Source organism: Mesorhizobium sp. M0140, from assembly GCF_040322475.1.
In the GTDB taxonomy this organism is placed as follows: domain Bacteria; phylum Pseudomonadota; class Alphaproteobacteria; order Rhizobiales; family Rhizobiaceae; genus Mesorhizobium.
Genome location: NZ_JAMYTM010000038.1, coordinates 1 through 52,414 on the forward strand (window position 1 = coordinate 1; position 52,414 = coordinate 52,414).

The 52,414-nt window shown below is 63.5% G+C and carries 34 protein-coding genes; 7 read left to right on the forward strand and 27 right to left on the reverse strand.

Annotated features, from left to right (window positions below; all coding sequences use genetic code 11):
* Positions 1-1,989: Ig-like domain-containing protein (locus NKJ37_RS27630; RefSeq protein ID WP_352775855.1), on the reverse strand; the 1,989-nt coding region annotated here is incomplete at its 3' end.
* Positions 1,990-2,313: 324 nt separating this feature from the next.
* Here NKJ37_RS27630 and NKJ37_RS27635 point away from each other — a divergent pair.
* Complete coding sequence (locus NKJ37_RS27635; protein WP_352775858.1) at positions 2,314-3,246, forward strand: transglutaminase-like cysteine peptidase; 933 nt, start codon at positions 2,314-2,316, stop codon at positions 3,244-3,246.
* A gap of 23 nt (positions 3,247-3,269) precedes the next feature.
* Here the strand turns inward: NKJ37_RS27635 and NKJ37_RS27640 are convergent, their stop codons facing one another.
* The 12 genes from NKJ37_RS27640 to NKJ37_RS27695 all read right to left on the reverse strand — a co-directional run bounded on the left by NKJ37_RS27640 (position 3,270) and on the right by NKJ37_RS27695 (position 18,332).
* Positions 3,270-3,908: a ribbon-helix-helix domain-containing protein gene (locus NKJ37_RS27640; RefSeq protein WP_128304952.1), complete on the reverse strand. Its 639-nt coding sequence runs from the start codon at positions 3,906-3,908 to the stop codon at positions 3,270-3,272.
* On the reverse strand, positions 3,898-5,187 hold the full coding sequence (locus tag NKJ37_RS27645) for an HlyD family type I secretion periplasmic adaptor subunit (RefSeq protein WP_023809952.1): 1,290 nt from the start codon (positions 5,185-5,187) through the stop codon (positions 3,898-3,900). The genes NKJ37_RS27640 and NKJ37_RS27645 overlap by 11 nt, the downstream gene beginning before the upstream one ends.
* A 42-nt stretch (positions 5,188-5,229) precedes the next feature.
* The gene (locus NKJ37_RS27650) at positions 5,230-7,362 is read right to left on the reverse strand and encodes a type I secretion system permease/ATPase (protein WP_128304950.1); all 2,133 of its coding nucleotides are present in this window, start codon (positions 7,360-7,362) and stop codon (positions 5,230-5,232) included.
* 39 nt (positions 7,363-7,401) lie between these two features.
* The gene (locus NKJ37_RS27655; RefSeq protein ID WP_352441933.1) at positions 7,402-8,850 is read right to left on the reverse strand and encodes a TolC family protein; all 1,449 of its coding nucleotides are present in this window, start codon (positions 8,848-8,850) and stop codon (positions 7,402-7,404) included.
* Positions 8,851-9,268: 418 nt separating this feature from the next.
* Positions 9,269-9,832 carry an invasion associated locus B family protein gene (locus tag NKJ37_RS27660; RefSeq protein WP_196815310.1) on the reverse strand — a complete coding sequence of 188 codons (564 nt, stop codon included), beginning with the start codon at positions 9,830-9,832 and terminating at the stop codon, positions 9,269-9,271.
* Complete coding sequence (locus tag NKJ37_RS27665; protein ID WP_023809956.1) at positions 9,802-10,263, reverse strand: DUF4189 domain-containing protein; 462 nt, start codon at positions 10,261-10,263, stop codon at positions 9,802-9,804. The genes NKJ37_RS27660 and NKJ37_RS27665 overlap by 31 nt, the downstream gene beginning before the upstream one ends.
* A gap of 38 nt (positions 10,264-10,301) precedes the next feature.
* On the reverse strand, positions 10,302-10,970 hold the full coding sequence (locus tag NKJ37_RS27670; RefSeq protein ID WP_023809957.1) for a hypothetical protein: 669 nt from the start codon (positions 10,968-10,970) through the stop codon (positions 10,302-10,304).
* 13 nt (positions 10,971-10,983) lie between these two features.
* On the reverse strand, positions 10,984-11,541 hold the full coding sequence (locus NKJ37_RS27675; RefSeq protein WP_023809958.1) for an invasion associated locus B family protein: 558 nt from the start codon (positions 11,539-11,541) through the stop codon (positions 10,984-10,986).
* A 7-nt stretch (positions 11,542-11,548) separates the two neighbouring features.
* Complete coding sequence (locus tag NKJ37_RS27680) at positions 11,549-16,300, reverse strand: YadA-like family protein (RefSeq protein WP_352613193.1); 4,752 nt, start codon at positions 16,298-16,300, stop codon at positions 11,549-11,551.
* A gap of 196 nt (positions 16,301-16,496) precedes the next feature.
* On the reverse strand, positions 16,497-17,012 hold the full coding sequence (locus NKJ37_RS27685) for a helix-turn-helix transcriptional regulator (protein ID WP_352441928.1): 516 nt from the start codon (positions 17,010-17,012) through the stop codon (positions 16,497-16,499).
* A 190-nt stretch (positions 17,013-17,202) separates the two neighbouring features.
* A complete protein-coding gene (locus NKJ37_RS27690; protein WP_023809960.1) occupies positions 17,203-17,475 on the reverse strand; it encodes an AraC family transcriptional regulator in 273 nt (90 codons plus the stop codon).
* Between the two features lie 653 nt (positions 17,476-18,128).
* On the reverse strand, positions 18,129-18,332 hold the full coding sequence (locus NKJ37_RS27695; protein ID WP_352775862.1) for a hypothetical protein: 204 nt from the start codon (positions 18,330-18,332) through the stop codon (positions 18,129-18,131).
* Positions 18,333-18,637: 305 nt separating this feature from the next.
* Here NKJ37_RS27695 and NKJ37_RS27700 point away from each other — a divergent pair, with 305 nt between their 5' ends.
* From NKJ37_RS27700 to NKJ37_RS27710, 3 genes are all read left to right on the forward strand, one after another.
* The gene (locus NKJ37_RS27700; RefSeq protein WP_352441926.1) at positions 18,638-20,101 is read left to right on the forward strand and encodes a phospholipase D-like domain-containing protein; all 1,464 of its coding nucleotides are present in this window, start codon (positions 18,638-18,640) and stop codon (positions 20,099-20,101) included.
* A 110-nt stretch (positions 20,102-20,211) separates the two neighbouring features.
* Positions 20,212-21,060: an endonuclease/exonuclease/phosphatase family protein gene (locus tag NKJ37_RS27705; RefSeq protein ID WP_352722599.1), complete on the forward strand. Its 849-nt coding sequence runs from the start codon at positions 20,212-20,214 to the stop codon at positions 21,058-21,060.
* 62 nt (positions 21,061-21,122) lie between these two features.
* On the forward strand, positions 21,123-21,458 hold the full coding sequence (locus tag NKJ37_RS27710) for a hypothetical protein (RefSeq protein ID WP_352775865.1): 336 nt from the start codon (positions 21,123-21,125) through the stop codon (positions 21,456-21,458).
* A 288-nt stretch (positions 21,459-21,746) separates the two neighbouring features.
* On the opposite strand, the gene NKJ37_RS27715 is transcribed toward NKJ37_RS27710, so the two are convergent.
* Both NKJ37_RS27715 and NKJ37_RS27720 read right to left on the reverse strand, forming a co-directional pair.
* Positions 21,747-28,427 carry an MBG domain-containing protein gene (locus tag NKJ37_RS27715; RefSeq protein ID WP_352775867.1) on the reverse strand — a complete coding sequence of 2,227 codons (6,681 nt, stop codon included), beginning with the start codon at positions 28,425-28,427 and terminating at the stop codon, positions 21,747-21,749.
* A gap of 10 nt (positions 28,428-28,437) precedes the next feature.
* A complete protein-coding gene (locus NKJ37_RS27720; protein WP_352554052.1) occupies positions 28,438-30,228 on the reverse strand; it encodes a ShlB/FhaC/HecB family hemolysin secretion/activation protein in 1,791 nt (596 codons plus the stop codon).
* A 368-nt stretch (positions 30,229-30,596) separates the two neighbouring features.
* On the opposite strand from NKJ37_RS27720, the gene NKJ37_RS27725 reads away from it, so the two are divergent.
* Together NKJ37_RS27725 and NKJ37_RS27730 are read left to right on the forward strand one after the other, a co-directional pair.
* On the forward strand, positions 30,597-31,460 hold the full coding sequence (locus NKJ37_RS27725; protein ID WP_164893012.1) for a hypothetical protein: 864 nt from the start codon (positions 30,597-30,599) through the stop codon (positions 31,458-31,460).
* A gap of 151 nt (positions 31,461-31,611) precedes the next feature.
* Complete coding sequence (locus NKJ37_RS27730; protein WP_352775870.1) at positions 31,612-32,478, forward strand: hypothetical protein; 867 nt, start codon at positions 31,612-31,614, stop codon at positions 32,476-32,478.
* A 44-nt stretch (positions 32,479-32,522) separates the two neighbouring features.
* Here NKJ37_RS27730 and amaB read toward each other — a convergent pair whose 3' ends face one another.
* The 9 genes from amaB to NKJ37_RS27775 all read right to left on the reverse strand — a co-directional run bounded on the left by amaB (position 32,523) and on the right by NKJ37_RS27775 (position 46,346).
* Positions 32,523-34,037 carry an L-piperidine-6-carboxylate dehydrogenase gene (amaB, locus tag NKJ37_RS27735; protein ID WP_502895292.1) on the reverse strand — a complete coding sequence of 505 codons (1,515 nt, stop codon included), beginning with the start codon at positions 34,035-34,037 and terminating at the stop codon, positions 32,523-32,525.
* Between the two features lie 230 nt (positions 34,038-34,267).
* Entirely contained in the window at positions 34,268-35,542 is a 1,275-nt protein-coding gene (locus NKJ37_RS27740; RefSeq protein WP_352775873.1) for an RNA polymerase sigma factor, read from the reverse strand.
* Positions 35,539-35,913: a YciI family protein gene (locus NKJ37_RS27745; RefSeq protein ID WP_127270092.1), complete on the reverse strand. Its 375-nt coding sequence runs from the start codon at positions 35,911-35,913 to the stop codon at positions 35,539-35,541. Before NKJ37_RS27745 ends, NKJ37_RS27740 begins: the two co-directional genes overlap by 4 nt.
* 108 nt (positions 35,914-36,021) lie before the next feature.
* Positions 36,022-37,128 (reverse strand): DNA topoisomerase IB, encoded by a 1,107-nt coding sequence (locus NKJ37_RS27750; RefSeq protein WP_127326695.1) that lies wholly within the window; start codon positions 37,126-37,128, stop codon positions 36,022-36,024.
* A 99-nt stretch (positions 37,129-37,227) separates the two neighbouring features.
* Positions 37,228-38,166: a glycosyltransferase family 2 protein gene (locus tag NKJ37_RS27755; protein ID WP_127326694.1), complete on the reverse strand. Its 939-nt coding sequence runs from the start codon at positions 38,164-38,166 to the stop codon at positions 37,228-37,230.
* Positions 38,167-38,308: 142 nt separating this feature from the next.
* The gene (locus NKJ37_RS27760) at positions 38,309-39,193 is read right to left on the reverse strand and encodes a transglutaminase family protein (RefSeq protein WP_127270501.1); all 885 of its coding nucleotides are present in this window, start codon (positions 39,191-39,193) and stop codon (positions 38,309-38,311) included.
* A gap of 66 nt (positions 39,194-39,259) precedes the next feature.
* Positions 39,260-41,671: a circularly permuted type 2 ATP-grasp protein gene (locus NKJ37_RS27765; protein ID WP_352775878.1), complete on the reverse strand. Its 2,412-nt coding sequence runs from the start codon at positions 41,669-41,671 to the stop codon at positions 39,260-39,262.
* 6 nt (positions 41,672-41,677) lie between these two features.
* Positions 41,678-45,037, reverse strand: a complete 3,360-nt coding sequence (locus NKJ37_RS27770) for a transglutaminase family protein (protein WP_352775880.1) — start codon at positions 45,035-45,037, stop codon at positions 41,678-41,680.
* A gap of 112 nt (positions 45,038-45,149) precedes the next feature.
* Entirely contained in the window at positions 45,150-46,346 is a 1,197-nt protein-coding gene (locus NKJ37_RS27775; protein WP_352775883.1) for an acyl-CoA dehydrogenase, read from the reverse strand.
* Positions 46,347-46,484: 138 nt separating this feature from the next.
* Here NKJ37_RS27775 and NKJ37_RS27780 point away from each other — a divergent pair, with 138 nt between their 5' ends.
* On the forward strand, positions 46,485-47,396 hold the full coding sequence (locus NKJ37_RS27780) for a LysR family transcriptional regulator (RefSeq protein ID WP_127326690.1): 912 nt from the start codon (positions 46,485-46,487) through the stop codon (positions 47,394-47,396).
* On the opposite strand, the gene NKJ37_RS27785 is transcribed toward NKJ37_RS27780, so the two are convergent.
* The 3 genes from NKJ37_RS27785 to NKJ37_RS27795 form a co-directional block, all read right to left on the reverse strand.
* Positions 47,397-49,724 carry a Tex family protein gene (locus tag NKJ37_RS27785; RefSeq protein ID WP_352775885.1) on the reverse strand — a complete coding sequence of 776 codons (2,328 nt, stop codon included), beginning with the start codon at positions 49,722-49,724 and terminating at the stop codon, positions 47,397-47,399.
* 127 nt (positions 49,725-49,851) lie between these two features.
* Positions 49,852-51,033 (reverse strand): serine hydrolase domain-containing protein, encoded by a 1,182-nt coding sequence (locus NKJ37_RS27790; RefSeq protein WP_352775888.1) that lies wholly within the window; start codon positions 51,031-51,033, stop codon positions 49,852-49,854.
* 36 nt (positions 51,034-51,069) lie between these two features.
* Positions 51,070-52,266, reverse strand: a complete 1,197-nt coding sequence (locus NKJ37_RS27795) for a serine hydrolase domain-containing protein (RefSeq protein ID WP_352775890.1) — start codon at positions 52,264-52,266, stop codon at positions 51,070-51,072.
* Positions 52,267-52,414: the final 148 nt, after the last annotated feature.

Sequence of the window (52,414 nt, forward strand, 5' to 3'; positions counted from 1 at the left end):
CCCGCCGCCCGCCGCCGCGCCGTCGGCGCCGAACACGTCGTCCGTGCCGTCCGTCAGCACGTTGCCGCTCACGATGCCGCCCTCGACAACGCTGTTGGTGTCGGCATGTGCCGTCGGAATGTCGTCGATAATTTTCACGGAGAGCGTGGCGTTGGCGCTCTGCAGATCCTGGTCGGTCAGCGTGACGGTGAAGTTCTCGAAGAGGTTGTTGGTGCCCTGGATGGGGTCATGCCCCTCGTTGTCGAGCAGTGTGTAGGTGTAGCTCACCTCACCGGTGGCGGCATTGTAGCCTGTCACCGTCAGCGTGTTGCCGAGCGTCGTCGTGAACGAGCCGCCCGTGAACACGCCATCGGTGATGAAGGCGTTGCCGTCGATCGCCAGCGAGTGGATGCCGTCGGGCGAGGAGACGGTGAAGGTGCCGGCGCCGGCCTCGGCCGTGCTTGCCGGATCGGACCCAGGCCCGCCCGGCGTGCCGATATTCAACGCCGCCTCGTTGACGACGACGTCGCCGCCGGTGGCCTCCGGCGTCAGGTCGGTGATCACAGGCGTCGAGTTGCCGATCGAAATCGTCAGCGTGGTATGCGAGGTGTCGCCGTCGCCGTCCTTGATCGTGTAGGTGAACACGTCGTTGACGCCGCCTGGCGTGCCGGCAGCGCGCACATAGCTGTAGGAGCCGTCCGCCAGCAGTGTCAGCGTGCCGTAGCTGCCCTGGATCGGCGTGTTCAGCGTGGCCGCATTGTCGACATCGGTATTGGTGTTGCCGGCCTGCACGCCAACCACAGTCGCGCCGTCGGCGCCCTTGGTGTCGGCAACGCCGTCCGTCGCGTTGGCGTCGCCGGCATCGGTTCCGCCAACCAGTACATTGCCCGTCGCGGGGCCAAACTGGCCGGCCGCGATGCTGTCGGTATCGGCGTGTGCCGTCGGCACGTCGTCGAAGATGGCGACGGCGAAGGTGGTGCTGGCAGTATCGCCGTCGACATCCGTGACAGTGATGGTGAAATTCTCAGGAACCGTGTCGGTGCTGGGATCATAGCCGGGTGTCTGATCCGTATGGGAAACCGATTCGGTCACCGTATAATTGTATTCGATGGCACCGGTGCTCGGATTGAAGGAGACGATCGTCAGGTAACCGTACTGCCCTGGGATGTGCTGATCGACGCCGGTGACGGTGACACCGTTGATGACGATCGAGCCAATTCCATCCGGCGCGTCGATGCTGATCGTTCCAGTGCTGGACGTTTCTTTGTCGGTCGGCGCTTCGCTACCCGGAGATTGCGCCCCACCGCCATCGAGGCCAGTTTCACTAGCCGCTTCGGTCGGGGCAAGCAGTGACGTGGCCGTCACTGTAACCTGCCTGTCGACGATCGAGGGGAACAGCTCGCGCCGCTCCAGAAGCCCGAACTGCAAGGCCGTCGGGGGCAACAGGGCCGACAGGTCGAACCCGTCGCCGATGCCGCCGGGGGGAACCGAGAAGTCTCCGCCCGCGCTCGAATTCGAACCGCCCGGGCCGGCCGAGATGGAACCGTCGGCACCGAAGGCAACATCGACATGGCTGGCTTCCAGCGCTGCCAGCAACGCCACGCGCGGCACCTCGACGTCGCCAATGATGAAGGTCGGCACGTTCAAGGCGCCATCCTTGACCACGATTACCGAGCCGTCGGCCTGTTCGAGCAGAAGGTTCTGGCCATCGACCTTGATGTTGTCGATGGAGGCGTTGGCGGGAAGCCTCACCACATGGCTGGCGTCGGCTACGTATTCGTGCGGCGCAGCTGCCGGCGGTGCCTTTGCTTCCGCGGGGGCTTCTGGCTTGACAGGCGCTCCGCCGCCGACATCGACCGGCACCGGTTCGGACGCTGCCGGCGCGGGCTGCGTCGAATTTGCCTGTGCGACCCGAATCTCCGCCGGCGATGCCTGATCGCCGTGTTCATTGGACGCGGAATGCTCGTTCAAGGAAGCCGAAAAGCTGTCCAACTCGATATTGTTCGTCATGGCTGAAACCCCTCCGATATTTACCGGATAGAGACAGCGGCCACTTCTACTTTGCAACTGCCCCCTAATCTATTTCATATATTATGATATGCATTGCCCGGCATTTTTTACACGTGGTAAACCGCAACAATATAACCTGATATATGTTGGTTTCTGGAGGTCTGGTTGACGGATGACTAGTCGGCATCTTTTTGATGAACCAAAGTATAAATTTGAATAAAATTTTAGACAAACTGGATAAAGACAGTTGCTGGATATTTATCCACCTTCCTTTCCAATAATTTGAGACAAGATTGGTAGCGTCCACAGTCAAAGGTGGGCGTTATGAAAAAGCAAAAACCAGTTCCGGGAAAAACCCGGCTCCAGATGCTCCTGCTGGCAATCGGGCTTGTCGGCCTGGCGGGGCCGTCATTCGCGAGCGATATCGCCGCATCCGGCTGGCCTCAGGAGAAGGTCCAGACGCCGCCCTGTCTCGGCGGTGTTTCGCTGGCGAGGCCCCAGGCCAGGCAGCCTGCGGGCGCTTACCGGATCGGTCAGGTCATCAGCAGCTATGGCCCGGCAGATGCTGACCGCGGGGATGGCTCGTCAACGGCGCGAGATGACGCCGGGATAGATCCGGTGCAGACCGCGTCGATCATTCCGGGGGTCTTCGGATCGGTTGCCTTGTCCATGCGCAATTTTCCCGTCGCGGCGCGCTGGGCGCCCGTGTACCGGGCAATCACCGCTTGTTCGTCGGGCAGCCCCTGCGAGCGCAAGAGCACAGCTTTTGCCGGCATGGTCGCCGCCGCTCAAGGCAAGGGATTCAGCGAGAAGCTGTCCTTCGTCAACAGCAGCGTAAATCGCCTGATCGCCTACAGGAAAGATAGCGTCGTCTACGGCAAGCTCGACTATTGGGCGAAGCCTTCGGAGATTCTCGAGCGGCGAGCCGGCGATTGCGAGGATTTTGCCATACTCAAGATGACGGCCCTGCTGAGGGCCGGCATCCCGACGCAGAGCATGGCGCTTGTCGTCCTCCAGGATCGCAAGCGAGGCTTCTTTCACGCAGTGCTGTCGGTGAGCACAGGCAGCGGCACCTTCATTCTCGACAGCCTCAGCAACACTGTGGTGCGTGACAGCGATCTCCCGGATTATGTTCCGCTTTATTCGTTCAGCACGGACCGGGCCTGGATCCACGGTTCAAGACCGGGCGGAGCCCAGATGGCTGACATCAAAGGCGGTATCGCAACCGTCGCACCTGGCGAAGGTTTTCAGCCGTAAGTTCTCGTTGGATTGGTGGTGATTCAGCCGCCGAAGACGAACGCCATCAGCAGCTCCGGCTCGAGCACCGGAGCCCGCACCGCATTCAATTGCCCCCGGTATCGACGATCACCCGCGCCGATGACAAAACCGGTGGCCACCGGCGATTCGCCATTGGCATCGAGCCGCGCGAAGATGTCGGCCACGTTGAGGTCCAGCGCCAGCTTGAGGTCGTGCCGTGCGTCATCGCTTGGGGCGATCGGCAATTGACGTTTGACCAATTGCTGGAACGGCGCGTTGAACGACAGGATCTTCTTCGACGATGCCAGCGCAAAGGCTGGTGACGGGCAAGCGACCAGTATGGCGTTGATGGTGTTGATCGATGCAAGCCTTCGCAAGGTCAGGTTTTCATCCGCCAATCCACGCATGCAGGCCACCCGGATCGCGGATGTCAAATTGCCTGTCTGTGCCTGGCTTTCGGCGATCTCGTCGATGAGCATGCCGATCGTGCATTTCCTGCGTTCGGCCATCTGCTTCAGCGACAACCAGAATGCCCGCTCCAAGCGGATGCCGCGTCTTATGCCGCCACGCGCCACGACCCGAAATTCAAGCCCGAAATCCTCGGCCGCGACTGGCGGAAGCAGTCGCTCGCCATCAGGATGAGGGCTGGCGCTACCGCTCACTCATCGCCTCCTCGCGCGCCTTGTTGATCGGCTTCAGGAGGTAGTGCAGGATCGTCTTGCGCCCGGTCTTGATGTCAACCGAGCAGATCATGCCGGGAATGATCGAATAGGCCTTGCCGTCTCTTTGAAGGGTCGATTTGTCCGTCGCCACGCGCACCTGATAGTAGGGTTCCCCCGTTTTCTGATCGACCAGGCTGTCGGCAGTGATGTTGGAGACCTTGCCCTCGATGCCGCCGAAGATCGAGAAATCATAGGCGGTGACCTTGATAAGGGCTTCCTGGTCGGGGCGGATGAACGCGACATCCCGTGGCGAGACCCGTGCCTCCACCAGCAACGTCTCGGAGGTCGGCACGATGCCGGCGACGACGGCGCCAGGCTGGACGAAGGCCCCCACCGTGTTCAGCTCCAGCGTGTTGACGATGCCATCCACGGGAGACCGGATATCGGTGCGCGCGACCTTGTCGGTGGCCCCCCTTATGGTTTCATCCACCACCGAAAGTTCCGCCAGCGCCTGGGTAAGGTCGTCCAACGCCTCCTGCTGCAGTTGCAGGCCGAGTTCCTCGACCTGCAGCTGGGCTTCCGTGATCGACGATTTGATCTTCTTTATTGTTTCGCCGGCCAGGTTCAGCTGGCCGTTGAGCTCGGTCTGTTCGCGCTCTACCCGGAGCTGCTCGGTCCTTGCCATCAGGCCTTTCTTGACCATCGCGTCGACCAGTTTTGCCTCCTGGTCGCTGACGACCAGGTTCTTGGTCAGACGGTCGGAATTGGCCACCGCCTCGGCCAGTTCCCTCTCGCGCTGATCGAGGCGTGACTTGAGCACGGACAGCTTGTTGTCGAAGTTCCCGCGCCGGGCAATGAGCAGCTTCTGTTCATTGTCGCAGATTTGCGGAGCGACCGACTGGATGTCCTGCGGGCACGGAAATGGGCCCGAGAGATTGCCGGCCTGTTCGTATTTCAGCCTTGCTATGCGCACTTCCAGCGCGCGCGCCTTGGCCTGCTGCTCGCCGAGACTGGACGTATTGAGCGTGTTGTCCAGACGAATGATGAGATCGTTCTTCTTGACGACCTGGCCAATCGTCACGGCGATTTCCTGAACGACACCGGCTTCACTCGCCTGGATGATCTGGGTCTTGGAAGCGGGTATGACCTTGCCGTCGCCGCGTGCGATCTCATCGACTTCGGCAAAGGACGCCCAAGCGACAAAGACGACGAAGAGCGCTCCGATGATGAATATGGACGCCGACGCAAACAGCGGCGGTCGATCTTCCCTGGCAAGCATTTCCCACGCCCCAACGCATTGGATGCAGCAATAATTGTTTTGTCAGGCGCTTGTTTTCTGCAACGCCTGTATGACTTGGTCCTTCGGTCCGTCGGCAACGATCTTGCCCCGTTCGATAACGATCAGGCGGTCGGCCAGCTCAAGCATGCTGAACCGATGTGTGGAGACGATCAGCGTCGTGTCGCGGTCGAAAGCGACTTTGAGCTGCTTGATCAACTGGCGTTCCGAGGCAAGATCCATCGAGCCCGACGGCTCATCCAGAAAGACGATTTTCGGTTTGGTCAAAAGCAGGCGTGCGATCGCCACCGTCTGCCTCTGGCCGCCGGAAAGATTGGTGCCGCGCTCGCCGACATTCATGTCGTAGCCGCGCGGGTGGCGTGAAACGAAATCGTCGACGCCGGCCGCCTTTGCAGCTTCGATGATCTGTTCGTCTGTAGCCTCGGGGCATGCCATCAGGAGGTTTTCCTTGATGGTGCCCGAGAACAGGTCGCCGGCCTGCGCAACGATGCCGACCGCGGCGCGAACCTCGGACGGGTGATACTGGCGAATGTCGATCCCATCCAGCAGCAGCTCACCGGAAGTCGGCAGGAAAAGCCGGCCGATCAGGCGGCCCATCGTCGTCTTTCCCGATCCTATGCGGCCGATGATGCCGATCCGCTCACCCGGCTTGACCGAGAAATTCAGGCCGGTCAAAACCTCGTTTTCCGAGCCTGGATAGACAAACCCGACATTCCTGAACACCATCGCCCCCTTGCGAATGGGGCGGTTGACGAAGCCCACCGTGTCGGGTCGGTCTTCCGGCTGAGCCATGATCGAGTTCACCATTCTCAGCGAGAGCATGGCCTGGCGGAACCGGGACAGCGTTATGGCGATCTGGCCGAGCGGCGCCACGGCCCTGCTCGCCAGCATCACCGTTCCTATGATTGCTCCTGTCGAAACATGCCCTTCCGAGAAGGCATAAGCGCCGGCCACGACCAGGGCGACGGTGACCAGCTGTTGTATGGACTGGGTGATGTTGCCCGCCGCCGCCGAAAGCTGCTTGATCTTCTCGGACGTGTTGGCGGCGTTCTTGGAGTGCTCCCCCCATTTTCGCAGCAGATACGCCTCGGCGCGCAGCGACTTGATGGTCTCCAGCGTCGAGATGGATTCGACCAGCAGGGCCTGGCGCTGCGACGCTTCGTTCATCGAGGCGGCGACGCGCTTGCCGATGCGGCGCTGAGTGATCAGGCCAACGATGACGGACATCACGAAGGCCAGCGCCGGTATGATCACCAGCCAGCCGCCAATTGCATAGATCACAAGGAGAAAGACGAAGACGAATGCCGTGTCGATGAACACGCTTATGGTGTTCGAGGTGAAGAACTCCCTGACGAATTCATACTGCGTGACCCTGTTTGCGTATTCACCGGTCGATCCGGGGCGCGCCGACAGCGACGAGTTCAGCACTTTCTCGAACAGCAGATAGGATATTCGGAGATCCGCCTTGCGCCCGGCATAGTCGATGAGGGAGGCCCTGGCCGTCTTCAAAAGCAGGTCGAACAGGATGACCGCACCGATGCCGAGAGCCAGCACCCACAGTGTCGATATTGCCTTGTTCGGCAGGATCCTGTCGTAGACGTTCATGGTGAAGATCGGCGAGGCTATGGCCAGCAGATTGATGAACACCGCCGCCAGGACGACTTTCGAATAGGTGCGCCAGAAAGCGCCCATCGTCCCCGTGAGCCAATGTCTCCGCTCGATCCTGGCCGCCGAGCCGACCGACATGGTCTCGGCGGCATTGGCGTAGGTGATCGAGAAGGAAGCGCCGCCGCTGATGTAGCTGGCGGCCAGTTCCGATCGGCCGATCGCGGTGCGGCCGTCTTCCTGGGGCGCGGTGATATACGCATCGTCTTCGCCTAGAGCGAGCAGGGCAACGGGCAATTGGCTGACGCGAAAGACGATTGCGGGCAGATCGATACGCCCCCTGAGAAAATCCCGGTGGTTGAACTCGGTGACTTCCAGGCCGATGCGTTCGGCAAGGTGCCTGATGTCGTCGACCGCAATTCGCGTGTCCGAGAGCGGCACGCCGGCAAACAGCACGGTCTCCGCGCTCGGCCTGCCGAGATATCCGGCAACGGCTGAGAAACAGGCCTTGAACGCCTCCTTGGGGGAGAGGATGTTGGGTTGCTGGTTCACGATCTGCCCGTCAGGACGCTCGCTGGGCCTTGCGTCGTCTTACTTCTTCCTCACCGGGGCGAGAATATCGAATGGCAGGTCGTTCTTCTGCTCCGATGGCGTCCGCGCATAAGTTTCAGTGTCCGCGGTTTCCGGTGCTGCGAACTCGGTGCGTGCATAGGCTGTCGCTTGCTTTGCCGGCTGAAGGTTCATCGTTTTCAGCAACTGTCCGGTCGCGGCCAGAAGCCGGTACTGGGCAAACAGCGATGCGTAGGACGCGGTATCCGCCAGCGTTGCCGTGTTGAACCGCGTATTCTGCGCATCCAGCACGTCGAGCAGCGAGCGCTGTCCAACCTTGAACTGCTCGCGATAGGAAGCGACCAGCTTCTCATTGGCGGCGGCTTGCTGCCTCAGGGTCTTTGCCAGATCGGCTTGCCGGAAACGGCGATCCCATGACGTGCGAACGGCTTCCTCGATTTCGCGCTGCACCTGATGCAGCGCCAGGCGCTGTTCGCTGGTGCGGCGGATCTGCTCCTGCTCGTTGGCCTTGTCAATACCACCGCGGTAGAGATTCCACCGCAGGACCACGCGCGCCTGAAGGTCGCTGGTGTCGCCATCGTCGCCGTCAATGTCAGTTCCCGCCCGGGCGCGACCTTCAGCGATGATGGAGGGGCCGAATTTTGCCCGTGCGGCATCCACGAGGGAAGCCGCCGCGTCGATGTCGCTGTTGGCCATGTGCACGCGCGGATTGCTTTCGCGCGCCAACCCTATTGCCTCGTCAAGCGATCGCGGGAGCGCAGCCGAGACATCGCCCGGCCTCGATGGGCTGGTCAGTGGCTTTCCGACGGTCTTGAAGAAGCGGATCTTGGCCGCTTCCAGTTCCTCGGTCGCCTCCTGCATGCGCGCCTTGGCGGCAAACAGCCGTTCCTCGGCCTGCTGCCGGTCGGCCTCGTTCAGCGCGCCGCCCGAAATGCCTTGCCGGATGTCGCCGAGAATTCCCTGGTGGAAGCCGAGATTTTTCTTCGCTTCGACAACGATCGAAGCCTGCAGCATGTATTCCAGATAGTCCTGGACAACGGACAGCCCGATGAATTCGGACCGTTCCAGCACCCGGAACGAAGCGCCATCGACGCGCGATGCCTGACGGTTCAATTCGGCCCGCCTTGCGCCGCTGTCATAAAGCGTCTGCGAAACGGTAAGATCCGTTTCAGCCGGATAGAGCGCGTCGTCTTCGATGGAAAGGGAGCGCCGGGATGAATTGTCGAGCCGGCGAACGCCGGCCGATGCCTCGACATCGACACTGGGAAGATAAAGGCCCTTGGCCTGCCGCAACTCGAACTCGATTGCTTCGCGATTTTCGATCGCCTGTCCAATCTCGGGATTGGATTCCACCGCGACAGCCATCGCCTCCTTGAGCGTAAGCGCATGAGCACTCCCGCAGGTCAGCATGGTGGCCGCCATCAAAAGACCAAGGCGCCTGCCTATGGTCGACATGTTTGTCGTATTCATCAATCCCACCCTAACGTTTCCCCAGCGTCCTTTTCAGAGCGCTAACCAAGCCAAGGCCTGCCCGTCGGTGGATTATTCACAAATTCACGAAATATGTGAGCGATTATTGATTTAGAGGTCGCTAAATAGCCTTTTTGGGCAACAAGGCTGCGAGATGTAGCAAAAATAGCACATAACGTCGGCTCGCTCCGGTTGTATCCGGACGCCGCACTCTGCGGGATAGCCCGAAAAACGGCAGGTCAGTGGGCCGATATGGCCAGAATCATGCCATGTGGGTATGGCGGCTGTTGATGACCCAACCTGAAGTTGAGCCATTTTCAGGTACGCCCTCTCGGCAGCCGCCCCAAAATACTCCGTCGCGGCGGCCGGCGTGCGCGTCATGTCGCTGATTGCGGCCAAAAGCTGGTCAGCGCGCACCCTAATTTGCGCTCAACGCCACCATGCGGTCGAGCGCCGCGGTCAGGCCGCGAAGCGAGACCGGGAAGCTCAGCGGGGTCTCGGCGTCCGTCGTCACATTGAGCTTCAGCACCGAGCCTCCCCTCAGCTTTCCAAGCGTCGGCCGATCGACGGTAAAGACGGAGACGCAACCCGTTGGCAGGCAGGTCCTGAAGCGCTGCGGGGACAGTGGCGGTTGATCGTCGATCTGCAGCGTCACGCCCGGATCGAGCAGGATGCCGAAGGGCAGAAGCAAGGTAGCCGTCGTCGAGCCGTCCGGGCGTGCCGCGATCTCAACGGCAAGAAGCCTCTGCCCGTTCTGCTGGACCTGGTCTTGCGCGAGCGAGCACACTCTCGCCTTCTCGCGAACCGAACAGGTCACACTCCAGTCCTGATAGACTTCACGCAGCGATGAGGGTCCATCCGGGACAGCCGCCACCTGTTGCTGGGCAGACACCGGCGACATCAACGAGAATAGAATTGCCCCACATGCGGAGACGGCCTTCGGGCCAGGCTTCATGTGCAGACCCACTCGCGGATCTTGCATTTCTCTCCCGCCGCCTCGCAGGCCTGCAAAGCGAGATCCTCCGCTTCGCGACGGGTCTCGGCCGAGTTCACGCCCCAGGGCGTGAAACGGTTCTCCACCTTGTCTGCCACGGCGAGTGCACCGCAGTGCTTGTAGGGAAAGCCGGTCTCGTCGTCATCATTCCAATGGCGGTGGTTGCGGAAGACGGTGACGACGTTGCAGGCCTTTCCGCCCGCGTTCTCGCAATATTTCTGTGCGATGTCCTTCGCTTCCTGCCGCTTGTCGGCGCCCCAGAAGAAGCCGTATTTGCTATCGGCCTGCGAATAGGCAATGGCCGCCCAGATGCCTTTTTCCTCCTGTTGCGGTTCCGATGGGGCCACAAGGTCGGCCGAGACGACTTGTCCGCTCCACAACAGGGTCAAGCCCAAAACTGCCAAAGCCTGCAATCTCATGGTCGGCATCCTTTCCTTAACCTCAATCGCTTCGCGTCCTACTTCGCCGCCGAAGCGAGGGAGATCACCACACAGCTTTTGCCCGTCGGCAGGAGAAGCGCTTCACCGGCATTGCCGCCGAGCTCGTAGACCTCGACCTGCCCGAGATGGTCGGTAATCTTGCTGCCCTGCGGCAGGATGGATGCGATGTCGGCGCACGGGCTGGCGAATGGCGCCACCCGCACCATCGCCCCTTCGCAACCCGTGGCGGTGGGCGATGCGAAGACGATGCCGGCGGCCGGTCCGCTATAGCGTTCCGACGCATAATCCATGCCGACAAAGGCCTGGATGGCGTGCTTGTCGGCGGCCTGGTCGTTCCACAGGGATTTGACGCTGTATTTCGTGCCGTTCGTCAGAATCTGTCCGAGCGCCGGATAGACGGTCGAGCAGGCCTGCACTCCGGCCTGCTTGACATGCTCGAGGAAGGGCGTGTCCGGAAGCACGGGGGCCGCCGCAGTTTCTGCGGGTGCGGCCGTCGCGCCGCCGACCAGATTGGCGATGGCGGCATAGTTCCCTGCGGCGAAGCCAAGGCCCGCCACGACCAATCCCAGAAGTGAATATCCGGCCACGCGTGGCCAGCGCCGCCTTGGGGACTCGGCCCGCCTCTGCCGATCCGCCTCGACGGTCGCAGTGCGTTTCGCGGACGTGAACTGGTCCTGCTGGCTCATGGTGATGCCCCGGTTATTTGAGTGGTGAAAGGGCCTCTGACAGCCCCTTGAGCGTTGCGGTCACGGTGATCGTCTGACCGTCGACCGTCGAATAGGAGATCGCCGGTGTCGCATTCTGCGAGATCTGTCGGCGCATGACGGGGCCTACCGGCAACATGCCGACGCAGACCATTTCGTTGCAGCCGTTCAGGTGCACGTCGATCGGCTGCTTCTGTCCATCGAACTTCAGTGACACCAGGCCATCGCTCCTGGCGTTCGGAGCGGTGCGCAGGATCATATACGGCTTGCCGTCCTGGGTGGCGGCGAGCGACCAGCTGAAAGCCATCTTGCCTGATGCGTCCTCGATGATCTGCGAGACGTTGCAGACCTTCTTGCGAGCCTTGAGGTTCTCGTCGCAGATCAGCGTCCAGTTATCGAATGGGCGGATGGTGCGCTGATAGTCTCCGAGCTTGACCTCGGGCGGCACCACTACGTCCGATGGCTTGATCCTGTAGGTCGACGCGACCTGCCCGGCGGACGGCACGAGGCCGCCGCAGAGCGCCAGGCAGGTCAGGGCAACAAGTCCTTTCATTCCTGCCTCAGTTCAAGGTGAAGCTGATGCCGGCGCCGACACCGACATGCCCACCCGCGGCCGTGCCCGACAGATTGCCCCGGATGCGGCCGTCTTCACTGGTGTAACCAGCGCCGAAGGCGAACGCGCCTGCGTCCCGCCACAAGCCGCCACCCGCCGCGACGCTCAGCTTTCCGGGCCGGTCGTCATAGCGCAGCGAGGCGGCCGCAAGGCCTATCGCGGCCGCCTGCCGCGCCTCGTCGCGGATGCCGCTGATGTCCGAATTGAGCTGGCTGAGCTTCTGGTCGGTATAGTCGTTGGCCTGCTGCAAGGTCGTGACCGCCACCTTGTCGGTGTAGTCGTTGGACGTATCGATAGCGTAGGCCACGCGGTTGTCCGTATAGCTCTTGCCCGCGGTCAGGCCCTGGTTCATCTGGTCGACGTTGACCGCATCGGTCCCTTTGACGCCGGGGCCGACATTGGAGATGACGACCGGCGCGTTGACGTCGCCACCTTGCAGCGTGATGGTGTTCGTCTTGTTGCCGCCCTGGGTGTCATAGGTCACCGCGTTCTGGGTAAGGTTTCCGACGCCGGCTTTCAGATCCTCGATCGCCGTGTTGGTGGCGTAGAGCTGCGAGCCGTTGATCGCATCGGTGCTGCCGGCATCGACGCGGCCGGCGGCGACATTGGTGATCGTCCGCTCGGCGCCGGCGTCGCCGACGCTGACGGTTCCGGTCGGCGTCGTCCCGGCATAAGTGTAGGTCTTGCCGTTGATGACGGTGCTGGAGGTCCCGACGGCGGTCTGTGTCACCGAACCGGAACCGAGCGCCACATCGTTGGCGTTGTTGGCCTTGGCGCCTTGGCCGAGCGCGACGGCGCCCTGCCCGGTGGCCGTCGAGCCATGTCCCGCAGCCAGGCTGTCGGTGCCGCTCGCCACACTCTCCGGCCCGATCGCCACGGCGTTGGTGCCGCCGGCGATGCTGTCGGCCAGCGTCGAGTTGGCGTGGAAATATTTGATGCCGCCGCCATTGCTGATGCTGGTCAGCGCATTGTCGACGGCCGTGAAGCCGTCATAGACGGTGGAATAATTGTTGCCCTGGATGGTGTAGGTCGGGCCGGTGATGGAGCCGTCGGGATTGACGGTCGTGCCGCCGCCGAACAGGTTGCTGACGTTTTGCGTCACGCCGCGCAATTGCGAGACGTTGACGCCGTCGGTATCGGCCGAGCCCGCCGCGACGTTGGTGAGCTTGCGTTCGGCCCCGGCGGCGCCGATCGACACCTCGCCGACCGAGGTCTGCGAACCGGCGAGCGCAAAGGCCGTGTAGCCGGCCTGCGCGCCGACGCTGGTGATGGACTGCGCGCCGAGCGCAACGCTGTTGATGAAGGTGCTCTGGGCGCCGGCGCCGAGCGCCACCGACTGGATGCCGGACGCCAGCGAATTGGTGCCGAGCGCCAGGCCGTCGGCCAGCATCACGTGGGCGCCTTGGCCGATCGCTGTGCCGCCGGGTGCATCCTGCTCGACAGTGGCGCCATTGCCGATGCCGATGCCGTTGTCGCCGTTGACGACCGTCGTCGGGCCGACCGCGACCGATTCCGCGCCGACCGCCAGCGAGTCGCCCGCCGCCGAATTGGCATGGAAGTATTTCGTCGACGTCACCGAGACGGAGGCGATGGCGCCCTGCAGCTGCCGAAGCGTTACCGCATCCTGAGATTGCGTGCCGTCGGCCACATTGGTGATCTGCCGATACGAGGTAGCGTCGCCGACCGAAACGGCGCCGAGCAGCGTCTTGTCGGTCGTGTTGTACTGGATGAAGTTGGCTGGGCCGGCGGGCAGTTGCCCGGTAAGCGGAGCGATCGCGCGATCGGAGACCGAACCCGAGCCAAGCGCCACGCCGCCGTCGATGCTGACATTGCTGTCGCGGCCGAGCGCCAGTGCGCTGACGCCGGTGGCGGTCGCCTGGTAGCCGACGGCGGTGGAGCCGACGCCTTGTGCGAAGGAATCGGTTTGCGCCAAGCCTGCCTCGTTGGTGCGGGCGTAGCGGATGCCCACACCATTGGCGTCGGTATAGGCGGTCGACGTGTCGCCGGCGATGTTGTTGATCGTGTTGCCGAGATCGGTCACGCCACTGCCGATATTGGCGATATCGGTCGTATTCTGCGTGACCTGCTGGTTGGTGGCGAAGAGCTGCGAACCATTGACCGCATCGGTCGAACCGCCGTTCAACTGCCCGGCCGCGACATTCTGGATCTGGCGTTCGGCGCCCGCCGAGCCGACCGAGAAGGCACCGGCCGGTGTGGCGCCGGCAAAGGTGTAGTTGACGCCGCCGATCGTTGTGCCACCGACGGCGGTCGTTGCGCCCGATGTCGAATTCAGGCCGATCGCCACGTCGCCGTCATTGTTGGCCACGGCGTTCGGGCCGACCGCGACGGAATCCGTTCCGAGAGCCTGTGAATCCGCCAGGGTCGAGTTGGCGTGGAAATACTTGATGCCGCCGCCGACATTGATGTTGCTGAGCGTGACGCCAATGGCGTCGACGGCCTGGTTGGTGGCGAAGAGCTGAGAGCCGTTGATCGCATCGGTCGAGAGCGCGCTGACGCGCCCCGCCGCCAGGTTGGTGAGCGTGCGTTCCGCACCGACCGCGCCGATGCTGACGGTCGAGAGCGGGTTGGTGCCCTGGAAGGCGTAGGTCGTGCCGTTGACCACGCCGCTCGCCGTGCCGACGGCCGTGGTGGTCACCGAGCCGGAGCCGAGCGCCACGTCGCCGGAGCTCGCCGCCGCTGTCGCGCCATTACCCAGCGCGACATTGCCGGCGAGGCCGGCCGCACCCGCGGTCGAGCCGTTGCCCAGTGCCACCGAGCCCTGCCCGATGGCCTTGTTGTTGTTGCCGATGGCGACGGCGCCGTTGGCCGTATTGGCCGCGGTGGCGCTCGCCGTGCCGTCACTGTTGGCGATGTTGTTGGCGCCACCGGTGAAGGCGCCGGTGCCGCTGGCATAGCTCGGATCGCCTATGGCGACCGCGCCGTCGCCATAGGCAACGTTGCCGTAGCCGATCGCGACCGCCTTGCCGCCATCGGCGGTCGCGCCCGTGCCGATGGCGACGGAGTCGGCGGAGATAGCGCCGGCGGCGGTACCGATGGCAATCGCATTGACGTCTTGTGCCACAGCGCCCGCTCCAACTGCTGTCGAGCTCGCCGCTGTCGCGATGGATGTCGTGCCTATGGCAATGGAGTCGTCGCCTCCCGCAGTGGACGAACGGCCACCGGCGAACGCACGGGCACCGGTGGCCTTGGATGTGGAACCGAGCGAAGTGGCGTACACTCCGCTGGCCGTGGCGCCCAATCCCAGCGCACTGGCATTTGCGGCGGTCGCCGCGGCGTTGTTACCCAAAGCCGTGGTGGAGACGTCCGTGGCCTGGGCTCCAGAGCCCGCCGCGACCGAGCCTACTCCGCTCGATACGGCCGAATTGCCCAGGGCCAGCGCGAATTGGCCCGAAGCCGTGGCGACGTTGCCGAACGCTGCCGAGTTTATCGCCGATGCATTTGCCTGGGGACCAACGGCTGCGGCATTGGTGCCGGCGGCCTGGGCCTGGAAGCCCACGGCTGCCGAACTGGCGCCGCCGGCCGACGTACCTATGCCGAGCGCGGTGCTGCCGACTCCGCCGGCGTTGGCACTGACGCCGGCTGCGAGAGAATTGTCTCCTATCGCATTTGCACCCGTCCCGAATGAGGAGGCGTTTATGCCGCTGGCAGCGGACGCGTTGCCGACCGCGGTGCTGGCAGAGCCGCTCGCAATCGAGGTCGCGCCCATCGCTATGGCGGACGTTCCCGTTGCCTTGCTCGCGCGCCCGATCGCGGTGGAGTCAACCTGGGACGCCGTCACATCCGTACCGATGGCGATGGCACTCTGGGCCAGCGCGCCCCCTCCCGCAACAGTTCGGTTGCCAAGATTGACGGCGTTGATCGCGGTCGCGGTCGCCTGGAATCCGATGGCGATGGCATTCTGGTTGGTTGCGGTGGCGCTGTTACCTTGGGCAAGCGAATCCAGCCCGGATGCAGTTGCCCCGAACCCGAGAGCGGTGGCGCGCAGCCCGGTCGCCCGGGTAACATAGCCGATCGCCGTCGAGTTCAATCCGTCGGCACGCGCGTTCAGGCCAAAGGCGGCCGCGCCTGTGGTTGCAACTGAGTTGACGCCAATGGAGCTTGCTCCGTCCCCGTTGGCCTTGGCGTTACCGCCTACAGCGAGCGCGTTGACGCCGGTTGCGCCCGCGAAGACACCTATGCCTATGGCGTTGAGGCCATTGGCACTCATCGTGTAGCCGATAGCGATCGAAGCGTTGCCCGTTGCCGTGGCACCGGTGCCCAGTGCCACGCCGTCGTCGCCATTCACTTTGGCACCATCGCCGACGGCGGTTGAGGCGGACCCGGTGGCGGTGCTGGCACAACCGATGGCAGTGCTTTGTATCCCTGCGGAGGGAGTCGTGCAGTTCGCGACGTTGGTCACAGTCCCGTTGCCAATGGCGAGCTGCGCGAAAGCCGTTTGCGGGATCATGATCCCCATCACGGCAAGCGCCGCCGCCGACATCCCGCCGACGCCCAGCGTTCCCAGCCCCAGGCGCTTGCGCCCCATGCCCAGCACGCAATGAGCCATGCGCAGCACCGCCATTAGGCGGCGGCGCGTCGAGCGTGAGCCATGATCGGCCCCCGCGATCCAGTGCCCGGCGAAATGCGCCGCGCGACGCTGAACAAGAAGCGAGCCGTTCGAAATCTGATTGTCGGTCATGGTTCCCTCTCCGCTGGCCGGCACGAAATGTCTGACAATTCCGCTCCACCGCAGGAAGACATGATTCCTGCCCGCGGTATTTCACGAAATTGCTGCCTTGTGAGAAAAGAGCGCAGCAAACCTACAGAGGTTAACGGCTTGTTACCTTAGCCAATGCTTTAAAACCAAGAAACAAAGCAATGAAATAAGCGTCGCCTCACCTAACCTTGGCGTTAAGCTTTCCCACCCGTGCCTGCAACGGGGTCCGCTGCCGGTATTTCTTCATCACGGTGGTAAAATGGCTCTGACTTGAAAACCCGCTCGAGTGGGCGATGTCGGTGATCGTCATGCGGCTGTCTGCAAGCAGTCTTTCAGCGAAATCCAGCCGCAGGTCGAGGACGTACTGGTGCGGCGGCATTCCGAACGTCCTCGAGAAAGCCCGCACAAAATGATAGGGGGAAAGCCCGCAAACCGCGGCCATATCAGCCAGCGCCAGCTTGCGCGTAAAGTTCTCGTCCAGGAATTGCTGCACGCGGCGCGCGGCGCGGACGGAAAGCCCGCCTTTCGCGTTGAGCGTCGGCTGTCGCGAGTTGGTTCCGGAAACCGGTCCGGGGAAACCATCATCGCCCGGCATTTTTCGGCCTCCCGATACGTCCCAGATGAGGTTCAACCCAAGGCTTCCTTCCATGTTCCCCTGAAAAACAATTCGTGATTGATCGAAGCTGACCGGCATCGCCACTCATCGGATCGTTCCGGCCGGACGGCGAACAATGCGCGGACTGCATGACATTCCAGAGGACTCCTGCGGAGCTTGGGGCAGATTTGCAGCGGGATGTATTTTGAGAAACTCAGCAAGCCTTGTAGAAAATTCCGGTCTTGCGTCGCGGGTGAGCAGGCGTTGCCATTTTGCCATGGCCGGGCCCTCAGTTCTTGAGGGAAGCATGCGCGGCCCCGGTCGGCGTTCTCGCAGGCAGATGGCTCCGATCCGAAGAACCGGCGAGACAGGCGACTTCGGCAATCGGCAACTCACCGCAATGCGGCGGCACGCCGAACGTTGCTATGATATGGTTGGATGAAACCCCTGCGAAGGATGCCAATTCGGCGATGACTTTTCGCACGACGTTTTCGTCGAGATATTCCCGCACGCGTGGCGCGCCGTATTCCGTGATCCTGTCGCTGCCGAGCGAGGCTCTCATTCCGCGTGCGGGCCTCAGCACAATTCCGGTGGAATGCTTCTTGGCCAGGAATTTCTGCGGGACGGGATCGCGGACGGAGTATATGACACTCCTCCGCGTGGTGGCCCTCCTGGGACCTGCGCTTTCAGGAATTATGTCCAGGACATATCGAGCTGTCCGTTCTCGATTGACGCCCCAGGAATCGCCGCTGTCCCGAGCATCGTCCGTATTTTTCATGCCTGGCCTCTGCCGCTTTGTCCGCTGCCTGAAATCCCCCTTAGCCCGACCCGGACCCAGCGTAACGCACATGCCGCGGATAGTGAATAACATCCGTACGCAAAGAAAAAATTTTGTTCGGGATAAGAGGAACCAGTCACAAGGGAGGGACTGGAACATTTTTTGACACCTTCGCCGGCGCATTGGCTGACGGAGCATCAACGAAAAACCCGCCTGCGCGGCGGGTCACTGGCGCAAATCAGCACCATGGGCGAATATGTACTATAGCTGAGGTCACCGAGTCAAGAAAAAATTCCTATCGTGAAAAGCTGCGTGCGCAAAAGTTGCCAACTGCCGCGAGGCCTCTGGTTGACCTGAATTCGGAGCCCTGCTTCAGGGGACAGTTTGGCCATTTCGGCGGCCATTCAACAATGTAGAGCTACCGGATTTGCCGCCGGTCATTGCAGATCGTCGCGACGATTCTCATACAAATCCCATGTAAGTTCCACAAAACCCAGAAGAACGTCTTCCTCGCTCCACCCGGCAGCGACGGCTGCCTGAACGATCTCACGGACGAGAGGCAGCAATTGGCGTTGGCATTCTGCCGACGTGTCGGCAGCTACGTCATCGCCAGGAGGTCCATCGAAGTTGAATTTCATCATTCGGCGCCCCCCTCGCCGTCAATCAAAGTGTTTATATCATTAAAATCATTCCTCCTGATATACAATAGAGGTGGTACCAAAGCATAAGAGGCTTCGGAGGGCCCGGGCAGAACAGGACGATGCCAGGCTCTATGCTTCCCCTGGGTCAGGTTTGTCCTTCTGGACAGGATCTATCGGGGTGCTTCAACCCATCGATCTCTGCGGCTGGTCGAACTCTTCAGCCAGGGCCGCATGCCACCATCCGGCGAATGCGCGGCACGAGCGGCTGCATTGCCTTCTGCAACCGCTCGCTGGATAGTCTCGGCATGTTGGAGACCCTGGCGACTCACTGGCCGCAAATTCTGGCGATCATCTCCGTGGTGATGGCGACGGTCGGCATCGTCCATGCCGTCATGACCAAGGAAGATGTCCGCGCCGCCACCGGCTGGGTCGGCGTGATGGTGCTGTCCCCCATCCTTGGCGTGCTGATCTATGCCATCGCCGGCATCAACCGCATCCGCCGCGCCACGATCACCGCCCAGCGCCCGTTTGCCGACGGCGCGGTGTCCGCCAAGCACGAGCGCAACGTCGCTGTCGAAGAGGCCCTGATCGTCGAGCGCTACGGGCAACGGTTCACGGGCTTGCGGACACTGGGCGACAGGGTGGCGCGGCGCACGCTCAATCCTGGAAATGCAATCGATGTGCTGGAGACCGGCGACGAGGCCTATGCCGCCATGTGCGCGGCGATCGATGGCGCCGAGCGCAGCGTCCTGCTCGAGACCTATATTTTCGACAATGACGCCGTCGGCCTGCTCTTCGTCGAGGCGCTGGCCGGCGCCGTCCGGCGCGGCGTCACCGTCCGCGTGCTGATCGATGCCGTCGGCGCCCGCTACTCGGTGCCGAGCATCCTGGGGCATTTGCGCGAGGCCAACATCCCCGCCGATGTCTTCAACGGCAACATCGTCATGGGCCTGCGCCTGCCCTACGCCAATCTGAGGACCCACCGGAAGATCCTGGTGGTCGACGGCATCGCCGCCTTCACCGGGGGCATGAACATCCGAAAAGGCTTCTCAGCCGAATTCGCCGGCTCCAACAGCGCCAGGGACACACATTTCCGGGTGACCGGTCCGATCGTCGCCGACCTCTTTTCGGTCGCCGCCGAGGACTGGCGCTTCGCCACCAACGAGGCGCTGAAGGGCGACGCCTGGCGCATCGCCCCGCTGTCGCCACCGCCAGGCGCACCGATGATGGTGCGGGCAGTCGCGTCCGGCCCGGATGCCAGCAACGAGACCAACCACAAGCTGCTGATCGGTGCATTCTCGGTCGCCCGCAAGTCTATACGCGTGATGTCGCCCTATTTCCTGCCGGATCGGGAACTGATCAGCGCGCTGATCACCGCCGGCAGGCGCGGGGTCGAAATCGACATCGTGGTGCCGGCGGTGAACAATCTTTTCCTCGTCGACCGCGCGATGATGGCGCAGTTCGATCAGGTGCTCAAACACTATTGCCGTGTCTGGCGAACCGAGGGACCGTTCGACCATTCGAAGCTGCTTTCGATCGACGGCGTGTGGGCCTATGTCGGATCTTCCAATCTTGATGCCCGATCGCTGCGGCTGAATTTCGAGATCGACCTGGAGGTGCTCGATGCCGGCTTTGCCAGCGAGATCGAGACGCGGATCGGGTCGGCGATTGCCTCCGCCGTGCCGGTGACGCTGGAAGCCTTGCGAGCCCGGCCGTTTCTTATCAGGCTGTTCGACCGGGTACTATGGCTCGGTTCACCCTATCTCTAAGGCGGAGGTGTGCTTGAGGAACTCGTCTGTCATGGAACATACGCCGAAATTGCCTATTTTCACTTTATCCCGCTTCTGAATTGAAACCAGCGAGGACGAGCAGCACAGAGATGCACAGAATTGGACGCAGCCTCCCGGCAAGCATGCTTCTGTCCCTTCGTGACCGCCGGATGCAGAAGGCTAACGCCGCAGCACTCAAGACGACAGCCACCACCGGCACGCTGGTTGCCTCCTACAATGTCCACAAATGCATCGGCGTCGACAGGAAATTCGACCCGGAGCGGATCATCCGCGTCATCCGCGAAATCGATCCGGATGTCATTGCGCTGCAGGAAGCCGACAATCGCTTCGGCGACCGTGTCGGGCTTCTCGACCTGCCCCGGCTCGAGCGGGAAACCGGCCTGATTCCGGTGCCGATTTCGGCCACCGGCAAGGGCCATGGCTGGCATGGCAACGTCCTGCTGTTCAAGAAGGGCGTCGTTCGCGACGTGCACCAGATCAAGCTTCCGGGACTGGAGCCGCGCGGCGCGGTGGTGGCGGAAATCGACCTCGATGGAAGCCGGACGCTGCGCATCATCGCCGCCCATCTTGGCCTGCTGCGCCGCTCGCGCTCCCAGCAGGCGCGCGTCGTGCTCGACCTGATGAACAGCCCGGACGAAAGACCGACCTTGCTGCTCGGCGACCTCAACGAATGGCGGCTCGGCAACCGCTCCGCTCTCAACACACTGCATGCGACGTTCGGCCCGCAGCCGCCGGCGGTCCCCACCTTCCCGTCGAACCTGCCGCTGCTGGCGCTCGACCGGATCATGGCCAACAGGCACGGCATGATTGCCGCCATCAACGCGCATGACACGCCGCTTTCGCGCGTTGCCTCCGACCACCTGCCGCTGACGGCCTTCGTGCGCCTGGAGCGGGTGGACGATAACGCCTTGATGTCTTCCGCGTCGCAAAGCGTGTAAAATTAGGCGGAACGCCCGGTTCTTCCGCGAGTTAACATGTCTTGAATACGCAGGAGGACGAGATGAAAAAGCTGATTCTGGCTTCCCTGTTGGCATTGGCCGCGACCGCGGCGATCACTGCGCCGACGCAAGCGGCAAGCGTGACCATCCAGTCCGACGACGGCGACCGATATTTGCCGGATGACGATTCCGATAGTGGGATCGTTATTCGCCGTCATCACCGCGATCGCTATTATGACGATCAGTATGATGGCGACCAGAATGTTCAGTATGACAATGGCGAATACCGGTACGGCGAATATCGCCGCCATCACCGGTATCATCGCTGCCATATCGAACTGGTCAAGCATTGGCGCCACCACCACAGGGTGATCGAAGAGGTCCGCGTCTGCGGCTGATCCCGATCGGAGCAACCGGCCGGCGAAAGCCGGCCGGTTCATCGTGCATGATCGGCTGACGAAATAGCGCCGATGTGAGAGGTGATAATTGACCGCGTCAAATCGTGGTCGCCCGCACGCTCACCGGACCGTGGCAAACGCGGCAAGGACGGCCGGGTCCCAGGCGGCCATGGCATTAGGTCATAGGTGATATCGCCGTTCGGATTGGCGGCGTTGGTGATGCCGCCCTGGCGATGGGATAGCTGCCCGACAGTCTCGCCGGCAACGCGGTCAAGGCGTCCCCATTTTCTACCGGACCGAGGCAACGCTGCAGACGGAAGCTGCGTCCGCCACGCCCTGGCAGAAGGCGGGACCGTCAAGGCGCGGGTCTTCGACCAGCGTTTGCGCATCGCCATCCACCGGCTGCCCGGTGAAGAAAACCCGAGCCGGCCCGCCGGCAGCATGGGCATCGGCGTTGTACGCGACCGTGCTGGCCGCATCCGGTGCCGGCACCGTGTTGGGCGGCGAGACCACCAGATCGGCACCGACATAGGCCAGCTCATAGTTGGCCGAGAGGGTCAGGCTCCCCTGTTCGATGGCATAGTTGCCAGCAGGGCTAGCGTGTGTCGCCTCAGTCGAGAGCGCGCCAAGGAAGGTATCCCCGTTGACCAACCCCAGACCGCCGATCGAATAGGTGAGTGGTGGATTGGGCATGCCCTGCGGCCGGCTCTGCGCATCCGCCACTATGGTGATCGCCCGCTTGCCGATGCTGAAGTCGGCATCGGCATAGCTGATCTCGTAGTTCGCATTGGCGCTGTCGGTGAGCGTGCCCTGGCCGATCGCGTAGGCTCCGGCGTTCTCTCCCAAGGCGCGATCGAGAGCGCCGACCAACGCCACACCACTGCCGAGATCGGTGCTGGTGTAGCCATAGGAGGAGGGGTCGGCATCGCCGTAAATCTTGCCCTGGCCCGAATTGGCCGTGACTGTCACGGCACGCCTGCCAATGCTGAAATCGGCGCCGACATAGCTGATGTCGTAGTTCGAGTTGGCCGCGTTGGCGAGTGTGCCCTGCCCGATCTGATAGGCGCCGACATCTTCGCCGGTCGTGCGGTCGAGAGCGCCAACCAGCGCCGCGCCATTGCCGAGATCGGTGAAGGTGTAGCCATAGGACGACGGATCGGCATTGCCGTAGGTCTTGCCCTGACCCGAGCTGGCAGTGACGGTCACGGATCGCTTGCCGATGCTGAAACCGGCACCGACATAGGTGATGTCGTAATTGCCGTTGGCAGCATCGCTGAGGCTGCCGCGGCCAATGGCATAGGTCCCGACATTCTCGCCCTCGGCGCGATCAAGCGTGCCGGCCAGCGCTGCGCCGCTGCCGAGATCGGATACTCCGTAGCCATAAGACAGCGGATCTCCGTCCCCGTAGATCTTGCTCTGGCCCGCATCGGCCGTGACCGTGATCGCGCGCTGCGTCACCGAAAGGTCAGCGCCGATATAGCTGATGGCGTAATTGCCGTTGGCAAGCGTGCCTTGGGTGATGCTGTAGCCGCCGACATCGGATGATGCCGTGGCGGTCGTTGCCAGCGCACCGCTCAGACTGTCGCCATTGGCGAAATCGCCCGAGGTCAGCTGATAGGTCAGCGTTGGATTGTCATCGCCATAGACACGGCTCTTGGCATCGGCCGTCACCGTAATCGCGCGCTGTGCCACTGACAGGTTTCCGCCGACATAGCTGATCGCGTAGTTGCTGTTGGCGAGTGTGCCCTGCGTGATGCCGTAGCTGCCGACACCGGATGCTGTCGTTGCCGAAGTCGCCAGCGCACCGTTCAGGCTGTCGCCATTGACGAAATTGCCTGATGTCAGCTGATAGGTCAGCGCCGGGTTGGCATCGCCATAAATGCGGCTCTTGGCATCGGCCGTCACCGTGATCGCGCGCGGGGTCAACGCGAGATTGCCGCCGACATAGCTGATCGCATAATTGCTGTTGGCGAGTGTGCCTTGCGTGATGCCGTAGCTGCCGACACCGGATGCTGTCGTGGCCGTTGTAGCGAGCGCACCGGCGAGACTGTCGCCATTGACGAAATTGCCCGAGGTCAGCTGATAGGTCAGCGCCGGATTGGCGTCGCCATAGATGCGGCTCTTGGCATCGGCCGTCACCGTGATCGCCCGTTTCGTCACCGACAGATTGGCGCCGGCATAGCTGATCGCATAGTTGCTGTTGGCGAGTGTGCCTTGCGTGATGCCGTAACTGCCGACACCGGATGCTGTCGTGGCCGACGTCGCCAGCGCGCCGCTCAGGCTGTCGCCATTGACGAAATTGCCCGTGGTCAGCTGATAGGTCAGCGTTGGAATGGCATCGCCATAGATGCGGCTCTTGGCATCGGCTGTCACCGTGATGGCGCGCTTCGCCACCGACAGATTGGCGCCGACATAGCTGATCGTATAGTTGCCGTTGGCGAGTGTGCCCTGCGTGATGCCGTAGCTGCCGACACCGGATGCCGTCGTCGCCGTTGTTGCCAGTGCGCCGCTCAGGCTGTCGCCATTGACGAAATTGCCTGATGTCAGCTGATAGGTCAGAGCCGGATTGCTGTCGCCATAGATGCGGCTCTTGGCGTTGGCTGTCACCGTGATGGCGCGCGGCGTCACCGACAAATTGGCGGCGACATAGTTGATCGCATAGTTGTTGTTGTTGAGTGTGCCCTGCGCAATGCCGTAGCTGCCGACACCGGATGCCGTCGTCGCCGATGTCGTCAGAGAACCGCCCAAGCTGTCGCCACTGACGAGGCTGCCTGTTGTGAGTTGATAGGTCAGCGTCGGATTGGAGTTGCCATAGGTACGGCTCTTGGCATCGGCCGTTACCGTGATCGCGCGCTTGGCGATGGTGAAATTGGCGCCGACATAGGTGATGTCGTAGTTCGAATTGCTGGTGTTGGTGATGCTGCCCTGGTTGATGGCATAAGTCCCGGCGCTGTTCCCTGCCGTGCGGCTAAGGCTACCGACCAAGGCCGTGCCAGCGCCGAGATCCGAAACGGTGTATGCATAGGATGATGGATTGGCGTCTCCATAGATCTTTCCCTGGCCCGGCGTCACCGTCACCGTCACCGCGCGCTTGCCGATGGTAAGCAGGCCCGCGCTGTTGTAGGCGAAGCCATAGCCGCTCAACGCCGCGAGATTGCCGGCGCCGACGGTGATTGCATAGGATCCTGCTCCGGCCTGTGTATTGCCCGGCGGATTGACGGACGTGACGCTTGGGCCGCCGCTGAAGGTCGTGGCGGCGGTGTCGCCGAGATAGGCGCCGATCACGCCTGCCTGGTAGCCCGCCACTGAATAGGTCAGTGCCGGCAGGGCGGTATCGCCATAGGTTTTGGTCGCATTGCTGGATTTGAAGGTCAGTGTCGGCTGATAGGCAAAGACATAGCGGTTGCCTGTCGCACTCACCGGACCACCCGCCGACGTGTTCCAGACGGCCGTGTTGCCACTGTCCAGATTGCCGAATGTATTGCCGGTGGGATTTGCCGCATAGATCAGCCAGCGTCCGCTGGTGGCGGCGACGGCGTCACTGCCCCGGTTGTTGACGAACAGGCCAGCGGCCGAGAGCACTGGATCCGTTCCGCTGATTGTCGCATTTGCCGCAATGGTCAAATCGCCCGTCGTCTGAAGCTTCACCGAACCGGTGGTGTTCACCCCGGTCGCCATAACCCCACGGGCGCTGGAAGCACTGGCGATCGTCAGGCTTGCACCATCGCGCAGATCGACGGAACCGGCGCTGCCGGCGACGTTGCCGACCTGGTTGCCGGCGTTGGTCAGGGTGAAGCTACCCGTGCCACCGAGAACCAGCGACGCCGCCGTCAGGCCACTAGTCTGCGTCACCACGCCGTTCGACGACAGCGCCAGCGTGCCGGTGCCGACCGACAGCGCCTGGTTGAGGGCGAAGGTGGCTGCTACGGTTTCAATCTGGCGATTGGCGAAGGACAGGCTGCCGACAGAGGCTGACCCAATCGCCGCGCTATAGGCGCTGCTCAGCGCCGACAGCGAGGCGATCGAGCCATCCGCCTCGTCGAGCCGCCAGTCGCCATAGACGTTGAGGTTCGAGACATTGCTGCCGGACAGGCCGGTCCGGAAGGTCACGCCATTCTTGGCGCCCGAGTCCGCTTCGGCAACGGTGTAAGCGAGCACCGAGTTCGAGACCGCGCCGGCCGGCAGAGCGAGATAATAGTAGCCGTTGACGCCGGTCGAGACTGTGCCGAGGTTCACGCCGCCGGAGACGACGGACACCAGCCCGGGATTCTTTGTGTAATAGGGTTGGCCGGTACCGGAAATCAGCGGCGTGTTGCCGGCATCCTTGTAAGCAATTCCGGAGATCGCCTGAACGCCATTGGGGTAGAAGCTCTTCAGATAGGGATAGAGGCCGCCAGTCCCGCCGCCAAAGGCGGCACTCAGTCCATTGGCGCCGCCATTCTGGAAGCTGGAGGTCGACAGGCCGACGACATTGACATTGGGGCCGGTGGTGCCACCGCCGATCGCAGGCTTGGCGCTGGATGTGGTGTTGTAGGGGCCGGATGTCGACGTGTCGTACGCGCCCGTGATCACGCCATCGTAAAGGTTGTTGCCGATGAACGCGCCGACATTCCATCCGCCGCTGACCGCGCCGGTCGAATAGCTGTCGGTTATCCTGCCGCCCTCGCCGACAAACGAATAGCCATAATTCGATCCGACGAGGCCGCCGACGGCCGCGCCGCCGCTGCCGATATCGACAGCGCCCATGGCATAGACGCGATCGATGGTGCCGAAATTGTTGAAGCCCACCGCGCCGCCCGCGGCATTTGTGTCGCGTGCGTTGATGACCACTGTCGAGAAGCTGTCGGAGAGTGCGCCATCGTTCTCGCCGATCAGACCGCCTGAGGTGGACCCGTATTGCGTGGTGAACAGCTGACCAGTCGAATAACTCTGGGCCACCGTGCCGGCATTGAACCCGGCGATCCCGCCAAGGGTCCTAAACCCCCGGACCGTCACATTGGTGACGCCGACATTCTGGACCAGGCCGCCCGCGCCGATATAGCCGAATAGGCCGACATACTGGGCAGCGGACTGCGTCACCGACAGGCTGTCGACGGTGTGGCCGAGCCCGTCGAACGAGCCGGTGAAGCCGTTGCCGCCGTTCTGGATGTTGCTGTTGCCCTCGGTGCCCAGCGATATGAAGCCGAGACCGCTATTCCAGCTGGACGTGGAGCTGGCATCGATATTCTTGGCCAGCGCGTAGCTGCCGGTGAGCCCGCTGTTGATCGCCTGCAGGCCGTTGACATCATAGATCAGCGTGTAGCTCTGGCCGTTGACCGACAGCGCCTGCGCACCGGGCGTGCCGGTGAAGGTCGCCGATGCGCCCAAGGCATAGGAGATCGTGCCGCCGGTGCCGCCATTGTTGGTGATGAGCGCCAGTCCGCCGACGCCGCCGATCGTGGCGTTCGCATTGAAGACGATCGAATGAGAGGCGCTGAGCGTCAGCGTGTTGGCGTTCCAGGCGATCGGCGCGGCAATGGTGATGTCGCCGGCCTGCGAACCGCCGCTGCCGGTCGAGATGGTGACGTTGGCGGTTGCGAGAAGGTTCTGCAGCGTGGTGACGTTGATGACGCTGTCATTGGTGTTGGCGGACATGCTGCCGCCGGTGTTCCCGGCAGCGTTCGATATAGTGACGTTGTAGGGATCGAGCAGCAGATCACCGGTGTTGCCGAAGCGGGCGCACAGATCGACCTCACCGGTGAAGTCGAGGCGCTGCTTGCCGGACACTTCCGCAAAGCCGCCATTGCCGCCGTCATCACCGCCGCGTGCGGAAATCTTGCCGGCGAACTTTGTTTGCTCGTCCGACCAGACGATGACCGTGCCGCCAGTGCCGTTGCCGGTCGCGTCGGCACTGATTGTCGTCTTCGCATCGATCTCGGTTGTGACCGCGCGTTGCAAGGTGCCCTTGCCCTGCTTGTCACCGCCGATCCTGACGCTGCCGCCGCCATCCTTGCCCGAGGCATCGACCTTGGCGGCTTTGAGCTTCAGTTTGCGGCCGGTGACCGTGACCTTGCCGCCCTTGCCGCCGGCCTTGGCCGAAGCGTCGAGCATGCCGGTGATTTCGACCGAGCCTTCATCGCCGCCGAGCACGATGGCACCGGATTGGCCAGACACCGTGCGTGCCTCGATGACACCGGACATGTTGACGGCTTGGCGTGCGGCATCGCGCACCGCAGCCGCCTTGAGTTCGACCAGCCCGCCATCGGCACTGATACGTCCGGAATTGCTGACCAGCGCATTGCTGCCGTCAGCCTTGGTCGGCACGGAGACCTGCAGGAAGCCGTCGCCGGACAAATCAAGCGCCGCCTTCTCACCCGATCCGAGCCCGACCTTTCCAAGCGGCACGGTGATCGAGCCGGCATTGTCGACGCTGCCACCGATCAATGCGGCATAGCCGCCACGCCCGATGCTGATCGCACCCTGGTTGGAGACGGCAGCGGAAGCTCCATTGCCTTCGAACTCCAGCTTTCCGGCCTCAAAATCCTCGTCGCTGATGCCCAGCGAGGACGCGACGAAGCCGGCGGCACTAACCTTGCCGGTCTTGGAGATGGCAATGCCGTTGGGATTGACCAGGAACACCTGGCCATTGGCATTGAGCTGGCCTGCAATGGTCGATTTGGTACCGCCGGTGACGCGGTTCAGCATCGTTGCCGAGGATGATGGCTGGTCGATAGTGACTGTCGCGCCGGCACCGATCGAAAAACTCTGCCAGTTGACGATCGCCGAACTGGTCGACTGCCTGATGTTCAGTTGCGACGACGATGGGTTAGCGATGGTGACGCCGCCGGATGCTACGCTGCCGCCGGTCGGCAGTTCCTGTGCCCGCGCCGACGTGAAGCCGACAAGCGCCGTCGACGTCAAAAGCAGCGCCATCAACGGCGCGCCGGTGCGGTTCAGGTGCCGCCGTGGGAGGTGGGCTTTGCGCTGCATGGTCATCTCTCTAGAATTGGACGGCGCCGCTGAGCGAAAAGCGATCGCTTGTCGGCAGATGGTTGTCACGATGCTGGCGGCCCCATTCCAGCGTCAGGCTGGCGTTGGTCGCGTCGCCCGCCAGCGCGGTGCCGACCTTCAGGCCAAGCCCGTATGACGCGCCGACGATGTTGGCCGTCTCGAGCGCGGTCGGCATTTCGAGATGGACCTGGCCGACAGCGCCGAACACGTAGGGCGACAACAAAACGATGCCGCCAGTGAACGGCACGTACCAGGGTGAGGACAGCTCGCCGCGCAGCACATAGCCGGCATCGCCCTGCAGCGCGCCCGCGTCGAAGCTCGACAGACCGTTCGCGCCGACCAGCCCGATCTGTTCGGACTGCAGCAGCGGCTTGCCAAACGAGGTCTGCGCGCGGGCGTAGAGATCGAGGCCGAGATGGGTGGCCAGCGGCTGGCTGTAGCTGGCCGAGACCTCCAGCTTCTGGAAATCGGCGTCGGCGCCTTGACGCGACAGTGGCAGCAGCGGCGTCGCATCGGCGGCTGAACGCGCGCCGAGCCCATCGATACCGAAGGACGCAACGACGTTGCCGATGAAGACGCCGCCAAGCGGTGTGAACCAGATGCCGTCGAGACCGAGCCGGGCAATGCGCAGCCGGTCCTCGGCGATCGGCAGCGAAATCGGCGTCACCGCGTCGAGCGTGTCGTTCTGCACGTCGAAGGACAGTTCGGTGCTGATCGTAAGCGCACGGCTGCGGATCCAGGGATATCGAAGCCGCGCCGAATAACGCTCGAAGGCGCTGCCGAAGCCGAGCGTGCCGGGCTCGGCTGTCGGATTGGCCTGCGTGCGGCTGGCTTCCAGGTTGAGCGTCAGCCCGTCATAGCCGATCGGCACGACGATGCCCGCGGCATAGTTGCGATTGCGTGGGCCATCCGTGAACAGGCCACTCTCGCCGCCATCGGGGTAGCCGCCTGCCCTGACATAGACGAGTTCGCCGAGGCCGAGCAATGAGTTGAAATCGACGCCGACGCCCGTAGACCAGCGCTGCAACGACGGCGATAGCGAGTTGTCCCCGGTCGCCTGGCCGCCGATCGGGCGATATTTGCCATCGATGACCAGCACGCTGGCGCCTTTGGCTGTTCCGGCCTGCAAGGTTGAGCGCAGCCGGGCCCCGGGCGTATCGCCAGCCAGCAGCAGCTTGCGTTCGATCGCCGACAGCTTGATGCTCTTTTGTCCAACGAGCGGCGCCAGCGTTGCCTCGACCCGCCCGCGTATGCGCTCGGGCAGATTGCTGGTGTCGATCCGTTCGAGAAAGCCGTCGACGACGACCAGCCGGAGCCCTGCGCCGTCGTTGAGCTTCTGCGCCGGCAGCACCACCCGCGCCAGCGCATAGCCGGCCCGTCCATATTCGGTTTCGAGTTTTCGCGCCGCGGCAAAGATTTCCGCCGCCGTCACCGTGCGGTGCGCAAGGCCGGCAACGATCTTGCGTGTTGCGTCAGCCATGTCGGGCAAGCCGCCTTCGACCCTGACATCCCCGAGCTTGACCCTGAGCTTCCCGGCGCCCGCCGGCGCCTCGAGGCCCTCACCTTCGGGAATGGAAACACCTGCCGTGTTGGCTGCCGGCGGCGGCCGAAAGCTGGGCGGCGTGATCTGGCTGGCTGTCTGCGCAAACGCGCCGGCTTGAAGCCACAGGCACGCCGAGACGGCAAACAGGATCAACCATCCCTTACGGGCTGCCAGCTCACCGAAAACTGGGTGACAGTCGTTATCCCTGCCAACCGCGATCTTGCTTGTATACTTCACTCAATCACTCGTCCTTCGAGGTAGAGTTCGGCAAAACTTCGCCACCGCGCGAGATTTCATCGCTCGTTAATTGGCTTCTGCTTTCGAACTCACTTCCGGGAAGGCGTGCCCCCGCCGCTCGGATGTCGCGGAAACTATGCCGGGCCCTGGTGAAGGTCAATTCAACGGGCGGCCCTCCGGCTGACTATTATTGGGAGGGGTTTTCCAAGCCATAGCAATCGGTTAGCGGATCCCATGAACCGATCGTGGCCGGCCCCATGTTCGGGTTGGGCTTGCTCTTCGCATTTGGTGCCTCTGGACACAGCTATCGAAGGCTGGAAAATGTGGACGCGACTCCGCTGTTGGAGTTAACTCGGAACATGAGGAGGATGGCGCTGAATCTGGAAGACATTGCCGGCCATCCGGCCCTGCATCGCTGTGTCCAGGCACAGTCGTTGGCGCTGATCAACATCTATGAAACGAGCCCGCGACTGGCTTCCATTTTCGCCACGCAGCAGCGTTGGCTGATGGGTCATGTCGGCCTTGCCATGCATTTCAGGCGCGATCCGCACGACCGCCGCAAGGAGCTGACGGTATCGCGTTTCATCGAGTTCGTACACCAGCACGCGGTGGCCAGCCGCAACACGGCGGACGCTTTCATCAAGGAGATGCTGCACTATCATGTCGCCGAGTATGTTTCGGGTGGCGACGGGCGCACGCACCCTTTGCAGCCAACGGCGGCAACCGTGCAGACTTTCACCGGCTGGGTCCTTGCCCATCTGCAGACGCTGGATCATCTCGACGGTGGCAACCGGCTGGCCAGGTTCCTGGAGCGGCCCGACATGGTTGTCAGGCTGCAGCCTCTGGTGGCGGACGGCCTGCTTGCCTCCAAGCCGGTGCGCGAGCCCAACCAGACTTTTTCCCTGTTCATCTGGCTCAACAATGGCGGCATCGTCATGGACTGGCTGATGTCGGGCATCGACCCCGATCATGCCGGCCTGGACCGGATTCCGACCAGCGTGGTTTCGATCGGAGATTTCGCCAGATGGCTCAAGCTGTCGCGGACCCACCTCGCCCGCAAGCTGCGCGCTGCCGAGGAACTCGGCAGCATCGGCTGGCTCGGCCAGCGCGGCCATTCGGTGATGTGGGTATCGAACACTTTCTACCAGGAGTACATGACCGTCCAGGCCGCCAAGCTGGCCATTGTCGATGCGGCCTTCGACGCCTGTTTTCCAGCTCCGGAAGACCGCTGAAGGATCGGCGCGATCGATATCTGCCCGGGCCGTGAACATTGTCTACTGGCGATCATAACCTGTTATAGAGCGGGCGCGTCTGGACACGGGCCTTGAAGGCTGAAAATGTGATCTGCGTCTTCGCGTTGGGGGCTTGACGCACGGGGGGAGAATGGCGCTGACCTTGGACCATATTGCCGGTCACCCGGCATTGCATCGCTGTGTCCGTGCCCAGGCGCAGGCGCTTATCCAGACCTACGAGACGAACCCGAGGCTTGCCTCGATATTTGCCACCCAGCAGCGTTGGCTGATGGCGCATATCGGCCTTGCCCTGCATTTCAGACGGGAGCCCGATGACTACCGCAAGCAGTTGACGGCGGCGCGTTTCATCGACGTCATCCGGGAGAATTCTGTCGCCAGCCGCAACACCGCCGACGCCTTCCTCAAGGAGATGCTGCACTACAATTTCATCAAGCACCTCTCGGCAGCTCAGGATGGCCGCATCCGCCCCATACAGCCTACAGTGAACACGCTGGACACGCTCGCCGGCTGGATGATGGCTCATCTGCACTCACTGGACAGTCTCGACGGCGCGAACCGTCTGGCAACGTTTCTGGAGCGGCCCTATGCGCTCGCCAGGGTGCAACCGCTGGTGGCTGACGGGCTGATCTCCTCCAGTCCCGTGCGCGAGCCCAAGCAGACCTTTTCGCTGTTCACCTGGCTTAACAATGGCGGCGTCGTCATGGACTGGCTGATATCGGGCGTCGATCCCGACCATGCCGGCCTCGCTGCAATACCGACTGGCGTCGTCTCGATCGGCGATTTCGCCAAATGGCTCAAGCTGTCGCGAACCCACCTGGCACGCAAACTGCGGGATGCCGAAGACCTCGGCAGCGTTGGCTGGCTTGGCCAGCGCGGCAATTCGGTGATGTGGGTGTCGGGCGATTTCTACCGGGAGTACATGACCGCCCAGGCCGTCAAGCTGGCTATCATCGATGCCGCGTTCGTCAAGGCCTTTGACTCGCCAGCAGGCAGCTGACCGGTGGGCATCCCCCGTGCGGGATGCCCAAGCCGGCGAGCCCTTCAGTCGATGTCGAACGACACGCCCTGGGCGAGCGGCAGCGCCTTGGAATAGTTCACCGTGTTGGTGGCGCGCCGCATATAGGCCTTCCATGCGTCGGAGCCGCTCTCGCGGCCGCCCCCGGTTTCCTTTTCGCCGCCAAAGGCACCGCCGATCTCGGCGCCCGAGGTGCCGATGTTGACATTGGCAATGCCGCAATCCGATCCGTCGACACCCAGGAAACGCTCGGATTCCTGCAGGTCTCGGGTGAAGATGGACGACGACAGGCCGGCGCCCACCGCATTGTGCTCGTGGAGCACGGCGTCGAAATCCGAATATTTCATCACATAGAGGATCGGCGCGAAGGTCTCTTCCGTCACCGGGGATACCTGGCTTGGCATTTCGACCAGCGCCGGGTGCACGTAGTAGGCATCGGGGTGGCCGTTCTCGACCCGCGTGCCGCCGGTCACCTTGCCGTCATGGGCGGCGGCTTCCTTCAGCGCCTTCTGCATGGCATCGAAGGCCGCCTTGTCGATCAGCGGCCCGACCAGCGAGGAGGTCTCCAGCGGATTGCCGACAGACACACTCTCGTAGGCCTTTTTGAGGCGCGGAACCAAGGCGTCGTAGACGCTGTCATGCACGAACAGGCGCCGCAGCGTCGTGCAGCGCTGGCCGGCCGTGCCCATCGCTCCAAACGCAATCGCGCGCAGCGCCATGTCGAGATCGGCGGTCGGGCAGACGATGCCTGCATTGTTCCCGCCGAGTTCCAGCACCGCGCGCGCAAAGCGCTTGGCCAGCCGCGGACCGACGTCGCGGCCCATGCGGGTCGAGCCGGTCGCCGAAACCAGCGGCACTTTAGGGTGATCGACCAGTATCTCGCCGACGGCGCGATCGCCGATCAGCACCGGCGCCAGGCCATCAGGTGCGTCCGCGCCGAAGCGCTTGACCGCACGTTTGAAGATGGCTTCGCAAGCAAGTGCGGTCAGCGGCGTCTTTTCCGACGGCTTCCACACCACAGCGTCGCCGCAGACCAGCGCCAGGGCGGCATTCCACGACCACACAGCCACCGGGAAATTGAAGGCGGAAATGACGCCGACGACGCCGAGCGGATGCCAGGTTTCCATCATTCGATGGCCTGGGCGCTCGGTGGCGATGGTCAGGCCGTACAATTGCCGGGAGAGGCCTACGGCGAAATCACAGATGTCGATCATCTCCTGCACTTCGCCGAGCCCCTCGGACGGGATCTTGCCGACCTCGATCGAGACCAGCCGGCCAAGCTCGGCCTTGTGCGTACGCAGCTCCTCGCCGAGCAGCCGCACCAGTTCGCCACGCCGCGGGCCTGGCACCATGCGCCAGGCCTGGAAGGCCTTGTGCGCGGCATCGATCACCTTGGCCGCGTCAGCCGGTGAGATCGTCTTCAGCGCCGCGATCTGCTCGCCCGTCACCGGGCTGCGCACGATCAGGTCGCCGCCGACCAGCGTCTCCTTGGCCACACCCAGTTTCGCCAGCAGTTCGGTCGTTTCCTTGCCTATCGTCATTCTTGTCCCTTTCAGATCCAGTCGCTCATAATGCATGTCGCCCAAAAGTGCCCAGCGGTTTTGGGACAACGACATGCACAAAAGGCACGCCGGTCAAAGCCTGGCGCCATGCTGCCCGCGTGCACAAAGGCACCTCAGGCACGATCATCGCGTGGCATTACTCGGTTCAAGGGAAAATCACCACCCCGGCATGGTCTAAGCCCAAACTGCACGATTGAGCCAGATGGCGCTCAGTTTGCCTTCTTGGCCGCTGGGCGTACCGCACCGTCCTTGATCAGCCGGTCGATATGCATGCGGATATGGGCAGCTTCCGCCGCCGTGTTCGCAAGCGCTATGGCGCGGTCGAAGGCGACGCGCGCCTCGTCGCCCCGGTCGAGTTGCATCAAAAGGCCGCCCTTGAGACCGAAAAAATGGAAATAGCCGGAAAGCCGTTCTTCCAGCGGCTCGATCATGGCGAGCGCCTCTGCCGGTCCACGCACCTTCGAGACCGCGACGGCCCGGTTGAGCGTGACCACCGGCGACGGCTGCATCTGCTCGAGCAAGCGATAGAGCAGATCGATCTCGTTCCAGTCGGTGTCCTCGGCCTTTTCGGCCCGCGCATGCAGCGCGGCAATCGCCGCTTGCACCTGGTAGGCGCCGGGCTTGCGATGGCGCAGCGCCTTGTCGACCAGCGCCAGCCCCTCATCGATCATCTTGCGGCTCCACAGGCTGCGATCCTGGTCTTCGAGCAGCACGATCTCGCCGCTCTCGTCGAAACGGGCCGGTGCGCGCGCATGCTGCAGAAGCAACAGCGCCGTCAGCCCCATGATCTCCGGCTCGGTCTGGAACAGCCGCAGCAACAGCCGTGCCAGCCGGATTGCCTCCTCGCACAGCGGTGCGCGGGCCGGCGCCTCGCCGCTGTTGGTCGAATAGCCCTCGTTGAAGACCAAGTAGACCATGGCGGCGACGGCGGCGAGCCGTTCCGACCGCTCGACCGCGCCCGGCGTCTCGAACGGCACGCCGGCGTCCGCAATGCGCGCCTTGGCGCGAGTGATGCGCTGCTCCATGGCACTTTCGCCAACCAGGAAGGCGCGCGCGATCTGCTTGACCGTAAGACCGGAGACGATGCGCAGCGCCACCGCGATCTGCTGCGTTGCCGGCAGATCAGGATGGCAGCAGATGAACAGCAGCCGCAATATGTCGTCGCGGTAGTGCGCCCCGTCCAGCCGCTCTGCGATATCGCTCTCGGCGTCCTCCAGATCCGAAACCTGGTCTTCCTCCGGCATCGGCGCCTGCTTGGCGCGCTTGCGCACCGCATCGATGCCGCTGTTGCGGCCGACGAAGATCAGCCACGCCGCCGGGTCGCGCGGCGGCCCGTTCTGCGGCCAGTTCTTCAGCGCCCTGAGGCACGCGTCCTGGAAAGCTTCCTCCGCCGTATCGAGATCGCGGAAATAACGCAGCAGCGCACCCATCGCCTGCGGGCGGGCGGCGCTGATCGCGGAGCTTATCCAGGCCATTTCGGTCATGCGGAAACCTTGGCGGGATTGAAGATCGAGACCGGCCGGATCTCATAGGAGCCGCCGCTCGGGTTGACTTCGGAAAGCTCGCGGGCGAACTCCACCGCCTCGTCGAGATCGGCGCATTCGAGCGTGTAGAAGCCGAGGAACTGTTCCTTGGTCTCGGCGAACGGCCCGTCGATGACGACCGATTCGCCCTTGACCTTTCTCAGGGTCGTCGCGGCGGTCGTCGGCAGAAGCCGTGCCACCGGGCCGAGCCGACCAGCCTTGGCGTACTTGTCCTGAACGTCGAGGAGATTGGCCATGACCTCATCGTCCTGTGCCTTGCTCCAGGAGCAGACGACATCTTCGGAGGCATAGCAGAGGATTGCGTAGAGCATGGCTGGTCCTTTTCTCTGTCAAAGGACGAAACAGTAAGAGCGATCCCGACACGACGTCGATAAAAAAATCCAGATGTGGACGGATTTGGCCACGGCCAGCCGCGCCGGTCAGCTTTCTCCCAGTTTCAGCCATCGCAGCACGAGAGCTTCCTCGTCATCGAGACCATCGATGGAGCGTTTGCGTTTGTTGGCTTGCGCCATTTCATTCAGCAACCGCCCTTCGGACCACGCTTCGAAGACCCGCGGATGGATATAGCATTTGCGGCAGACGGCACGCGTATTGCCCAGCCGCTCGGCAACCTTGTCGATGACGCTGTTCATCGCCCTGTTTCGCTGCGCCTGGCTTTGCGGCAGTTCCGTTTGGGCAAACAGCGACGCGGCGTGAATGGTGCCGCCCCAGGTGCGGAAATGCTTCGAACTGAAGGCGTCACCGACCGCCTCACGGATATAGCGGTTGACGTCCTCGGAGCGGACCGGCCGCCTGTTGCCGTCCTCATCGAGATACTGGAACAGCTTCTGGCCTGGCAGGTCCTGCGCGCCGCGCACAATCCTGGCGATGCGGCGGTCGACCAGCTTCAGCTTCCACTCCTTGCCCGACTTGCCCTTGAAGGCAAAGCGCAGGCTTGAACCGACAATATCCACATGCCGGTCGCGCAACGTGGTCAGCCCGAAACTCTTGTTGTCGCGGGCGTAGGCGGCATTGCCGACGCGGATCATCGTGTTGTCGAGCAGCCAGACGACCGCGGCGACGACACGCTCGAACGGCAGGCCACGACGGCGCAGATCGCTGTCGATCCTGTGCCGCAGGTCCGGCAGGCTCTCGGCGAAAGCAACCAGGCTCGAATATTTGGCACCATCGCGCTCTTCGGCCCATTGCGGATGATAGCGATATTGCTTGCGTCCGCGCTGGTCCCTGCCGGTTGCCTGGATATGGCCGTCCGCGTCCGGCGAAATCCACACATCCGTCCAGGCCGGCGGAATGACGATCGCCTCGATGCGGGCCCTGGTAGTGGCCGAAACTGTTCCTCCGTCCGGTCCCTTGTAGGAAAACCCCTTGCCCGTCTTCAGCCGCCGGATACCGGGCTCGGCATCGCTGACATAGCTAAGCGACGCATGGTCGGCCGAGCTTTGTGCCCCGTTTTTGGGCGCACCATCTGGCGATACAGCGTCCTCGCCAGCCGGTCGGCCGGGCGACAATCCGGATTTTTGCAACATGTCGGCTCCACGCGAATTCCGTAGATAAGCCACTGGCCGACCGCTGGTTCCACCCGCCGTCCGAAAAGCGCCTCGCGCCGATATCGCGCTGGCCGGCGCCTACAGAGCGCCTTGCAGCTTGATCGGCGGCGCCGACAAACGCCGCCGCGCCGCGAGCTTGAACCTGTAGCGCAGGCAGCGCCAAGCTTCTGAGCGCCGCTTCGGCGCGGCCGCGGCTACCGCCAGGAAGCGCGCCGCGGTGCCCAGATCGCCGCGCGCATAGTGGACCCGGGCGATCTTGAGGGCGACAAGCCCTTCCCTGGCCTTGAGCGCCGACAACGGGATGTTGCAGTCGGTGAGTGTGCGCAGTTCCCGGCGCCAGTCCAGAAAGCGCCGCACCGGGTTGAGGGCAAAGCGGTCATCGGAACGTACCGGCGAAACCTCATACACCATGACAGGTTGCGAGACCATGGCGAGCGATGCCTTGCTCATCAGCCGTGCCCAGAACAGCGTGTCCTCGTCATAGGCCATTCCGATGGGGAACCGCGTCTCGCCGATCAGGGTCCGCGATGCCAGAACGCTGCCCACGGCGACCGAACGTATGTCGCCTTTCACATAGGCCGAGGCATTTGCCAGGCACGCAGCCTGATAGCCGTTCGGCATCTTGATCTGCCGGTCCTGGCCGTTCACCCGTCGCCGGTAGGCACCCACGATCATGTCGGCCTCCGGCTGCTCCCGGGCCTTGCGGAGCAGTGCGCGCAACCCGCCCCGCAGATGCAGGTCGTCGGCATCGATCAGGTAGACCCAGGAATAGACCGCTTCGGCCAGCGCCAAATTGCGGGCACCGCCTGCATCGCGGCATTTGGCCGACAGCACGCGCAGCGGCAACGAGAGTTGTGCCGCGGCCTCCCGCGCGATGGTTGCCGTGCCATCGGTCGACGCATCGTCGACCAGCAATATCTCGCCGATGATCTCGGCCTCGCTGCGTAGCGATGCCAGCGTTGCAGCAATGGTCGCCGCCGCGTTACAGGCAGGAATGACGACGCTGATTGCTCTCAATTACAAACCTCGCGCCATGCGCTTGAGGATACAACTACCGTCACCCCGAAACGAATACAGACTAGCGGCCGCATCGGTATTTGAGAAGCAGTCTTGTCCATCCCGAATTGCGGCGCAAATACCGCTGCGTGTACGACCTGCTTCAGGCTCTTTCGAGCACGACCGGAATGACGTCGACAGCTTGCTCGCCAACCTGCCCCCCCGTGGTCTTGAGCACGCCGACGATCGGCGCCACGTCCGAATAGTCGCGGCCGTGGCCGACGGTGATATGGTCGTTGCTGGCCCGCATGCCGTTGGTCGGATCGAATTCCTGCCAGCCTGCATCGCGCCCGCACCAGACCTTGACCCAGGCATGCATGGCATCGGCGCCTTCCAGCCGGGGCTTGCCCTTCGGCGGGATGGTGCGCAAGAAGCCGCTGACATAGCCGGCCGGAATACCGAGCCCGCGCAGGCCGGCGATCATGATGTGTGAAAAGTCCTGGCAGACGCCGCGCTTCAACTTGAAGGCATCACTGGCCCGGGTCCGCACCGTTGTCGCTTCGCCGTCATAGGTGAAATCGCGATGGATGCGATTGCACAGGCTCACGGCCGTGCCGGCGGCAGAGCCGGCGATGCTGTCGCGTGCGTAAGCGGTGATCGCATCGTCGATGCCGGCATGGGTGCTGGCCGTCAGGAAATGGTGCGGTGCATCAGGTGCCAGAGACCGCATCGCGGCGAGCTCCTGCCTCAGCCGGGCGATATCGGGCGACACGTCGAGCCCGGGCTCGGGCCGAGACACCGACACGCGGGCGCTCATCCTGATGTCGAGCGCGTCATGCGCGTCGCGAAAGGCGATCGAGGTCACGTTGTTGCCGAAGAAATCGGAAAAGTCGGAACGCTCGTTGGGTGCCGGCGCAAAGGACAGGGATGCGGCGATGACACGCTGCACGCCTGATATCGTCGACGGCAGTACGCGCACCTGATGACGACCGCCGCCGGCCGCCGCAGCGTAATCGTAATGCAGATGAAGCCTGATGTCGTAGAGCATGTTCTATTTTTCTGCCTTTGCGCAGGTTCTTGTCGCAAAACCCGTGCGACACTTTTGCGGACCTGCTTAGCCGAGATAGGCTTTGGCGAGGCTGTTGTAGAGGCCGCCGATTTCATAGGCGAGGTCGTCCAGCGCCTTTGCCGTCATATCCGAAGGCTCCTTGATGGCGATCTGGGTGTTGAGCTGCAGGATTTCCTTCGCCGCCGGCGACATTTGCCCCTCCCCGCCGAGCGACGGCAACAGGCCGATTTCGGCCTTCAGCCTTTCAAGTTGGAACAGGATGGAGCGCGGGTTAAGCGGATCGAGCGCCAGCAGGTCGATCACCGTGCGCCGACCGGCCTGCACCGGATATTGGCGGCGATGGGTCATCACGCTGTCGCCGATCTCCAGCATCATATCGAGCGCGCCGTCCGGCGCCTTGGCGCTGGTCAGCCGCGCCAGCGTGCGGGAGATCTGGATACCGCGCTCCAGCCGGCGGCCGATCTCGAGGAAGCGCCAACCGGCGAAGCGGTACATGTTCTCGTGCAGCAGGCCGGAAAAGCCGGCGAGCTTACGCAGGATGACTGTCATCGCCCGGGTCGCGTCGTCGCCGGGCGCGACCGTCGTTGCGAACTGATGGATGGTTTTCGACAGGTCCTTCAGCGCCAGCCAGCCATCGGGCGAGAAGCGGTCGCGGATCTGCCCGGCGCTGTAGACCGCACTATCCAGCGTGCCGATCAGCCCTGACGGGATCGCCGTCTCCACATCGATGCCGAAAGGTTCGAGATAATCCCTGATGTCGGCGAGCAGCGGCATATCCGGGTCGGAGGTTTCGGCCAGCCGCACATGGTAGGCGCGCAGGATACGCACCGTGTCTTCCGAGCGCTCGATATAGCGGCCGAGCCAGGTCAGGTTCTCCGCCGCGCGACTGGGCAGGCTGCCGGGCCTGGTGCGGCTGAAACTGTCGCCTTCTTGCGGCAGCAGCGTCTCGCGCTCCACCGGTTTGTCGCTGACAACCCAGACATCCGCCGCCTGGCCGCCACGCTGCATGGCGATCGCCGTCGGGTCGAGCGACAGGCCGATACGGGCAAAACCGCCCGGCATCACCGTCCAGCCCTCCGGCGTTCGCGCCAGGTAGACGCGCAGGCTGGCTGGCCGCGGCTCCAGCCAGCCGCCGACATAGACGGGCGTCGTCGAAAGCGTCACCGCTTCCTGGCCGACGAAATCGCCGCCATCACGTTCAATGCGCGCCACCAGTTCCGCCCGCTCCCCGGCCGACAGAGCCGAGCCTAGCTTCGTCGAATCGTCGTCCTCGAAGGCAAGCCTCGTCGACAGCGCCGGCCCGATCACCATGCGATCGATGTTGGCCAACACATGCGCGCGTTCGGTTGCTTGCCCGCACCACCATGTCGCGACACTTGGCAGCAGCAATTCCTCGCCCCGCAAGGCCCGTGAAATCTTGGGCAGGAAGGCAAGCAGCGCGCGCGTCTCCATCAGGCCGGAGCCCAGCGCGTTGACGGTAGCAACCGCGCCCTGGCGGATCGCCTCGACCAGGCCCGGCGTGCCGATCTGCGAATCCGCGCGCAGTTCGAGCGGATCGGCGAAGGCGGCGTCGAGCCGCCGCCACAATACGCTGATCGGCATCAGGCCGGAAACCGTGCGCACCATCAGCCGGCTGCCGGAGACGGTCAAATCCTCGCCTTCGAGCAGCATGATGCCGAGGTAGCGGGCGATGTAGGCGTGTTCGTAATAGGTTTCGTTGAGCGGCCCCGGCGTCAGGATGGCGACGCGGCCGTCGGTCTCCTTGGCCATGCCGATCAACGCATCGCGAAAACGGCGGAAAAAGCCGGCAAGGCGGTGCACATGCATCTCGCCATAGATGTCGGACAGCGCACGTGTGGTGGCGACGCGGTTCTCCAGCGCGAAGCCGGCGCCGGACGGCGCCTGCGTGCGATCACCCAGCACCCACCATCGGCCATCAGGCCCGCGGCCGAGTTCGAAGGCGCAGAAATGAAGGAAGTGGCCGCCGGCCGGCCTGGTGCCGACGACAGGCCGCAAATATTCCGGGCTGGCGGCGATCAATCCCGCCGGCAGGATGCCTTTCTCGACCAGCCGGTTCGGCCCGTAGATATCGGCGATGGTTTCCTCGAACAGGTCGGCGCGCTGCACGAGGCCGGCGCTGATCGCCGCCCACTCGCTCTCCTCGATGAGAACCGGGACATGCGCCAGCGGCCATTCGCGCTCATTGGCACCGGCCTTGTCATAGACGCGGTAATAGACGCCGGCATCGCGCAGATACTGGTCGGCGCGGGCAAAGCGCTGGCCGAGCTTTTCAGCGCCAAGTTCCTCGAGCGCCTCGACAAAATGCTTCCAGGCCGGGCGAGGATTGCCTGACGCATCGACCATCTCGTCGACGACGCCGTCGATCGGCTGGTAGTGCTCCAGCAGGCTGTGGGTCTGCGGCTTGCCGCGTCCCCTCTTGTGATTCCCCTTTGCCATCGCTGATCAGAGTCTTGCCGGCCGCCGAAGGTCAAGGGTCATCGGGAAATCTTCCGCCGGTTGTTCTTCACGGATCACATAGGCGGATGGCGTATGGCCGCGCGGTTCGAAACGGGCGAGCCGCCGAGCTTCCGCCTCGTTGCCATTGACCGGAAAGGTGTCGTAATTGCGCCCGCCGGGATGGGCGACGTGGTAGACGCAGCCGCCGACCGCACGTCCCGACCAGCGGTCATAGATGTCGAAGACCAGCGGCGTGTTGACCGGCAGCGCCGGATGCAGGCCCGATGCCGGCTGCCAGGCCTTGAAGCGGACGCCCGCCACCGCGACCTCTCTGTTGTCCGTCACCTTCATCGGCACGATACGGCCGTTGCAGACGATCGCGTGGCGCTCCGGATTCAACCCTTCGGTCTTGACCTGCAGCCGTTCGACCGAGGAATCGACGAAACGCACGGTGCCGCCGATCGCGCCTTGCTCGCCCATGACATGCCAGGGTTCGAGCGCCTGCCGCAGTTCCAGCTTGATGCCGGCATGCTGAACCTCGCCGCAGAACGGGAAGCGGAATTCGAGCTGGGCGTCGAACCATTCGGGCCTGAATTCGAAGCCGTTGAGCTTGAGGTCGTCGAGCACGTCGAGGAAATCGGCCCAAACATAATGCGGCAGCATGAAGCGGTCATGCAGCGACGTGCCCCAGCGCACGAAGCGGCCATCGAGCGGGCTCTTCCACGCGCGGGCAATGATCGCCCTGACAAGCAGTTGCTGCGCGAGGCTCATGCGTGCATTGGGCGGCATCTCGAAGCCGCGGAATTCGACCAGTCCCAGCCGACCGGTCGGTCCGTCCGGCGAAAACAGTTTGTCGATGCAGATTTCCGAACGATGCGTATTGCCGGTGACGTCGGTCAACAAATTGCGGAACAGCCGGTCGACCAGCCATGGCAAGGGTGCGTTGCCCTGGTCCGGATGCGGTACCTGCGCCATCGCGATCTCAAGCTCGTAGAGCGAGTCGTGACGCGCCTCGTCGAAGCGTGGCGCCTGGCTGGTCGGCCCGATGAACAGGCCGGAGAACAGATAGGACAGCGACGGATGACGCTGCCATTGCAGCACCAGGCTCTTCAGCAGGTCCGGCCTTCGCAGGAACGGGCTGTCATTGGGTGTCGCACCGCCGACCACGACATGGTTGCCGCCGCCGGTGCCGGTGTGGCGGCCGTCAATCATGAACTTGTCGGCGCCAAGCCGTGTCTGCCGTGCTTCCTCATAGATCGCCGTCGTCGTCGCCACGCAATCCTGCCAGTTGGAAGCAGGATGGATGTTGACTTCGATGACGCCGGGATCAGGCGCGACGCGGATGACGTTGAGGCGCGGATCGTGAGGCGGGCCGTAGCCCTCGATATGCACGGGAAGGCCGATCGCCTTCGCCGCGTTCTCGGCCGCAGCGACCAGTTCGAGATAGTCTTCCAGCGCCTCGACCGGCGGCATGAACACGCAAAGCCGCCCATCGCGCGGCTCGACCGAAAGCGCGGTGCGCACCGCGCCGCCGCTCTGGGTGCTATCTTGTTGGCCCCGGTCCTGCTGGCCGGTCGCAGCGGTGAACGATGCCGCTTGCTGGCGGCGCGCCATCTCGTCGGCACCTTCCAGTTCAGCCGGAGCCGCCGAGGGCAGGATGGCTTCACGCGCGGGCAGCGGTCCGCGTGGCAGCGACGGATCGACCGGCACGATGTAGGGGAATTGCTCCGGCGGCACATAGGGCAACGTGCCGAGTGGCAGGCGGTAGCCGACGGGTGAATCGCCGGGTACCAGGAACAGCCGGCCGCGCCGCGTCTTCCATTTTTCCGAGCGCCAGCGCGGATCCGATGCCTGGCTATTCCAGCGCTGCACCGGCAGCACATAGCCGGACGGCTTGGTCAGCCCGCGTTCGAACACTTTCGCCATGCGGCTGCGTTCTTCCGGGTCCTCCAGCCTGGAGTTGGACGGATCGACATTGTCGGGCAGCTTGCCTTCCTTGAGCAGCCATTCGGCCGGATCCTCATAGGCTTCGCTGACCATGGTCTTGTCGATGCCGAGTTCGCCGGCAATCGCGGTGAGCAGGCTTTCGGCCTGCTTCGGGCCGATATCGGCCTCGCTCTTTTCGCGTGCGATCAGGGACGGATCGCTCCACACTGGCTGGCCGTCGGCACGCCAGTAGAGCGAAAAGGTCCAGCGCGGCAGGCTTTCGCCCGGATACCATTTGCCCTGGCCGTAGTGGAGAAAGCCGCCGGGCGCGAAGCGCTCGCGCAGTTTACGGATCAGTTCGTCCGCCTTTTCGCGCTTGGTGGGACCGACGGCGGCGGTGTTCCACTCGGCCGACTCGAAATCGTCGATCGACACGAAGGTCGGCTCGCCGCCCATGGTCAGCCGCACGTCCCCGGCCGCGAGAGCGGCATCGACCTTGTTGCCCAACGCATCGAGAGCCTGCCAGCTTTCGTCCGAGAACGGCTTGGTGATGCGCGGATGTTCGGCGATGCGGTCGACCCGCATCTCGAAGCCGAATTCGACATTGGCGAAGCTTGCCAAGCCGGAAATGGGAGCCGCGTTGCGGAAATGCGGCGTCGCCGCCAGCGGCACATGGCTTTCGCCGGTGAGCAGGCCAGAGGTCGGATCGAAGCCGATCCAGCCGGCGCCGGGAAGATAGACCTCGCACCAGGCATGCAGATCGGTGAAGTCTGTCGCCGTTCCCGGCGGACCGTCCAGCGCGATCAGATCGGGCTTCAACTGGATCAGATAGCCGGAGACGAAGCGCGCGGCGATGCCGAGATTGCGCAGGATCTGCACCAGCAGCCAGCTTGAATCCCGGCATGACCCCTTTTTCGCGGCCAAGGTCTCTTCCGGCGAGAACACTCCGGTTTCCATGCGCACGATATAGGCGATCTCGCGCTGCAGCCGCGCATTGAGGTCGACCAGGAAATTGACGGTGTTGGCAGCGCTGCGATCGATGGTGTTCAGCAGCGCGGACAGCAGGGGTCCCGCGGGTTCCGGCGTGCGATAGATGGCGAGATCGTCGCGGATTTCTTCCGGATACTCGAATGGAAACGCCTCGGCCGACGGCTCGACGAAGAAATCGAACGGATTGTAGACCGTCATGTCGGCGACGAGGTCGACCTCGATCTTCAACTCCGTCACCGGCTCCGGAAACACGAAGCGGGCTAGGAAGTTGCCGTAGGGGTCCTGCTGCAGATTGACGAAGTGGTTGGCCGGCTCGACCTTGAGCGAATGGCTCAGCACCTTGGTGCGGGAATGCGGCGCCGGCTGCAGCCTGATGATCTGGGGCCCGAGAACCACCGGCCGGTCGTACTTGTAGTGGGTCAGGTGGTAGACAGCTGCCAGAATTGCCATGGAGCCCCGGAATTCAGCGTTTCAAACGATTTCGCTGAACCCTGACACATCTGGCGACCATTCTCCAAGCAGAGATGTTGCGGTGCACCTAATTTAAGCAACGGTTGCCGGCTCAGAAAAACGCCTGTATCCCCGTCTGCGCCCGTCCCAGGATCAGCGCATGCACGTCATGCGTGCCTTCATAGGTGTTGACCGTCTCCAGATTCTGCGCGTGGCGCATGACGTGGTAGCCGATCTGGATACCGTTGCCGCCATGCATGTCGCGGGCCTGGCGGGCGATGTCGAGCGCCTTGCCGCAATTGTTGCGCTTGACGATCGAGATCATTTCCGGCGCCATCTTGCCTTCATCCAGCAGTCGCCCGACGCGCAAGGATGCCTGCAGCCCAAGCGCGATCTCGGTCTGCATATCCGCCAGCTTCTTCTGGTAGAGCTGCGTGCCGGCCAGCGGCTTGCCGAACTGCTTGCGATCGAGACCGTATTGGCGGGCGCGGTGCCAGCAATCCTCGGCGGCGCCCATCGAGCCCCAGGAAATGCCGAAGCGAGCCCGGTTGAGGCAGCCGAACGGTCCGCCAAGGCCTTTTGCGTTGGGCAGCAGCGCGTCTTCGCCGACCTCGACGCCTTCCATCACCACCTCGCCGGTGATCGACGCCCTCAGCGACAGCTTGCCGCCGATCTTCGGCGCCGAAAGCCCCTTCATGCCCTTTTCCAGCACGAAGCCACGGATCTCGTCCTTGCCGTTCTCGCCCTTCAGCTTCGCCCAGACGACGAACACGTCGGCGACCGGCGCGTTGGAAATCCACATCTTCGAACCGGACAGCTTGTAGCCGTTGGCTGTCCTCTCGGCGCGTGTCTTCATGCCGCCCGGGTCGGAGCCGGCATCCGGCTCGGTCAGGCCAAAACAGCCGATCCACTCGCCGCTGGCAAGCGTGGGCAGGTACTTCCTGCGCTGTTCGTCCGAGCCATAGGCGTAGATCGGATACATCACCAGCGACGACTGCACTGACATCATCGAGCGATAACCCGAGTCGACACGTTCGACTTCCCGCGCGACCAGCCCATAGGTGACGTAGTTCGCGCCAAGCCCGCCGAATTCCTCGGGGATGTTGATGCCGAGCAGGCCGGCCTCGCCCATTTCGCGGAAGATCGCGGTATCGAAAGTTTCGTTGAGGTAGGCGTCCTCGATCCGCGGCGCCAGTCTGTCGGCGGCGAAGGCGGCCGCGCCGTCGCGCACCATGCGCTCGTCTTCCGAAAGCTGGCCCTCGATCAGGAACGGATCTTCCCAGACGAATGCGTTCTTGTCGGCGGCCATCGCGTTTCTCCCAAACCAATGCATGTCGCTCAAAACGATGACATGCATGAAGCAAAATGTTGGCCCGTTCTATCGGCCTGCGCCTCGAAAAAATCAAACGAAATTGATTCACCGATCAATGAGCTCTAGGAATGGGTCATGAGTGTCCAACGCCGCCTTTTGCCCAACATAAGCGCCCTTGCCGCCTTCGAGGCTGTGGCCCGGCTGGGCAGTTTCACCGCTGCCGCCCAGGAGCTCGATTTGACCCAGGGCGCAGTCAGCCGGCAGATCAGATCGCTTGAAGACCAATTCGGCCGCCGGCTGTTCGAACGCGACAGCCGCAATGTCAGGCTGTCGACATCGGGCGAAATCTACGCCGAGGCGGTGCGTTCAGCACTTGGCCAGTTGCGTGACGCAGCCCTTGGATTGATGAGCAATCGGCATAGCGGCATCCTGAACCTGGCTATTCTGCCGACCTTCGGCACGCGCTGGCTGATGCCGATGATCCCCGATTTCGTAGAAAACAATCCCGATATCACCATCAACTTCGTCACCCGCGTCGGCCGCTTCGACTTCGCCAGGGAGAGGCTGGATGCCGCCATCCACTATGGCCTGCCGGACTGGCCCGAGGCCGACTCGACACTGTTGGTGCGCGAAACCGTGGCGCCGGTCGTGTCGCCCGAATTCCTCGCCGGCCGCGCCATCGCCTCACCGGCCGATATCGGCCGCCTGCCGCTGCTGCACATGGCGACGCGTCCTGGCGCCTGGACCGAATGGTTCGAGCATCAGGGCCTGAGCGCGCCGACCGGACCGGGCATGCAGTTCGAGCAGTTCGGCACCGCCGCCCAGGCCTGCATGGCGGGGCTCGGCGTGGCGCTGCTGCCGCTGATCCTCATTGCAGGCGAACTGCAGCGCGGCCAGCTGGTGCCGGCGCCAGGCCGGCCCATGCAAAGCCGCAGCGCCTACTATCTCGTCGTCCCACACGACAAGCGCGGCCATCCGCCAGTCGCCAGTTTTCGCGACTGGCTGCTGGGCCAGGTCGAGAAGGAGCCGGCCGTTCTGGCGTGGTAGCTACTTTCGCTTCAGCGCATCCGCCAAGGCAGCACCGAATGCGCCTTGCTGTGCTGGCCGCTCTGGCTGGCGTTGCTGCGGTGCCGGCGAACGTGGTGCCGGCCTGCCGCCACCATTGTCGCGTGGCCCGCCACGCGGTGCGCCACCCTCGCCGCCATCCTTGCGCATGGAAAGCGCGATGCGCTTGCGCTTGATGTCGACGTCGACGACCCGCACCTTGACCACATCGCCGGCCTTCACGACCTCATGCGCGTCCTTGATGAACCGGTCGGCCAGTTGCGAGACATGCACCAGCCCGTCCTGATGCACTCCGATATCGACAAAGGCGCCGAAGGCGGCCACATTGGTGACCGTGCCTTCAAGCAGCATGCCGGGCTTCAGATCCTTGATGTCGTCGATGCCGTCGGCGAAGGTCGCCGTCTTGAAGCCTGGGCGCGGGTCGCGGCCGGGCTTTTCCAGCTCCGCCAGGATGTCGCGCACCGTCGGCAGGCCGAAACGCTCGTCGACGAAGACGCGCGGGTCGAGTGCCTTCAGCGCGGCACTATCGCCCATCAGCGACCGCACATCGCGCCCGCAGGCGGCGACGATCTTCTTCGCCACGCCATAGGCCTCCGGATGCACCGACGAGGCATCGAGCGGCTCGCTGCCATTGGCGATGCGCAGGAAGCCGGCGGATTGTTCGAAGGCCCGCGGTCCGAGCCGCGGCACCTTGAGCAGATCCTTCCGGCTGGCGAACGGCCCGGTCGCATCGCGATGCGCAACGATCGCGTCGGCCAGAGACGCGCCGAGACCTGAAACGCGCGCCAGCAGCGGCGCCGAGGCGGTGTTGAGGTCGACGCCAACGGCGTTGACCGCGTCCTCGACCACCGCTTCCAGCGAGCGGCCGAGACGGTACTGGTCGACATCGTGCTGGTACTGGCCGACGCCAATCGATTTGGGTTCGATCTTGACCAGTTCGGCCAACGGATCCTGCAGGCGCCGGGCGATCGACACCGCGCCGCGCAGCGATACGTCGAGGCCGGGGAATTCCGCCGCCGCCGTCGCCGATGCCGAATAGACCGAGGCGCCGGCCTCGCTGACGATCACCTTCAGGGGCTTCGGACTACCATCCGCCGGCATGTCGGACAGCATGTCGGCGACCAGCTTTTCCGTCTCGCGGCTGCCGGTGCCGTTGCCGATCGAAATCAGCTCGACCTTGTGCAGCCGGATGAGCTTGGCGAGCTCCGCCTGGGTGCCGCGCACATCATTCCTGGGCGGAAACGGATAGACCGTCGTCGTTGTCAGCACCTTTCCGGTACCGTCGACCACGGCCACCTTGACGCCGGTGCGGATGCCGGGATCGAGCCCCATCGTCGCGCGCGAGCCGGCGGGAGCGGCCAGCAGCAAATCCTTTAGGTTTCGGGCAAAGACGTGGATCGCTTCCTCTTCTGCCCGCTCGCGCAGGTCGCGCATCAAATCGAGTGTCAGGTGCAGCGACAGTTTAATGCGCCAGGTCCAGCCCGCCACCTCCATCAGCCATCTGTCACCCGGCAGGCTGCCGCCGATGGCATAGGCATTGGCGATCATCCGCTCGACCGGCTTCACCGGCGACGTATCATCGGCATCGACCTCGATGTCGAGCGAAAGCACTTCCTCGTTGCGGCCACGCAGCATCGCCAGCGCGCGATGGCTCGGCACATTTACCCAGCGCTCGACATGGTCGAAATAGTCGGAGAATTTCGCACCGGCTTCCTGCTTGCCGTCGACCACCCTGGCGCGCATGAAGGCGCGCTCCTTCATGTAGCTGCGCAATTTTCCGACCAGATCGGCATTCTCGGCGAATTGTTCCGACAGGATGTCGCGCGCCCCTTCGAGCGCTGCCTTGGTATCGGCCACCTCTTCGCTGACATAGGCCAGCGCCAGTTCGGCAGGAACCAATGAGCGGTTCGCCAGGATGGCTTCGGCCAGCGGCCCCAGCCCGCGCTCCCTGGCGATCTCGGCCTTGGTCCGGCGCTTGGGCTTGTAGGGCAGGTAGATGTCCTCAAGTTCCGCCTTGGTGCTGGCGGCGACGATCTTGCCTTCAAGCTCCTCGGTCAGCTTGCCCTGTTCGCGGATCGAGCCAAGGATGGTGTCGCGGCGCGCATCGAGCTCGCGCAGATAGGCAAGGCGTTCGGCAAGATCGCGCAATTGCGTGTCGTCGAGCCCGCCGGTGACTTCCTTGCGGTAGCGCGCCACGAACGGCACTGTCGCGCCCTCATCGAGCAGTTCAATCGCCGCGGCCGCCTGTTCGGGCCGCGCGCTGATCTCGGCCGCGATGATGGCTGCAATGCGCTTGATGTCGGATGCCATGTCGTACCTGCTCTCGTCCAAAGAGTGGCGACCATAGGCGCAGACGTCCGGTCCGCCAACCGCCGCGTTTCCATGAGCCCGGCGGGTCCACAGGAAAGCGCGCGCTAATGTGGCGGCCAGGCGAGGATCAGACCATCCGGCTCAGCGCCTCGAAGAAGGCGACGATTTCGACATCGAGCGGATCGTCGACCGGCTCGGGCTGCGACGACATCTTGGCGATCACCACTTTGGTCCTGGGATCGACATACAGCCACTGGCCATGAATGCCGATGCCGCAATAGGCGCCGTTCGGCAAGCCCGTCTGGTACCATTTGTTGCGATAGCGGCCCTTCGGGAACAGCGGCTGCATCGCGCCGCGCTGCCAAGCGTCGGAACTGCCGCCGCTAGCAACTGTATCGCGCACCCAGGCTTCCGGCACGATGCGGCGGCCATTGGCCACCCCGCCTTGCCGCATCATCTCGCCAACACGCGCCAGGTCGCGCGGCGTCACCGAAATACCGCCGGCCGTGCGCGCCGTGCCTTCCATGTCGACGCCGATCGAGGCTTCGCCGACAGCGCCGAGCGGCAGCCACAGCTTCTCGCGCATCAGGTCGGTGAACCGCTGGCCCGACGCGCGCTCGAGCAGCAGGCCGAGCAGGTCGGAATTCGGCGAGCGGTAGCGGAAGGTCTGGCCATGCGGCTCTGCAAGGCGTTGCAAGGTCAAAATGAATTCGCGCAGGCTCTCCGTGCCGCCGCCCGGATTCCACAGCGTGGCGCGACGATAGCGGGCGAAAGCGCTCTCCGGATCGAGATAGGCTTCCTCGAAACCGAGGCTGACGCTCATGTCGAGCACATGCCGCACGCTCGCATCGCCATAGGCCGAGCCGGCGGCTTCAGGGATGTAGGCCGTCACCGGCGCTTCCGGGTCGAATACGCCCTCGCCTTCCAGAATGCCGGCAATGATGGCGGTCAGCGACTTGCTGATCGAAAAGATGATGTGGCGGGCGCCGAAATCCATATGCGGGGCGAACCAGTCGCCGACGATCTTGCCGTCTTTCATCACCGTCAGTGCGTCGGTGCTCGAACGCGCGAGAAATTCAGCCACTGTCTCCGATGTGCCGGCGATCGCGACCTTTTCGCCGAGCAGGCCGCCCATATCGCGCACGGGGGTTTCGACAACGCCCGACGTCGCCGCCACGCGGGCGGTCGGCACCAGTTCGCCGAGGTTCTGGAACGACCACCGGTTGAAGGGGTTCTCGCGCCAGTTGGCGAGCACCACCTGGTTGCGCCGGAAGCCATAGCGGGTCTCGAACACGGTCTTGCCGGTCATGGCGTTTCCTTCCGGTCGTTTCTTCTTTGTGGGGGCTCAGCGAAGTGCCGTGGCGATAGCGTGCACGGCCTTCAGCGTCGCTATGGAATAGGCACCATTGGCGAAATCCGGCCAGGTCGAAAGCTTCACCACGACCATTCCGGTGTTCCAGTCGATATGGATCATCTGACCGAACACGCCGCGGCACATCAGTGCGCGCGAGCGCGGATCCTCGATCCAGAACTGGTTGCGATAGCTGCCCTCCGGCAGGCTGGGGCTGAAGTCCGGCCCATGCCTGCCGTTGCGCGTCGCCTCGACCCAGCCGGCCGGCACGACGCCGCCACCATTGTCGAGGATCAGCTGGCCGAAGCGGCCATAGTCGCGCAGCGTCGCGTTGAAGCCACCGTCGGCCACCGCATAGCCGGCGCTGTCGACCGTGAAGCAGGCGCTTTCATCAGCGCCGAGCTTTTGCCAGAGTTCTTCCGAAACCACCTGCGGCAGCCGTTTGCCCGTCACCCGCTCCATGATCAAGGCAAGCACGTCGGTCTCGATCGAGCGGTATTCGAATTGAGCCCCGTGCGGGCGGATCGTGTCCTTCAAGCCGAGGATCAGCTCGAACATGTGCGAGGGCCAACGAAAGGCCGGATCGCTGTCCGGCGGCACCGGCTTCCAGCCGGTGGCGACATCGACCTGGCCAATGTCCGAATAGCGGTCGGTGTACTCCTCGGAGAAGCGGACGCCGCTGGTCATGTCGAGCACATGCTGCACACTGGCGCCGGCCCAGCCGGTAACACCGAGCTCCGGCAGGTAGTCCGTTACCGGTCTGGCCGGATCGATCAGGCCGCGCCCAACCAGTATGCCGAACACCGAACCGGTAAGGGACTTCGCCATTGACTGCGACAGGTGCAGCGTGCGCTCATCCATGCCGTTGAAGTAGCGCTCATAGGCGACCTTGCCGTCCTTGAGCACCAGGAAGCCGTCCGTATAGGTCTCGTCGAGCAGCCCGGCGAGCGTCGTCGGCGCGCCTGTGCTGTCCTCGACCGTCAGCCCGTCGAGATCGGCCTCGGCGCGTTCGAAGCGGTGGCGATGGCCATTGCCGCGCCAGACTTCGGCGGTCGGCAGAATTTCACGGATGTTCTGGAACGCCCAGCGGTTCCACGGCGGCCGGTCCCAGTCGAGCTTCGGCGGTACCATGGCGGGCGGCGAGCCCTGCATGATCGGCGGCCGCGGATCGGAATTGCGATAGGAGTCCATGACGGCCGAGTCCTTTGAACATGAAAACGGACCCGGCGGGGGGGGGCGCCCGGGGCGGGGGACCCCGGTTTTTTTTTGAACGAGGGGCCAGTCATGGGGTTAATTTAGAGGGGGGCCCGCGGGGCCTGGTCGTATAAAAAAAAACGCG

Excerpts from the sequence above, each read along its gene's own strand:
- NKJ37_RS27635 (WP_352775858.1), top strand. The coding sequence starts at position 2,314 with ATGAAAAAGCAAAAACCAGTTCCGGGAAAAACCCGGCTCCAGATGCTC.
- NKJ37_RS27645 (WP_023809952.1), bottom strand. The coding sequence starts at position 5,187 with ATGCTTGCCAGGGAAGATCGACCGCCGCTGTTTGCGTCGGCGTCCATA.
- NKJ37_RS27655 (WP_352441933.1), bottom strand. The coding sequence starts at position 8,850 with ATGAATACGACAAACATGTCGACCATAGGCAGGCGCCTTGGTCTTTTG.
- NKJ37_RS27660 (WP_196815310.1), bottom strand. The coding sequence starts at position 9,832 with ATGCAAGATCCGCGAGTGGGTCTGCACATGAAGCCTGGCCCGAAGGCC.
- NKJ37_RS27665 (WP_023809956.1), bottom strand. The coding sequence starts at position 10,263 with ATGAGATTGCAGGCTTTGGCAGTTTTGGGCTTGACCCTGTTGTGGAGC.
- NKJ37_RS27670 (WP_023809957.1), bottom strand. The coding sequence starts at position 10,970 with ATGAGCCAGCAGGACCAGTTCACGTCCGCGAAACGCACTGCGACCGTC.
- NKJ37_RS27675 (WP_023809958.1), bottom strand. The coding sequence starts at position 11,541 with ATGAAAGGACTTGTTGCCCTGACCTGCCTGGCGCTCTGCGGCGGCCTC.
- NKJ37_RS27680 (WP_352613193.1), bottom strand. The coding sequence starts at position 16,300 with ATGACCGACAATCAGATTTCGAACGGCTCGCTTCTTGTTCAGCGTCGC.
- NKJ37_RS27685 (WP_352441928.1), bottom strand. The coding sequence starts at position 17,012 with ATGCCGGTCAGCTTCGATCAATCACGAATTGTTTTTCAGGGGAACATG.
- NKJ37_RS27690 (WP_023809960.1), bottom strand. The coding sequence starts at position 17,475 with ATGAGAGCCTCGCTCGGCAGCGACAGGATCACGGAATACGGCGCGCCA.
- NKJ37_RS27695 (WP_352775862.1), bottom strand. The coding sequence starts at position 18,332 with ATGATGAAATTCAACTTCGATGGACCTCCTGGCGATGACGTAGCTGCC.
- NKJ37_RS27700 (WP_352441926.1), top strand. The coding sequence starts at position 18,638 with ATGTTGGAGACCCTGGCGACTCACTGGCCGCAAATTCTGGCGATCATC.
- NKJ37_RS27705 (WP_352722599.1), top strand. The coding sequence starts at position 20,212 with ATGCACAGAATTGGACGCAGCCTCCCGGCAAGCATGCTTCTGTCCCTT.
- NKJ37_RS27710 (WP_352775865.1), top strand. The coding sequence starts at position 21,123 with ATGAAAAAGCTGATTCTGGCTTCCCTGTTGGCATTGGCCGCGACCGCG.
- NKJ37_RS27715 (WP_352775867.1), bottom strand. The coding sequence starts at position 28,427 with ATGCAGCGCAAAGCCCACCTCCCACGGCGGCACCTGAACCGCACCGGC.
- NKJ37_RS27725 (WP_164893012.1), top strand. The coding sequence starts at position 30,597 with ATGGCGCTGAATCTGGAAGACATTGCCGGCCATCCGGCCCTGCATCGC.
- NKJ37_RS27730 (WP_352775870.1), top strand. The coding sequence starts at position 31,612 with ATGGCGCTGACCTTGGACCATATTGCCGGTCACCCGGCATTGCATCGC.
- amaB (WP_502895292.1), bottom strand. The coding sequence starts at position 34,037 with ATGACGATAGGCAAGGAAACGACCGAACTGCTGGCGAAACTGGGTGTG.
- NKJ37_RS27740 (WP_352775873.1), bottom strand. The coding sequence starts at position 35,542 with ATGACCGAAATGGCCTGGATAAGCTCCGCGATCAGCGCCGCCCGCCCG.
- NKJ37_RS27745 (WP_127270092.1), bottom strand. The coding sequence starts at position 35,913 with ATGCTCTACGCAATCCTCTGCTATGCCTCCGAAGATGTCGTCTGCTCC.
- NKJ37_RS27750 (WP_127326695.1), bottom strand. The coding sequence starts at position 37,128 with ATGTTGCAAAAATCCGGATTGTCGCCCGGCCGACCGGCTGGCGAGGAC.
- NKJ37_RS27760 (WP_127270501.1), bottom strand. The coding sequence starts at position 39,193 with ATGCTCTACGACATCAGGCTTCATCTGCATTACGATTACGCTGCGGCG.
- NKJ37_RS27765 (WP_352775878.1), bottom strand. The coding sequence starts at position 41,671 with ATGGCAAAGGGGAATCACAAGAGGGGACGCGGCAAGCCGCAGACCCAC.
- NKJ37_RS27770 (WP_352775880.1), bottom strand. The coding sequence starts at position 45,037 with ATGGCAATTCTGGCAGCTGTCTACCACCTGACCCACTACAAGTACGAC.
- NKJ37_RS27775 (WP_352775883.1), bottom strand. The coding sequence starts at position 46,346 with ATGGCCGCCGACAAGAACGCATTCGTCTGGGAAGATCCGTTCCTGATC.
- NKJ37_RS27780 (WP_127326690.1), top strand. The coding sequence starts at position 46,485 with ATGAGTGTCCAACGCCGCCTTTTGCCCAACATAAGCGCCCTTGCCGCC.
- NKJ37_RS27785 (WP_352775885.1), bottom strand. The coding sequence starts at position 49,724 with ATGGCATCCGACATCAAGCGCATTGCAGCCATCATCGCGGCCGAGATC.
- NKJ37_RS27790 (WP_352775888.1), bottom strand. The coding sequence starts at position 51,033 with ATGACCGGCAAGACCGTGTTCGAGACCCGCTATGGCTTCCGGCGCAAC.
- NKJ37_RS27795 (WP_352775890.1), bottom strand. The coding sequence starts at position 52,266 with ATGGACTCCTATCGCAATTCCGATCCGCGGCCGCCGATCATGCAGGGC.